Below are 55,680 nucleotides of genomic sequence, written 5' to 3'. Positions count from 1 at the left end.
CCTGTTCAAGACGCCGGGCTTTCGCAAAAGCGAACGCGAAGCCATGGAATTCGCCGAGTACTGGCTGGAGAAGGTCAACCTCAAGGCCTTCGCCAACCGCCCGGCCGGTACCCTGGCTTACGGTCAGCAACGTCGTCTGGAAATCGCTCGCTGCATGATGACCCGTCCGCGGATCCTCATGCTCGACGAACCGGCTGCCGGCCTGAACCCGAAGGAAACCGAAGACCTCAAGGCGCTGATCAGCGTGCTGCGTGAAGAGCACAACGTCACTGTGCTGTTGATCGAACACGACATGAAACTGGTCATGAGCATTTCCGACCACATCGTCGTGATCAACCAGGGCACGCCTCTGGCCAACGGCACGCCGGATCAGATCCGCGACAATCCCGAAGTGATCAAAGCCTACCTGGGGGAAGCGTAAATGCTGCAATTCGAAAACGTTTCCACCTTCTACGGCAAGATCCAGGCCCTGCACAGCGTCAACGTCGAAGTCCGTCAGGGCGAAATCGTGACGTTGATCGGCGCCAACGGTGCCGGCAAGTCGACCCTGCTGATGACGCTTTGCGGTTCGCCGCAAGCCCACAGCGGCAGCATCCGCTACATGGGTGAGGAACTGGTCGGCCAGAGCTCGTCGCAGATCATGCGCAAAAGCATCGCCGTGGTCCCGGAAGGTCGTCGGGTGTTCTCCCGCCTGACCGTGGAAGAAAACCTCGCCATGGGCGGTTTTTTCACCGACAAGGGCGACTATCAGGAACAGATGGACAAGGTTCTCGGACTTTTCCCACGCCTGAAAGAACGCTTCGCCCAACGCGGCGGCACCATGTCCGGTGGCGAACAGCAAATGCTCGCCATCGGCCGTGCGCTGATGAGCAAACCCAAGCTGTTGTTGCTCGACGAACCCTCGTTGGGTCTGGCGCCGATCATCATCCAGCAGATCTTCGACATCATCGAACAGCTGCGCAAAGACGGTGTGACAGTGTTCCTGGTTGAGCAGAACGCCAACCAGGCACTGAAAATTGCCGACCGTGCGTACGTTCTGGAGAACGGCCGGGTGGTGATGCAAGGCACGGGTGAAGCCCTGCTGACCGATCCGAAAGTGCGTGAAGCGTACCTCGGCGGTTAAGCCATTGCGGTAAACAGAAAACGGCCTTCGGGCCGTTTTTTTGTGCCTGCCATTTACATTGCAGACAATGCATCCCTGTAGGAGCCGAGCTTGCTCGCGATAGCGGTGGATCAGACAACAGTGATGTCGAATGACAAACCGCTATCGCGAGCAAGCTCGGCTCCTACAAGGGGTTGATGGTGTTTTGAGGTTTTTTTAAAAATTTTGGGCGCGGCTGTAACGCATCGCCATGACCTTTCTCTAGTGGGGTAAGCAAGCACAAACGCGTTCTTGCCAATCCTCAAAAACCGGAGAAACACCATGACTGCTACCACCCGCACCCTGTCCGCCACCGCCCTGGTTCTGGCCCTCGGTTCTGCTTTGAGCATGGCCGCTGTTTCCACCGCCCACGCCGCCGACGACATGGAAAAATGCTTCGGCGTTGCCATGAAAGGCCATAACGATTGCGCAGCAGGCGCTGGCACCACGTGCGCCGGCACCTCGAAAACCGACTTCCAGACTAATGCCTGGAAACTGGTCCCTAAAGGCACCTGCGCGACGACTGCAAGTGAGACCTCGCCGACCGGTTTCGGTCAGATGGAAGCCTACAAAGCTAAAGCCAAAGCCTGATCTGAACCCCGCCTGAGTGTCGACCATGAACGCTTCAACGTTCGGGCTCCCGCCCCGCGCCGGGCTGGGGCTCAAGACCGAGCACTTCCGTGAAGTGCTCGGTTCACACCCGGACATCGGTTTTTTCGAAGTCCACGCCGAAAACTACATGGTGGCCGGCGGCCCGTTTCATCACTTCCTGGGTTTGATTCGCGAGCAATACCCGCTGTCATTGCATGGCGTAGGCTTGTCGATCGGTGCTGAAGGTCCGCTGGACACTCAGCACCTCAAGCGCCTCGACGCACTGATTGAGCGCTATCAACCCCACTCTTTATCCGAACACCTGGCCTGGTCCAGTCATGGCCCGGCGTTTTTGAATGACCTGTTGCCTCTGGCCTATGACAACGCAACGCTAGACCGCGTCTGCGAACACATCGACCAGGTGCAGAGCACCCTGAAACGCCCGATGTTGCTGGAGAATCCGGCCACTTACCTGGCGTTCGAGCGTTCGACCATCGATGAAGCCGACTTCATCGGCGAAGTCATCCACCGCACGGGCTGCGGGCTGTTGCTGGACGTGAACAATGTCTACGTGTCGTGCATCAATCATCGTCGCGACCCTTTGGCTTACCTCAACGCCCTGCCCCTTCAAAGCATCGGCGAGATTCATCTGGCCGGGTTTGCCGAAGACACCGACAGCCTCGGTGACCGCCTGCTGATAGATGATCACGGCGCCCCCATCGATAACGCCGTCTGGTCGCTGTACCGGCACGTGCTGGAGCGAACAGGCCCGATAGCCACCCTGATCGAACGCGACAATCAGCTGCCGGCCTTCAGCGTCTTGCACGCCGAGGCGCGTCAGGCCGATGAGCTCTTGCTGTGTGCCGGGGGTCGACCATGAGCACTCAAGCCGCATTTGCCGCCGCCCTGCTTGATCGCCAATTGACGTGCCTCGAGGGCTTGTTCAGCGTCAACGGTGCCGATCCCGCCAGCCGTTTCGCGGTGTATCGCAACAATGTGCAGAGCTCGCTGATCAACGCCTTGGCGCACAGCTACCCCGTAGTGGCGCAATTGGTCGGCGATGAATTCTTCCGCGCCATGGCCGGGATCTATTTGCTCGGCAATGCGCCCCGAAGCCCGCTGATAAAGGATTACGGCGACGATTTTGCGGACTTCGTCGAAGGCTTCGAACCGGCGGCCAGCCTGCCCTATCTGGCCGATGTCGCGCGATTGGAACGCTTGCGCACTGTCGCTTACCACGCCGCCGACGCTCAACCGCTGAGCCACCAACAGATCGGCGCAGCACTCGCCAATCCGCAAGCCCTGGTCGAATTGACTGTCGAATTTCATCCCTCCTTGCACCTGTTGACGTCAGCCTTTGCCGTGGTTTCGATCTGGGCGGCACATCAGCAAGACGCAACGCTGGCGGGGATCGATCTGAACGTTGGGCAACACACGCTGATCGTGCGCAACGAACTGGACGTGGAAGTCTTTGCCATCGACCCCGGCGCCAGCGCTTTCATCCAGAACCTGCAAAACGGCCAGCCCCTGATTCAGGCCGTGGAGTCCGCTCCCGCGTTCGACCTCAACCAGACCCTGAGCCTGTTGATCACCCACAACGTCATTACTCACCTTCATCACAACAAGGTAACGCCATGAACACTCAGAACCCGATCAGCCGCGCCATTGCGCTGCTGGAAATGATTCCACAGAGCCTGATCGCCTTCATTGCGCGGTTCTCCATCGCGGCGGTGTTCTGGAAGTCCGGGCAAACCAAGGTCGAAGGCCTGGCCATCGACTTGATCGATGGCACGTTCGAGATCAGTTGGCCACACCTGGCCGACTCAACCATTCCATTATTCAAGAGTGAGTACCCCGTGCCGTTGCTCTCGCCCGAGGTCGCGGCACACATGGCGGCGTTCGCCGAACACTTCTTCCCGGCCCTGATTCTGATTGGCTTCGCCACGCGATTTTCGGCGCTGGCGTTGCTGGGCATGACCCTGACTATTCAACTGTTTGTGTACCCGGATGCTTACCCGACGCACGGCACCTGGGCGGCAGTGCTGCTGTATCTGATGGCAACCGGGCCGGGTAAATTGTCGATCGATCATCTGATCGCCCGGCGCTACTCCCGCTAACTCAGATCCCCTGTAGCAGCTGCCGAAGGCTGCGTTCGAACGCGAAGCGGTCGCAAAACCTGCAAACGCGGTTTACGTGTCAGACCACGGTGACTGACTTCACGACTGCTTCGCAGTCGAACGCAGCCTCGCAAGCTCGACAGCTGCTACAAAGGCCGTGCGAGGCTAAGCCGATCCAGCGCTTCGCCGCTGCGCTTGAACCAGCCGATCAGGTAATCCGCCAGCACTTGAGTACGTTTTGGCAGCCCGCCCTGATACGGGTGAACCAGGTACATCGGCATACGCCGCGTCTGATAATCGCGCAGGAGCCAGCGCAAACGCCCGTCAGCCAATTCCGCCTGCAACAAGTAGGACGGCAAGCGGGCGATACCGGCGCCGGCCAGTGCCGCTTTCTTCAGCAAGCTGTAGTGATTGCTGGCAAACGGCCCCGACACCCGCACCCGCAACAGTTCGTGTTGCTGGTGATACAACCATTCTTCGCGACCGCTGTAATGGCTGTTGAGCAGGCAACGATGTTCGGCCAAGGCCTGGGGCGTTTGTGGCTCTCCATACTGTTCAAGATACGCCGGGCTGGCACAGGTCATTTCGTGCCAGGCCAGTAGCGGCCGGGCCACCAGGCGCTCGTCGTTACCCACCTCGGAGCGAATCGCCAGGTCGAAACCATCCCGGGACAAGTCGTGAAACTGGTTGTTCAGATCAAGCTCGATCTGCACGTCAGGGTACTTGCCGGAGAACTCCAGCAATAAGCCATCGAAGAACGTTTCTCCCAGCGATACCGGCACCGTCATACGCACCGGCCCTGCCATATCGTCCTTCAACCGTGCCAATGCCTGACGCGCCCTCTCCACTTGTACGACCAGCGCCTGAGCTTGCGGCAACAGCGCCGCCCCCGCTGCTGTCAGGCTCAAACGTCGAGTGGTGCGTTGCAACAGCACCACCGAAAACCGCGTCTCCAACAGGCTGATGCGCTTGGATAATTGGCCCTTGCTGCAACCCAGTTGCTGCGCCGCCAACGTGAAACTCCCGGCTTCAATCAATACCGCAAACGCCGCCAGATCATCCATCTCACTCATGGATTGTTTCCATTTGAAAACCAAAGGTTGCCTATTAGTGCGCTTATCAACGAAAAAAACCACTCTAGACTGAGACCTCATTCAACCCATCGAGGAACAGCATGATGAAAATTCTATTGATCGGCGCAGGCGGCACCATCGGCTCGGCAGTCGACAAGGAACTGTCCCAGCGTCACGAGATCATTCGTATCGGTCGCAACAGTGGCGACTTTCAGGTGGACATCAGCGACAGCGCCTCGATCCGCAAGCTGTTCGAACAGACCGGCAGGTTCGATGCCCTGATCTGCGCCGCCGGCAACGTTACCTTCGCACCGTTGAACGACATGACCGAAGAAAGCTTCGCGCTGGGCCTGAAAGACAAACTGATGGGCCAGGTCAATTTGGTGCTGATCGGCCGTGAGTTCGCCAACGATGGCGCCTCGTTCACCTTGACCACCGGCGTGCTCAGCCACGACCCGATTTACAGCGGCGCCTCGGCGGCGCTGGTCAACGGCGCGCTGGACAGCTTCGTCCGCGCCGCCGCCATCGAACTGCCCCGCGGCCTGCGCGTGAACTCGATCAGCCCGAATGTGCTGGTGGAAGCCATGGGCAAATACGCGCCTTACTTCCGTGGTTTCAAACCGGTTCCTGCAGCCGATGTGGCATTGTCTTACGCCAAAAGCGTGGAAGGCTTGCAGACAGGTCAGACTTTTCACGTCGGCTGAGCCGGTTCAGGCTCAATCAACTAACGTGGGCAAGAGGTCTTTGGCGATGGCTGTCGGGATGGACACTCTGAACTGCGAGCCCAAGACCGATTGCACTGTCGCCGTAGAAACCTTCCAACCATTGATCAATAGCGTCAATTTCTGGCCTATCGACTCACGGGTAATACGCTGCATACGCTCAGTTGCTTCAGGACTGAGCGTGACATTCATTTCAAATTCTGAATGAAGTCTGTCGTTGTCCTTCAATAACAACTCCATTCGAGTGAAGTCGGTTGCCGAAGACAAATTGATCTCGGCAGCCTGAGTGCCCGTGGCCCCCGTCATCACAATTAAAAACAACCAGAACTTCCAGCCCATTGCGTTCTTCATATCCGCTCCCTGTAAAAACGTGGCAGCTTACCTTTGGCACTCTGATACTCGGCATCGAAATCATTCACAAGATGTTGCCGGAAATCACCCTCTACTTTGTCTGAGAACAACTCCAGCCTTGTGATGAACGGTCAGGCTGAGTAACGTGACGGCACTTGTCTGGAGAGCCAAAGATGCGTGTTGCCCGTTCCTTAGTCCTTGTTGCCCTGCTGCCGCTGTTTGCCGCCTGTCAGTTGTTTGATGGCCCGCGTGAAAGCGCCTCCCACGTGGGCCAGACCCGCATGCAGGGCCAGTTGACGGCGGCGGGCGGCAACTTGCTGTTCCAGCCATGCAATGAACAGCGCAGTTATGTGGTCAACGACACCGGCGGCACCAGCGTTCTGCAACAGGCCGCGTCCCTGGCTGATAAACAGGGCAAGTTGTTCGCCGATGTGCGTGGGCGCATTGTGGCCAGTGGTGCCGAGAGTCGCCTCGATCTGGAACAGCTCTACCGCGTCGAGCGCTCGGGCACGGCGTGTGACGATCCCAATTTCAAACTGCTGATTTTGCGCGCGGCCGGCCACTCGCCAGAGTGGAGCGTCAAAGTCAGCGGTAAAGGCATGGTGATTGATCGCGCCGGTCAACCGCCTCTGGCCCTACCGTACGTGGAAGAACAACTGGGCGATGGCCGTTTCAACCTCGGCACCGAAGCCAATAACCAGCACATCGAACTGTGGGTCACGCCGCAACGTTGCGTCGACAGCACCACCGGCAGCGTCCAGCACATGAGCGCAGAACTGCGCATCAATGGTCAGGTACAGCGCGGTTGCGCGTATTTCGGCGGTTCGCGTAACGACTGATCGTTTAAGCCTCACGGGAATCTCCTTTGGGGCTTATAATCACCGGTTTCAAACGCCTTGGCGCAGTTGTGCGCCCCGCGAACCGGGTCCTGCCATGTTACGAATCACCGAACTCAAGTTGCCGATCGACCATCCCGAAGAAGACCTGCGCCCTGCCATCGTGCAGCGCCTGGGCATCGCCAGTGATGACCTGCTCGATTTCACCTTGTTCAAGCGCAGCTACGATGCGCGAAAAAAGTCCTCCGAACTGTGCTTCATCTACACCATCGACCTCACCGCCAAGGATGAGGCGACACTGCTGCACAGGTTCGCCGATGACCGTAACGTCAACGTGGCGCCGGATGTCAGTTACAAAGTGGTCGGCCAGGCACCGGCCGATTTGCAGCAACGCCCCGTGGTTGTGGGTTTCGGGCCGTGCGGGATTTTCGCCGGGCTGTTGCTCGCGCAAATGGGCTTCAAGCCGATCATCCTCGAACGTGGCACCGAAGTGCGCCAGCGCACCAAGGACACCTGGGGCCTGTGGCGTAAAAGCGTGCTCAACCCTGAATCCAACGTCCAGTTCGGTGAAGGCGGCGCAGGGACGTTCTCCGACGGCAAGCTCTACAGCCAAATCAAAGACCCGAAATTCATCGGCCGTAAAGTGCTGCACGAGTTCGTCAAGGCCGGCGCCCCGGAAGAGATTCTCTACGTCAGCAAGCCACACATCGGTACGTTCCGTCTGACTGGCGTAGTGGAAAACATGCGTGAGCAGATTCGCGCACTGGGCGGCGAAGTCCGCTTCCAGCAACGTGTCACCGATGTGTTGATCGAGGATGGCCAACTGGTCGGCGTCGAGCTAAATGGCGGCGAGCAGATCCACTCCAAACACGTGATTCTGGCCCTCGGCCACAGCGCCCGGGACACCTTCCGCATGCTCCACGGCCGTGGCGTGTTCATGGAAGCCAAGCCGTTCTCGGTGGGTTTCCGCATTGAACACCCGCAGTCGCTGATTGACCGCGCGCGGTTGGGCAAGTATGCCGGCCACCCGAAACTCGGGGCTGCCGACTACAAACTGGTGCACCACGCCAAGAACGGCCGCTCGGTCTACAGCTTCTGCATGTGCCCGGGCGGCACCGTGGTCGCGGCGACGTCCGAGCCCAATCGCGTGGTCACCAATGGCATGAGCCAGTACTCGCGTAACGAGCGCAATGCCAACTCCGGGATCGTCGTCGGCATTACCCCGGAAGTTGATTATCCGGGCGGCCCGCTGGCCGGTATCGAGTTGCAGGAACGCCTGGAATCCCACGCTTTTGTGCTGGGCGGCAGCAACTACGAAGCACCGGCGCAACTGGTCGGCGACTTTATCGCCGGCAAGCCGTCCACCGAACTGGGCAGTGTCGAACCCTCCTACAAGCCAGGCGTTGCCCTGGGTGATTTGGCCCTGGCCTTGCCGGAATTCGCCATCGAGGCGATTCGTGAGGCGTTGCCAGCGTTCGAGAAGCAGATCCGCGGTTACTCGCTGCATGACGCCGTATTGACCGGCATCGAGACACGCACCTCGTCACCGTTGCGCATTACCCGTAACGAGTCGATGCAGAGCCTGAACGTGAAGGGCTTGTTTCCGGCGGGTGAAGGCGCGGGTTATGCGGGCGGGATTCTGTCGGCGGGTGTGGATGGCATTCGCATCGCCGAAGCCGTGGCCCGCGACATTCTCGGCCTGGAAGCCTGATACAGATCTCCCTGCAGGAGCGAGCCTGCTCGCGATGGCGGATTATCATTCAACAGAGATGTTGACTATTCTACCGCCCTCGCGAGCAGGCTCACTCCTACAAGGGATCTTCGGTGTTTGAAGATCAGATATTGGCGCGCAACACGCTGGCCGGCAGCGGCTCACCGCGCTCGACACTCGCCGCCACGGTAGCCATCAAGCCACTCAACTCATACCCCTGGCCCTTGAGCCAATCCTGATCGTAATAGGTGGTGGCATAACGCTCGCCACCATCGCACAGAATCGCCACGATCGATCCCGACTCCCCCGCCGCGACCATCTGCTGCGCCGCCATCAGGGCGCCGATCAGATTGGTCCCGCTCGATCCGCCAACCCGTCGCCCCAGGCGCTGTGCCAGGTAGTGCATGGCCGCCAGCGACAACGCGTCCGGCACTTTGACCATGGCATCAATCACCTTGGGCAGGAACGATGCTTCCACCCGAGGCCGGCCGATGCCTTCGATCCGCGAACCGCACTCCAGGCGCAGGCTGGCATCACCCGTCTGGTAGTAATCGAAGAACACCGAACGCTCGGCATCGGCGCACAGCACGCGGGTGCAATGCTGGCGATAACGCACGTAACGACCCAGCGTTGCGGTTGTACCACCCGTGCCAGGGCTGGAAATCAGCCAGCTCGGCTCGGGGTGCTGCTCGAAACGCATCTGGTGGAAGATCGATTCCGCAATGTTGTTGTTCGCTCGCCAGTCAGTGGCGCGTTCGGCGTAGGTGAACTGGTCGATGAAATGACCATCATGCTCTCGCGCCAGCCGTTCGGACTCGGCGTAGATCTGAGTCGGGTCGTCGACCAGATGACTCTTGCCGCCATAGAAAGCAATTTGCGCGATTTTTTCCTTGGAGGTGGTCGCCGGCATCACCGCAATGAACGGCAGTCCCAGCAAACTGGCGAAATACGCCTCGGAAATTGCCGTCGAACCGCTGGACGCCTCGATCACCGGTGCACCGGGCTTGAGCCAGCCGTTACACAGCGCATACAGAAACAGCGAGCGCGCCAGGCGATGTTTCAGGCTGCCGGTGGGGTGGCTGGATTCATCCTTGAAATACAGTTCGATGCCCGGAAAACCCGGCAGCGGCAAGGGGATCAGGTGGGTATCGGCGCTGCGCTGGAAGTCCGCTTCAATGATCCGGATAGCTTCGCGGGCCCACTGTCGATTGTCGCTCATGATGGTTTTCTCGTGGAGTCAGGCAAAAGTCGGCCTTTGCGTAAGGCCTATCCCTCGAAGCTTAGGAAAAAACCTACATCACGCACAGGTACAGCTGAGGCCCAATACGGCCGACAACTGCTAGGCTCAAGTCCGGCCCCGTCCTCCACCTTGTTACGCCATATAACAAAAAAGAATATAACTTTTGTTTTAACAACTAACAGTACGGGTTAGGGTGTGCCACCTTTTGAATTCATCGATGGAGAGCGACCTTGCCTCTGCGTAGCACTTTCACGCGTTTCTTTCAGTTGGAAGCTGCCAGCGGTCTGTTACTGATCGCCGCGGCAGCCCTGGCTTTAATCATCAACAACTCGTCCCTGTCGTGGCTCTATAGCGGGCTGCTGGACACCCCTGTCGTCGCTCAGATCGGCGCGCTGAAAATCGCCAAACCGTTGCTGCTGTGGATCAACGACGGTCTGATGGCGATGTTCTTCCTGCTGATCGGCCTGGAAGTCAAACGCGAAGTCCTCGACGGCCAGTTGTCGCAGCCCTCGCAAATCGTCCTGCCGGGCGCCGCTGCCATTGGCGGGATGGTCGTGCCGGCGCTGGTCTACTGGTTCTTGAACCGTGACGACCCGACCGCCTTGGGCGGCTGGGCCATCCCGATGGCCACCGACATTGCCTTTGCCCTCGGCGTGCTCGCCTTGCTGGGCAAGCGGGTACCGGTGTCGCTGAAGTTGTTCCTGATGACCCTGGCGATCATTGACGACCTGGGCGCGATCATCGTCATCGCCATCTTCTATTCTGGCACGCTGTCGACGCTGTCCCTGGCACTGGCTGCCGCCTGCATCATCGCGTTGATCACCATGAACCGACTCGGTGTGGTGAAGCTCGGGCCGTACATGATCATCGGTTTGATTCTCTGGGTCTGTGTGCTCAAGAGCGGCGTCCACGCAACACTCGCCGGTGTGACGTTGGCGTTCTGTATTCCGCTGCGCACCAAAAACGCCGAGCCTTCACCGCTGCTGACCCTTGAACACGCCCTGCACCCGTGGGTGGCTTACGGCATCCTGCCGCTGTTCGCCTTCGCCAACGCCGGCTTGTCCCTGAGCGGCATCACCGTTGAAAGCTTTACCCACCATGTGCCGATGGGCATCGCGATTGGCCTGTTGCTGGGTAAAACGGTGGGCGTTTTCGGCCTGACCTGGCTGGCCGTGAAAATCGGCATTGCCACCCTGCCCCAAGGTGCGAACTGGGGCCAGGTGCTGGGTGTGGCGATGCTCTGCGGGATTGGTTTCACCATGAGTCTGTTTGTCGGTTCCCTGGCATTCGAACCAGGCGTCAGTGACTACGCCGGGATGGACCGGATGGGCATCTTGACCGGCTCGATTCTGGCCGCACTGATCGGATACGCGGTGACGGCAATGGCCAGTCGCAAGAGCGCCGTTCTGCAATCCTGAGAAAGCGAACAGTCCTGTCGACATTCAGGACTCGTCCTACAGCCACCATCAACCTCCTTCGTTAACGTCGCACAGCTCCTTTTTCGGGAGCTGTCGACGGACGAACGCAAGGAAGCTCAGTGGCTGGCAACAAGGAAGTTCCCAGGGTTAAAAACCCACCCTCCGGTGACGGTCATCACGTCACCCACCGCTTCATGACGGATACTGAACTGGCCGAGCGGGATGCACGACAATCCGCTTACGACGCCATGCTCGCCCGCCAGCAAGCCTTTGAAGATCGCCTTCAAGGCTCGGCGAAAAAGGACGAAACCGTTCGCGCCGGATGCGTCTTCGCCAAGTCCTGCAACTTGCCGGACGCCATCATCGACTACTCGAATCCCTCGGGCGTCGTCCCCACCGACAGCCTCAAGGATTACGGTGAAATCGCCTGGCTTGGCGCTCGTGACGTAGGCGATGCCGGGCTACTGAATCTCGAAACCATCAGTGGCAGTACCCTCTCACTCGGCATTGGCCGGCTCGCCCTTGGCGCCCCCATTCTTGCTACTCCGGTCCTGGGCCTTGGCGCTGCCGGCGCCGCGACATTGGCCGGTGTTGTTGCCTTGTTCTGGACCCCGAGCCTGGGTGACAGCGCGCTGTATACCGAAGACCAACTGCGTGCCCTGAAACAGGCCAGAACCCGCGTTCGATTGCAGGTCGAGCAACAGGCTGATGGCAGTCTCAAGGGCTACGGGTTCTACACCGGCAAAAACCGCGAATGGGAAATGGTGGATGTCGTGCAGTTCACACTGCGCGGCAGTCAGCAGGTGGCGGATCTCGGGGACGGTGTTGAGCTGATCTGGACACCGGCTGTGGATGGTTCAGACATCCTTGGCATTCCTGCGCTGGAGGCCGCACCGCAAGCGCCGCACATTTGGGTGTATCCGCCTACGCCGGCGGCGGACAGCATTATCGTGAACCCGATGTATCCGCCTGAGTACAAGGATTTCATTCTTGTGTTTCCGGTGGGGTCGGGGGTGAAGCCGTTATACGTGGTGGTGGCAAGGCCTATCAGTGGTGACCACAGCTATCATCCCCCACCAAAAACTCTACCGGCATTCCCCGACGCGATTCCGGTTCAGACTAAAGGAAATCGAAAACGGTGGGAAAGTAAGAAGCGCATTTATGAGTGGGATTACCAACATGGCGCCGTCGAAGTGTACAACTGGGCAGGGGATCACTTAGGGGAGTTTGATGCAAAAACTGGCAAACAGACCGGAAAAGCAAAACCTGAAAGACGGACATCAACGAAGTAATGATGAGGGACAAGAATGATATTTATCGCGATCAGTGGATTTTTCCCGGAGCCGAATCCCGACAATTCGTTGCAATATGAAAAGGATGTGCCGCAAGTCTTAGAGGCTGCAGTTTTGAAAGTCATGGGCTGGTCAACCTTGCGGGATGTGCCTATGGGTGAGCACTCACTCTCTCCCGATCAAGCCAGCGTGATTATGAATTTGGTGGGGGATCCCTTACGAGAGGACCTGACGTACTACATGGGACTTTGTAGCCAAGACTAGTGGCATCGAACCAGCCACAGCGGGAAGCACAGACACAAAAAACCCCGACCAGTCACCTGATCGGGGTTTTTTTTACCCGTTCCTGCTTAGTGCGAAACGCGGCTAGTCCCGTCAACAGTCGCAATCCGTACCCGCTCACCTACGCGGAATACTTCATTCTCCTGAACCTGCTGAACATAGGCGCGCATGCTGCCGTCGTCTTCGCGAACAGTGATTTCTACGCCTTGAGTACGAGTCAGGCCTTCTTCAGCTGCCGAACCCACCAGGCCGCCGGCGACTGCGCCGATAACAGCAGCAACGATGCTGCCTTTGCCGCCACCGATGGAGCTCCCGCCAACGCCGCCGACCGCTGCACCGGCGAGGCCGCCGATCGGGGTTTTGGTGCCTTCGATTTTCACCGGACGCAGCGCTTCGATGGTGCCCATGCGAATCGTTTGAACACGACGCGCTTCATCACGGGAGTAGGAGTCACCGGTCAGGCTCGATTGGCAGCCAGTGAGTAACATCGCCATCGTGGAAAAGGAAGCAACCAACAAAACAGACTTACGCATAGCATCAACTCCAAAAGACAGGTATTCATTAAACTCCGCAGCTTGACGCCTGTCACGGCATCGCCCGGATAAAAATGGTTTGATTCAGGCCCGGTACAGGCGCTACCACGAACTCACCACACAGTAGCGGCATTATCCGGAATCTGCGCCGCTGCCCCAAGGATTGTCATGGATTACTTCATCATCGTCGTCACTACCGTCGCAGGTCTGTATTTCCACTGGTGGTTGTACGTGCGGATAAAGCGCTGGATGGACCGCGATCTGGCGTTGGCCCTGGCGGGTAAAGACGAGCAGAAAAAAGCTTTCATGCTCCAGCAACTGGCGAACGCTCAGGCGCAGAAGATCAAGCGCCGGGACCTGCCGCAGTGGCTTGAGGCCGCTGCGGAAGGCTATCACGATCGGTAGACTGTTTCAGGGTGCCAGACGTTCAAGAATCCAGTCGGCGCCCTGTAAGCGGTAGTTGAGGCGGTCATGCAGACGGCTTGCGCGGCCTTGCCAGAACTCGATGCGCTCCGGCAGCAAGCGATAACCACCCCAGTGATCCGGACAATGCGGTGCCGTGTCGCTGAAACGTTGCTCGGTGTTCTTGAGCAGCGCCTCCAGTTCCGCACGATCAGCAATCACCCGACTCTGCGGTGATGCCCAGGCACCGAGCCGACTGCCCAGCGGACGAACCTGGAAATACGCATCAGACTCTTCAGGCGAAACCTTCACCACCCGACCTTCGATACGCACCTGGCGCTCCAGGGCCGGCCAGAAAAAGGTCATGGCCGCGAACGGATTCGCCGCCAGATGCTGACCCTTGGCACTTTCGTAGTTGGTGAAGAACGTAAAGCCCTGCTCGTCCAGGCCTTTGAGCAACAGAATGCGGCAATGTGGCCGACCGTCCTGATCGACGGTCGCCAAGGTCATGGCGTTCGCCTCCACCGGCACCTGCTCGGTTTTCACCGCATCGGCAAACCATTGGTGGAACAGCCCGAACGGCTCTGCCGGTGCTTGAGCCTCGGTCAGGCCATCACGGGTGTAGTCACGACGCATATCAGCCAGGCGCTGGGTCATGGCGCATTCCTTTTGGTTAACGAATCACTTTTTAGTGGCGTCTGCGGTGACGGCGACTTTCTTGGTGTCGGCAGCTGCTTTGGCCGGTGTCGTTTTCTTCGCCGGCGTTGCGGTTTTAGCTGGCGCTTTCTTGGCAGTGGCTTTATGGGCCGGAGCCTTTTTAGTGGCAGGCACAGTCGCTTTTTTCGCGGCTGGCGCAGGAGTGACCGGTGTGGCCACAGGCTTGATGTCCTTGGCCGCGATCATGGTCACTGGCGCAGGGGCCGGCATGTTGTACTTGCTCAACAGCGCCACCATGGTGTTTTGCGGGGTCACCAGCAATTCCACGCGACGATTCAAGGCACGGCCTTCGACGCTGTCGTTGGCGGCACGCGGGGCTTCACCGCCCATGCCGCGCAGCATCAGGCGATCACGCTGCAAACCGCTGAGACGGAAAATCGCGGCTACCGCTTGTGCACGCTCCTGGCTCAGTTTCACGTTGGCCGGTGCAGCACCCGACGTATCACTGTGACCGAGTACCAGCACGGCAGTTTTTGGGTCGACCTCGAGGATTTTCGCAACACGCGTGAACGGGCCGAGGGTGACCGGCAGCAGCATGGCAGGACGGTCCGGGTTGAAGGAGCCTTCTACCGGCGCGATCACCACCAACACGTTTTCACGGCGTTCAAGTTTCAGGTTGCTGTCCTTGATCGCTTCACGCAGGCGCGGCTCGTAATCGTCGAGCCAGGCCTGGGTGACTTTAGGGTCTGGCATCGGTACGGCTTTGGCGCCGCTCTGCTCCTTACCACCGAACGGCCACCACCAACTGTTACCCGTCTCAGCCTTGGCCACCTGGGTCGGTTTGGCTTCAGGTTTCACTTCCGGCTTTACAGCAGCCTTGTCGACAGCGTCATCGGAACCGAACGGCCAGTACCAAGGGCTGGTGCTTTCGGCTTTGGCAACCGGGGCCGTGGCAGCAGGTTTGAGTGGGACTGGAGCCGGAGTCGGTTCTTTAGCGGCGACTTTGTCGGAGGAGCCGAACGACCACCAGCTACCGCCATCGGAATCACTTTTTGGTGTCTGTGCACAACCGGTGATAGCAAAGCACAGGGCCAGGGCGAGGGTTTGTTTGGATGACATTGGATATCCACAAATATGAAGTAATGAAAAGTCAGACCGAACCGGCCTGCACAAACTGACGCTTTGAAGCCGAAAACACTGTCGGGTTCCGGTTGCGGAACCCTCGAGCGGGTTTTACAGACAAGTGGCCAATACTCGCGCAAGCTTTTGCGCGCGTGGATCCATCAAGACGTACGGCCCCAGGGTATTTGTCACAAAGCCGAAGGCCACATCGTATTCCGGGTCGGCAAAGCCGATGGAGCCGCCAGCGCCCGGATGCCCGAACGCGCGCGGGCCGAGGCCGTAAGTCGCGTTAGGTACGTCCGGTTGATCGAGCATGCACCCCAGACCGAAGCGGGTCCGGGTCAATAAAGTCTTGTCTTCGCCAAGGCTGTGTTCGCGGGTCAGCTCCTCGAGCATTTCGCTTTCCAGCAGACTGCCGTCGAGCAGGCCGGCGTAGAAACCTGCCAGGCTACGAGCGTTGCCGTGACCGTTGGCGGCAGGTTGCTGCATGCGCCGCCACTCGGGCTTGTTGGTGCTGGTCATGATCGACGGCGGGTTGATGAAGGCACGCGTGGTCATGGCTGTCGGCTCGCGCAGGGTCACTTGCAGCAGGCGTTGGGCAGCGGCGTCGCCGACGTTCCCCTTGCCTCGGGCGATATGCGCCACGCGGTGGAATTCTTCATCGGCCAGGCCGACATGGAAATCCAGTCCCAAAGGCTTGGCCACACGCGCCACGATGGACTCGCCCGGCCCACGACCGTCGGCACGTCGCAGCAACTCGCCGACCAGCCAGCCGTAAGTGATCGCGGCGTATCCGTGGCCTTGGCCCGGCGTCCACCAAGGGGCTTCGGCCGCCAGGGCATCGACCATGGTTTGCCAGTCGTAAAGGGCTTCCGGGGGCAGCAATTCACGTAACGCTGGCAAGCCGGCTTGATGGCAGAGCAATTGACGCAGGGTTACGGATTCTTTGCCGGCCGCAGCAAATTCAGGCCAGTAACGCGCAACCGGGGCGTCCAGTTGCAGCTTGCCTTCGGCCACCAACTGCAGGGCCGTGACGGCGGTGAAGGTCTTGGTGCAGGAGAACAGGTTGGCGATGGTGTCGCTGTGCCAGGCTTCGCTGCCATCCTTGTCGGCGGTACCGGACCAGAGGTCGAGGACGGTTTCACCGCCGACCTGGATGCACAAGGCTGCGCCACGTTCCTGAGGATCGTCGAACAGCGCCGCGAACGCTTCGCGCACTGCTTCGAACTTGAGCTCGTAATGACCCTGAATCTGCACCCGCATTGCTCCCGGATATTCGCTATACAAAGTGGCCCGCATTGTTCCAGCCATTAGCCGTTTTGGGAACAGTGTTGGGCTGGGCGGTTACCTATTGAAATGACTCCCCACAGGAAGCCTCAGTGACCTTGTCCGGAATGCCCACCGGCGCCCTTGCCCGGGCCTTTGCCGGCCTCGGCCTTTCTGCCGCCTTCAGCATCGTGGCTGGCTTTGTCTGCCTCGGCCGCTTTGCCCAATTGATCCACCGTCGCCAGGTTGCTCTTGCGCACCGATTCGACAAAACCCTGGAACGGCAGATCGGTGATACCCACCAGCCCGAAGTGACCATTTTCGCCATCCAGCAAACGCCCGGTCACCGGTTGGTCGAGGAACTGGAACCAGTGCACGCCGACAATCGACGGTTCGCTCAACGCCTGTTTCAGGAAGTTCGCGTAGGCCGGCCCACGGTCTTCTTCCTTGGCCAATGGCGTCACGCCGCCCCAGAACGGGCCGCGATCCGCCGAGCCCACGTTGAACTCGGTGATCAACACCGGTTTGTCCAGACTGCGCAGTTTGGCGAAGTCATAACCGTCCTGCGGTTGCAGGGTGTACATGTTGAAGCTCAGCACATCGCAATACTGTGCGCAGGACTCCACGGCTTCCGGGGTGCTGACGGCGAAACGACCGCCCAGCAACAGCTGGTTCGGCGCGTGCCATTTGAGCGAGTCGGAGAGGGTCTTGAAGTAGGTATCCGCAAAAACTTTCTGGAAGTATTTGAAGTCGGCCTCGATTTCCGGGTGTTCGGCGCTCGGCAGCGGTGGCACGAAGCCTGGGTCTTCCATCAATTCCCAGGCCGGCAAGTCAATGCCCCAGGCTTTGGACAGACCGGCCTGATTGCGATACTTGTCGCGCAGTTGCTTGAGAAACGCGCGTTTGGCCGGCACGTCGGTGGTCATTTTCAAGGTGCCATAGGCCAAGGCGTAACGGGCTTTTGGATCGTCACCAGGACCAGCCCAGGCCAGTTCATTGTCGGCGTAGTAGCCGATCAGCCATGGATCGTCGCGATGGTCGCGGGCAGCAATGGCCACGGCGCGCTCGGTGGCCATGGCAAAACGCGGGTCGAACGGGTCGGGCATGCCGCCCCACCAGTCGGTGCCGGTACTGATACTGGCGTAATCGCCGACGATCGACAGCGGCAAGGTGTACGCCACGCGGTCGGCGTTGGCCAGCGCCGGGGCGCTCCAGTTGCCGACGGTGTTGAAGCCCCAGGCTTGCAGGCGATCAAGCGTGTGACTGGCCCAGCGTTGTTCATCAACCAGCGCTTTGCAGGGTTCGGCAGGTTTCTGCTCAATCGCTTTTGCGGCGGACGCATCAACAGCGTCGGCCTTGACGGCTTCGGCGACACCGGACTCGGCCGTCGAAGGCACGACGGGTTGCTCGGCAGCTCTGTCGGACGTGGCTTCTACCGCGTCAGCCTTGGCCGCTTGCGCGACACCTGCCTTGGTGTCGCTGCCCTGTGCGCAAGGTGCGCCGTACAGACGTTGCAGGTTGGCACCATAAAAGTCGTACCACTGGCCGGCGTTGTAGCCACGACCCTGATCGGCGCCGTTGCCGCCACGGTTATCGCCTTCGCCAAAGTGGCTGGCCAACGGCTCGTCGGGTTTTGGCAGGGACTCGAACATCCACTCCCGGCCGGCGACGTAAGTCTGGTTGACGTCCGGGGCAACGGTATTGACCCCAAGTGAATAGAACGGGTGCCCTTGCGGGGTCACCAGGTACCAGCGACCGTCACGCTTTTCGGTTCGAAAAAAACCGCTGGCCTTGAACGTCGGGCCTTTGGTCCAGCCACCAAACGTATCCAGGGAAGATTTTTCGCGCTCGGCCAGCCAGGTTTTCAGTTGTTGCTGTTCCTTGGCGGCGGCGCTTTTCAGTTGCTCATCGCTGCTGACCTTTTCTGGCCATTTGGCCCGTGTCGACTGGCCGTAAGCATCCACCAGTCCGCCATAAACGGCCCGTGTCACAGCCTCTCCGTCTTGCACACCAAAACGTTCCAGCAAGATGTTCTGCGCCACTTTCGGTTGATCCATCGACAAGGTCACCGACACCACTTGGCTGCGATCCAGGTCACCGGCGCTGCTGGCCAACAAAATGCGCTGCCCGTCGACCGTCATCGGCATCGGCGGCCCGGCTTTCATGCCCTGACTCAAGGGGGAGCTTGCCACCAGCGGCACCAGCAAGGTCTGCGCAGGGCCCGCCGGCAAATCGACACGACTGAACAGTGTCTTGCCGTCATTGCTCTGGATTTTCACGTACAGGGTCACGGCCCAGTCCATCGCGCTCTGAATCCGCAGGCTCATGACGCCCGACTGCGACCAGTCCCAGGCCCCCGTTTGCGGGGTCAAGCGCAAACTCGGCTGAGCCACCGGGTTGAACGTGACCCGGCGCAACACTTCGCCTTCGGCTGTTTGCTCCGCATTGGATTGCGGCAGGCTGGCATCCTGAGTCGCCACCTGGACCACGTCGGCAGGGCGGACAAAGTTGAATAGCGTCTGCTGGCCAGCAGGGGCCGCCAGCAAAGGGGCTGCGAACATCAGGGCAAATACAGCGGGTAACGAACGGCGAATCATAGGAACGTGGTTCTCCCTAACGACCTTCAATGGGCCAATGGAAAAGCGATGGCAGAGAGATAGACAACGCGGCGAGCAAATGTGCCCACCGGTGTATCAGGAAATTTCGCGGCGGAAGGGTGGCAACGCATTGAGGATGGCTTTGCCATAACGCTGGGTGACCAGACGCCGGTCGAGCAAGGTGATGGTGCCGCGGTCTTCCTCGGTACGCAGCAAACGACCGCAGGCCTGGACCAGTTTCAACGAGGCATCCGGCACGGAGATTTCCATGAACGGATTGCCGCCTCGCGCTTCGATCCATTCCGCCAACGCCGCTTCGACGGGATCGTCCGGCACCGAGAACGGAATCTTCGCAATTACCACGTGCTCGCAGTAAGCACCGGGCAAGTCGACGCCTTCTGCAAAACTCGCGAGGCCGAACAGCACACTGGAATCCCCGCCATCGACACGCGCCTTGTGCTTGTTCAACGTTTCCTGCTTCGACAGGTTGCCTTGAATGAACACTTGCTTGCGCCAGTCGCGGTCGAGGCCGTCGAACACGTCCTGCATCTGTTTGCGTGAGGAGAACAGCACCAGCGTGCCTCGCGAGCCTTCAACCAGGTCCGGCAAATCGCGAATGATCGCCGCCGTGTGGGCTGGCGCATCCCGTGGATCGGCTTTCAGGTCCGGCACCCGCAGCACGCCGGCATCGGCATGGTGGAACGGGCTCGGGACCACGGCGGTCACGGCTTTTTTAGGCAGGCCGGCGCGCATGCGGAAACGGTCGAACGTGCCGAGCGCAGTCAACGTCGCCGAGGTCACCAACGCGCCGTAAGCCACGTTCCACAGGTTGCGCCGGAGCATTTCCGCCGCAAGGATCGGGCTGGCATTGACCTCGATGTCAAACAGCGAACCGCTTTCGGCCAGCGTCAGCCAACGCGCCATGGGCGGATTGTCTTCCGGGTCTTCGGCGGTGAACGCGACCCACAATTCCCAATTGCCCGAGGAGCGCGACAACAAGCTGCCGAACAGTGGATACCACTCTTCGGCCTGATTACTGGCGATGCCGATGTTGACCTCGCCGTCCATGCCTTCCTTGAGCAACTCGGTGAGCCGGGTGAACAGGTCGGTCAGGCGGGCAAAGCCCTTCTTCAACTCGATGCCCATCTCGCGCATGTGCTCGGGAACCACCCCGCCGACGAAGCGGTGACGCGGCCGTTCCCGGCCTTCGACGTCTTCGCCCGGCTTGAAATCGGCAATCTGTTCACACGCGCTGAACATGAACTGCTGTTGGGTCTTGATCTCGCGGGCCAGTTCCGGCACTTGTTCGATCAGCTTGCCCAAGTCGCCCGGCAGCGGGTGCTGGGCCAGCAGTTTGGTGAGGTTTTTGGCGGTGGTTTCCAGCCAGTCGGCCGTGGAGCGCAGGCGCGTGTAATGGGCGAAGTGGCCGATGGCCTTGTCCGGCAGGTGATGACCTTCGTCGAAGACGTAGAGGGTGTCTCGTGGGTCGGGAAGCACCGCACCACCGCCCAGGGCCAGGTCAGCCAGCACCATGTCGTGGTTGGTCACGATGACGTCAACCTTGCCCATGCCTTCGCGGGCCTTGTAGAAGGCGCACTGGCCGAAGTTCGGGCAATGACGGTTGGTGCATTGGCTATGATCGGTGGTCAAGCGCGCCCAGTCGGCATCTTCCAGGGCGGTGGACCAACTGTCGCGGTCACCATCCCATTTATTGCCGGCGAGTTTTTCGATCATGCTGGTGAACAGCTTCTGACTGGCCTCGTCGACCTCGATCTTGAAGCCTTCTTCTTCGAACAACTGCGCGGTAGCGGTTTGCGCGTGACCTTCTTGCAGCAACATGTCGAGCTTGGACAGGCACATATAGCGCCCACGTCCCTTGGCCAATGCGAAGCTGAAATTCAGCCCGCTATTGCGCATCAGGTCGGGTAGATCCTTGTAGACGATCTGCTCTTGCAGGGCCACGGTGGCCGTGGCGATCACCAGGCGTTTGCCGGCAGCCTTGGCGGTAGGGATCGCCGCCAGGCTGTAGGCCACGGTTTTGCCGGTACCGGTGCCGGCTTCCACCGCGACAATCGCGGGGTCGCCACTGCGCCGGCCTTCGTCATCGGTGTCGATGTCCCCGAGGACCTTGGCAATTTCGGCGATCATCAGGCGTTGACCGTAGCGCGGCTTGAGGCTCTTGGCTTCGAGAAAACGCGAGTAGGCGCCCTGGATCGTGGTTTTGAGTTCGGTGCTGATCATGGATTGTCGGGCGCAAAAAACGCTGGATAAATTTTCAGTAGTTCGGTTCGGCCGCTATCATACCCCGCTAATGAATCCCGCGCAGAACGGAGTACCTCAATGACACCTTTTGGCATCGTTTATACCCTGCATGTCCTGTCCGCCCTAGTGTGGGTGGGCGGCATGTTTTTCGCCTGGATGGTCTTGCGTCCCGCTGCCGTGAAGGCGCTGGAAGGCCCCGCGCGGTTGAAGCTGTGGGTGGAAGTGTTCCAGGGTTTTTTCCGCTGGGTCTGGGTCGCGGTGGTGCTGTTGCCGATCAGTGGTGTCGGCATGATTCATCTGCAATTCGCCGGTTTCGAGGCCGCACCGCGCTATGTGCAGGTGATGATGGGGCTGTACGTGGTGATGACGGCGCTGTTTATCCGGATTCAGGCGTTGATGCTGCCGGAGTTGCGCACAGCGGTGACGGCACAGGATTGGCCGGCGGGTGCTGCGGTACTCGGAAGGATTCGACGGTTGGTGGGGATCAATTTGATCGTGGGTCTGTTGTTGGTGGCCATTGCCGCGGCCCGGCCGATGTTCTGAGTCGATCGTTCCCACGCTCTGCGTGGGAACGAGCAACCGGTCGTTCTTTAGAGACGCTGAATCGTCACCGAACCCGCCGCGCCGGCAGGACCAGGCTGGCCGTCCGCACCCGAACGGCCACTTTTGCCGCCATCAGTCTTGTACACGAGACAGCCTTTGGCTTTGCCACCTGCTCCCGGCTTGCCGCCAGGACCTGCCAGGCCACCGGCACCGCCAGCGACCTGCACCTTGATTTTATCCGCCGGGTAATCGCGCGGCACTTCCAGCCTTACCAGCGCACCTGCGCCCCCCGGCTGACCATCACTGCCGTTGCTGCCATCGGCGCCGTGACCGGCCTGCCCCCAGGTGCAACCCGCTGCCTGGCCATTGGCGCCATCAAGACCAAAAAAACCTGGTGCACCGGCGCCGCCACGAGCATCGACCGACAATTGCGGGGCATTCAATGCCTTGATCTGCAAGTTCAGGTTGCGTCCCGAGCGTGCAGCCTTCTGGAAACTTCCCGGTGCGCCCCTCGCGGTAATCTGGCTGCCTTCAGACATTTCGGCGCGATGGACTTTCAGCTCCAGCGCTTGCTCACTCGGCACAATGGCAATTCGCGCTTCACGCCCCAGGTGCAATTCACCCACCGTCACTTCGGTCACGTTAGAGGGGATCAACAGCGTGGCGTAATCGGCGACTTCCAGACGCTCCAACTGCAGCGTGCTGGCCGTGTTGGGCAAGCGCATCAACGAGTTGGCTTCGACACTGACAACCTGAGCGCAGGCCAATGGACTGATAAAAGCGGCGAGCAGACAGAAATTACGCATGGGAAGCCTTCGATGCGGAGGGAGCCGGGATGGTTTGCAGGTGGAACACGCCGAACAGGGCAATCTTGAGGCGATCGCGCCAAGGGTGGGCACGGCCTTTGAGGCTGCGGTTGCAGAACACCAGTTCCAGCAGATGGAGCAGTGCCAGCAGACCACCCGCCAGATTGACCAACAGGTGCAGCGGATAAATGAATGGCATGAGCAGATTGACCAGCACCATGCACCAGAACAGCAGGGTCAATAGCTTCCCCAGCCCCCAAAAAACCTTCATACGCTCCCCCGCTGATCATTATTCTTTGCGCGCACAGTAACGGCTTGTGCGAGGGGTGCGCCAGAGGGCAACGGAAAAATCGTCATGAAGTCCGCCGAATGGCCATCGGCCCGCCGCATTGACCGACCGATGGCTCTAGCTAGCGGCTTAGCGGTTGATGTGCAATTCCACGCGACGATTTTTCGCGCGGCCTTCATCAGTATCGTTATCGGCCACAGGCTCACTTTTGCCCTTGCCTTCACTGGTGATTTTGTTCGGGTCCAGGCCTTGGTCCATCAGATAGGCCGCCACGCTGGTGGCACGACGTTCCGACAAATACTGGTTGTAGACATCCGAACCGACGCCGTCAGTATGTCCAACGACCTTGATACTCACCACATCGGCACTTTGCAGTTTGGGCATCAACGCATCCAGCTCACTCTTGGCAGCAGGAGTCAGGTCGGATTGGTTGAATGCAAACAGCACGTTGCCCGCATCACTGAGGGTGACGACTTCCGATTGTGCAGGTTCGGCAGGCGCGCTGACCGGGGTTTGCGGCAACGGACAACCGTGATGTTCAACGGGCGTGTTGGCTGGTGTATCGGGGCAACGATCACGTCGATCGAAGACGCCATCGCCATCTTCGTCGCCATCCTGTGCATAACAGATCAAGCCACCGGTCAAGATTCCGAGCGCTGCGCCTCCGGCCGCCCAACTGCCACTTTCGATAGCGCCCAAACCACCTCCGACCAGTCCGCCAATGAGACTGCAGATCGGCCAGGTACGTTGATTGAGGGGGGCGGTGCCATCACTGTGAGTAGCGCAACCGGTCAGCAGGCTGCCAAGCAGCAGAACCGGCAAGACGGTCCTTGTGAGAACGCTCATATTGAAAGCTCCTGTGTTACCGGCTTATACCGGTTACACAGGAGTAAAGACCCGCATCCGCGACTATACAAGCCGCGGAGCGGAGGAGACTTAACGGTTGATTTTGATTTCCGTGCGACGGTTCTGCGCGCGGCCGTCAGCGGTTTTGTTATCGGCAACTGGCTGGCTTTCACCGGCACCGACGACAGACACGAAGCTGCTGCGTGGTACGCCTTCCTGGATGAGGTATTCAACCACCGAGTGGGCGCGTTTATCCGACAGTTTCTGGTTGTAGGTATCGCTACCCACGCTGTCGGTATGGCCAGTAACGGTCAGTTGAGCGGTAGGCGCTTCCGCTTTCAGGCGAGTCGCAATTTTGTTGAGTACCTCCTTGTCCGATTCGGTGAGCGTGGCTTTATCAAACTGGAAGTGAACATCGCGGATGACGATGGTTTCTTCCTTGACCACAACGGCTTCTTCGACCACCGGTGCCGGTGGAGGGCAACCGTTGACATCGACGGTCACGCCATGAGGTGTGCCCGGGCACTTGTCGCGGCTGTCCGGTACACCATCACCATCTTCGTCGCCATCACCGTGCACCCAGCAATAGGCCGCTGCCGTGCCGCCGACAAGCAGCGCACCATAGCCTGCCCATGCCGAGCTCTCGGTCGCGCCGAGACCCGCACCTACGACACCACCGACCAGCGCACAGGTCGGCCAGTCGGTTTTTTGCAAACCTGCGCAACCAGTCAACACACTGGTGAGCAGAACCAAGGGTAATGCTGTCCGAACTATGCTCATCTAGTTTTCTCCTGAGGGATCGGCTTAGAACCGATTCAGGTAGTAAAGACCCGAGTTTTAAACTCCGCCAGCAATGGGCCATCGCTGTTTTATCTCGCCTTGACGCCAGATTGGCGTATTTGCTGCAAACACGCTCTAGGCCCGCACGTTTGGGCAGGCTAGTCTTGGCGTTCTGAATGAGGATCTTTGATGATTGCAGGTATTTCTTCGCGCACGCCCCAACAAGCTTTGGCCGCTTTGCTGGATCGCTATGCCCCCGCACAACTGTTGCTGATCGGTGCCAGTGAGTTCCCCGCGCTGGAAGCTTTCAAGCTGGCCCATCCGGATACGTGTGTAGCGCACGCTGCACCGGGCCCGTTGCCGGAAGAATTGGCGGCGCGCCGCTTTGATCTGGCGCTGGCCGTCGACTGCCTCGAACATTTGCCCAAGCGCGATGGCCTGAACCTGCTCGGCGGGATTCGCAACCTCAACGCCAGTCGTATTGCCGTGCTGGCGGACTTGTCGGCCAGTGGTTGGCAGGAGACGGATTTTTTCTCTCTGGCCCTGCAAGCCAGCGAACGCTTCCAGCGCGACGAACAGGTTTTGACCCTGTTTACCTACGATCTGCTTGAATACAAACAAGTACCCGACTGGCTCAATTCACGCTTTTGGGCCAATCCGGAAAATTTCGGGAAATACTGGTGGTAATGCAATGAGTACATCCATTTGCCCTTGCGGCAGCGGCACCCTGCTTGATGCCTGCTGCGGTCATTACCACGCAGGGCAACCGGCGCCCTGTGCCGAAGCCTTGATGCGTTCGCGCTACAGCGCCTACGTGCTGGGGTTGATCGACTATCTGGTGGCAACCACCCTGCCCGCCCAACAGGCCGGCCTGAATCGTCAGTCCATCAGCGACTGGAGCGCCCAAAGCACCTGGCTGGGCCTGGAAGTGGAAAGCTCAGAGGTATTCGGCGGACAACCGGAACACGCCTTCGTGACCTTCACCGCGCGCTGGCACGATGGCGGTGGTGAACATAGCCACCGCGAGCGTTCGTCATTTGTGCAGAACGCCGGCCACTGGTACTTCATCGACCCCACAGTGCCACTCAAGACCGGACGCAATGACGCCTGCCCCTGCGCCAGTGGGCAAAAATTCAAGAAGTGTTGCGCGGGGTATTTCAACAGTTGAGTGACACCCTGTAGCAGCTGCCGAAGACTGCTACAGGTTCAAGGGAGATACACGACCATGATCACCCGGCGACACACACTTTATCTGTTCAGCCTGCTCCTGTTTCTGGGGCTTACAGGGTGTGCGTCCTGGTTTGACGACGATGAACCGGACCCCGAGGTGCATCTGGTCAAGGTCGAACTCGTGCGGGCAAAACTGTTGGAGCAAAAATTTCTCCTGCACTTTCGTATCGACAACCCCAACGACAGCGACTTGACCGTGCGCGGCCTTGAATACCGGATTCACTTGGGCGACATCCTGCTGACCGAAGGCGAGCATGATCACCGGTTTACGGTGAGCCCCAAGCACAGCGCCTATTTCAAAGTGCCGATCCGTACCAATCTGTGGCCCAAGGTGCGAGACCTGGTGAAAATGCTGAAAAAACCCGATCAACCCATCCCCTATCGTCTGGAAGGTGAACTGAAAACCGGTTTTTTCATCCCTCACGACGTGCACCTGGCGCGCAATGGCGTGATAATCCCCGCCGATTTAATTCCGGAGCGAACCCGATGACCCAGCAACCCCATGTCCATGGCCCTGACTGCAACCACGATCATGACCATCACGACCATCACGACCACCATGATCACGACCATGGCCATGTTCACGGCCCGAACTGTGGCCACGCCCACCAGGAACCGGTGCGCAATGCCCTGAAGGACGTCGGCCGCAACGACCCTTGCCCATGCGGCAACGGCAAGAAATTCAAGAAGTGCCACGGCGCTTGATGCTTCGGGCGAAAGTTTTTTTCGCCTGTTGAATCATCTTCGCGAGCGAGCCTGCTCGCGAAGAGGCCCCAAAGATCAATCTCAAGCCAGGATCTGCGCAGTACTCACCACCGTCGCATATTCGCCCTGCAAATTCCCCAGCGACATCGCATGCACGTCCTCGGCTGAACGCACGTTTCCAAAATAGTCCGCCTTGTCGAAGGTAAAGCACGCATCCTCCGCAACCCACGTTTCAAACCCCAGATTACCGGCGGTTCGCGTCGTGGACTCCACCGAGTTATGGGTCGCCACGCCAACAATCACCAGTTGAGAAATCCCCACGTCACGCAAACGACCCTCCAGCCCCGTGGCACAAAAGGCATCCGGCACCTGTTTCTGGATCAACTGTTCGCCGGCCTGTGGCTCAAACCGCTCCTGGAATTCCACGCCTGACTGTTGCGGCCAGAACACCGAATCCGGTGAACGAGACAGATGCTGCACATGAATCACCGGTCGCCCGGTTCGACGCCAATGGCTCAATAAATCCAGAATCCGCGCCTCGGCCTGAGGGTTATTTCGGCGACCGAGCCTAGGATGCAAAATACCTTTTTGTTGATCGATGATGATTAGCGCTGCGTTGGTCTTGAGCTCCATGCCGGTTTTTCTCAAACAGTGGTGATTGAATTTCACACACTTCAGCATCACCTCTTCTTACAGGCAAGGCATACCCATGCAGAGCGTGGGAACGACCGTCATAAAGAAATAACCCCGTCGCCGCTTGCGCGCCCTCCTCCTGCTCACTAACGTAGCGCCTTTATTGCGCCTTTACCCCCGCAGGAGCTTTGCCATGGCCTCGCCAGCCCTCACACATTTTCTTCCCCGGTTCGGCGTTGCCGCAGCAGTGGCCGGTGTTTTGAGCCTGACCGGTTGTCAGACCCGGAACGCTCAGGACACCCTCCCGCCAACTTCCGGTGTGCAGCCGCTCAAGGGCTTGGCGCAGAACGTTTCGGTGCGCCGCAATGCCATGGGCATGCCGCTGATCGAAAGCAACAGCTTCCACGATGCGTTGTTCGCCCTGGGTTACGTTCACGCCAGTGACCGCATCACGCAAATGGTCACCCTGCGCCTGCTGGCCGAAGGTCGCCTGGCAGAAATGTCCGGTGCCGACCTGTTGGACGCCGACCGCTACATGCGCGCGGTCAATCTGAAGAAAAACGCCGGTGAGTTGTACAAAGCCTCTTCGCCGCGTCTCAAGCGCTTCTTCGAAGTGTATGCGCGCGGCGTCAACGCCTACCTGTTCCGCTACCGCGACAAGCTGCCAGCCGATCTCGCGGCCACCGGTTACAAGCCTGAATACTGGAAACCGGAAGATTCGGCGCTGATTTTCTGCCTGTTGAATTTCAGTCAATCGGCCAACCTGCCGGAAGAAATTTCCTCGCTGATGCTGGCTCAGACCGTCACCACCGACAAACTCGCCTGGCTGACACCGTCCGCGCCCGATGAAAAACTGCCACTGGCCGAAGCCGAAAAACTTCAGGGCATCAAGCTCAACGGCGCCATCCCGGGGCTGGCTGAAATCAGCAAGGCCACCGGCCAACTGTCCGACCTGAATCTGTCGGGCACGACCTCGTCGAACAACTGGGCGATCGGCCCGCAACGCAGCCGCAGTGGCAAAAGCCTGCTGGCCAGCGACAGTCATGGCCCCTTGGGCGTGCCGTCGCTGTTCAGTTACGTGCAGATCCGCGCGCCGAAATATCAGGCTTCGGGCGTGACCATTGCCGGTTTACCGATGGTGCTCGGTGGTTTTAACGGCAAAGTCGCCTGGAGCATGACCACCGTCATGGGCGACAACCAGGACCTGTTCCTGGAAAAGATCAAACGCCAGGGCAACGGCCTCACCTATGAAGTGGCCGGCAAATGGCAACCAGCGATCGTGCGTAACGAAACCTACTTCGTCAAAGGCCAGCGTCCGATTCGCGAAGTGGTGTACGAAACCCGTCACGGTCCGCTGCTCAATAGCGCCCAAGGCACGACGCTGGCCAATGGTTTCGGCCTGGCCCTGCAAATGCCGAACTTCACCGACGATAAAACCCTGGATGCGTTTTTCGACCTGTCCCGCGCCCAGACCGTCGAGAAAGCGTCGGACGCCAGCCGCGAAATCCGCGCCATCGCCCTGAACCTGGTCTTCGCCGACGCCAGCAACATCGGCTGGCAAGTCACCGGTCGCTACCCGAACCGCCGTGAGGGCGAAGGCCTGTTGCCGTCGCCGGGCTGGGAAGGTCGCTACGACTGGGACGGCTACGCCGATCCGATGCTGCACCCTTACGACCAGGATCCGGCGCAAGGTTGGCTCGGCACCGCCAATCAGCGCGTCATTCCCCATGGCTACGGAATGCAATTGTCCAATTCGTGGGCGGCACCGGAACGTGGCGAGCGTATGGCCGAATTGGCCGGCGCGGGTAAACACGACACGCGCAGCGTGATCGCGATGCAATACGACCAGACCACCACGTTCGCCGCCAAACTGAAGAAAATGTTTGAAGCACCGGGCATGTCCCAGCCGCTCAAACAGGCGATCGAAGCGCTACCGGATGCCGATCGCGGCAAGGCTCGCGAGGCCTATACCCGCCTGATGGCGTTCGACGGCAAGCTCAGCACGACCTCTGCCGATGCAGCGATTTATGAATTGTTTCTGCAAGAAAGCATGAAACAGATCTTCCTCGACGAACTTGGCCCGCAAAGCAGCCCGGCGTGGAAGGCCTTTGTGGCCAACGGCAAGTTGTCCTACGCCGCTCAAGCCGATCACCTGCTGGGGCGCGAAGACAGCCCGTTCTGGGATGACGCGCGCACACCGCAGAAAGAAGACAAGCCGGCGATCCTCGCCCGCAGCCTGGCAGCGGCGATCAACGCCGGTGACAGTCAGTTGGGTGGCAATCACAACGCCTGGCAGTGGGGCAAACTGCACCGCTATGAATGGAAAAACGCCAGTGGCCAGACCGTTCGCGGTCCCGTTGCGGCGGGCGGTGACCACACCACGCTCAACACGGCGGCCTTCGCCTGGGGTGAGGACTTCAACACCACGCAGGCGCCGGCCATGCGCTTTATCGTCGACTTCGGCCAGGCCGAACCGCTGATGGGCCAGAACGGCACCGGCCAGTCGGGCAACCCGGCAAGCCCGCACTACCTCGACAGCATTGATCCATGGCTCAAAGGGAATTACATGAGCCTGCCGATGCAACCGCAGAACTTTGACAAGGTGTACGGCAAGACTCAATTGACCCTGGCTCCGGGCAAATAACCCCCGATCACTGTAGGCGTAAAGATCGTTCCCACGCTCTGCGTGGGAATGCGGCTCGTGACGCTTTGCGTCACTGGACGCGGAGCGTCCCTTGAGGCGTTACCACGCGGAGCGTGGGAACAATCAACACCCTTGAAAAAACAATAGAACTTCTGGCTTCACGCCAACCTCATAGCTAACAAGTCCCTCCATTTTGGCAACAGCATGGAACTTGTTATCGCACGTCCTGAAGGTTTGTACTGCCCGGCCGGGGATTTCTACATCGACCCGTGGCGCCCCGTCGAGCGCGCAATCATCACCCATGCTCACAGCGATCATGCCCGAAGCGGAAATCGTCACTACCTGACGGCGTCAGCCGGCGCAGGCATCCTGCGTGCTCGCCTGGGTGCAGACATCAATCTGCAAATCCTGCCTTACGGCCACGCCCTGAAACATCATGGCGTCACCGTCAGCTTTCACCCCGCCGGGCACGTGCTCGGCTCGGCCCAGGTGCGACTGGAATACGGCGGCGAGGTCTGGGTCGCCTCGGGGGATTACAAGACCGAAGCCGACGGCACGTGTGCGCCCTTCGAGCCGGTGCGGTGCCACACCTTCATCACCGAGTCGACCTTCGGCCTGCCGATTTATCGCTGGCAACCTCAGGCGCAGGTGTTTGCCGAGATCAATCAGTGGTGGCAGGCCAACGCCGCCGCCGACAGGGCCAGCGTGCTGCTCTGCTACTCGTTCGGCAAAGCGCAGCGCATTCTCCATGGCATCGACGCCCTTCTCGGCCCGATTCTGGTGCATGGCGCCGTGGAGCCGATTAACCAGATTTATCGCCAGAGCGGCGTTTACCTACCGCCCACTCTCTATGCCGGCGAGGTAAAAAAGAGTGACCCGATGATGCGTAAAGCCCTGATCATCGCGCCGCCATCCGCGGGCGCCAGTACCTGGATGCGTCGTTTCGGTGAGTACAGCGACGGCTTCGCCAGCGGCTGGATGCGCTTGCGTGGCCCCCGTCGGCGGCGCGGTGTCGATCGGGGATTCGTGCTCTCCGACCATGCCGATTGGCCGGGCCTGCTCTGGGCGATTGAACAAACCGGGGCCGAGCGGGTGATGGTGACGCATGGCTCGGTCGAGGTTCTGGTGCGCCACCTGCGTGAACAGGGTCTCGATGCACAGGGTTTCAACACCGAGTACGGCGACGACGAGGAAGAAAACACCCTGATCGCCCCCCAGAAAGACAAGGTGTTGGCATGAAGGCGTTCGCCGAGTTGTATGCCGAACTCGACGCCACCACGTCGAGCAACGCCAAGCTGGCAGCCATGCAAATCTACTTTGCTCAGGCCTCGCCGCAAGATGCCGCGTGGGCCGTGTACTTTTTAGCCGGAGGACGCCCTCGGCAATTGGTGCCCGTGCGCATATTGCGAGAGTTGGCGGTGACCGTTTCCGGCCTTCAACCCTGGCTGTTCGAAGAGAGTTATCAGGCGGTGGGCGATCTGGCAGAAACCATCTCACTGGTGCTGCCCGTAGCCCACCACCGTTCCACTGAGGGACTGGCGACCTGGATCGAAGACAAGCTGCTGTCCTTGCGCGGCGAATCCCCCTCTGTACTCGCCCAGCAATTGCCCACGCTCTGGTCGCAACTGGATCGCGCCAGCCTGATGCTCTGCATCAAACTGATCACCGGCAGTTTCCGTGTCGGCGTTTACAGGCAACTGGTGACCCGAGCCCTGGCAGCCATGGCCGGACTCGACAGTAAACGCGTGGCCCAGCGCATGGTCGGTTACACCGACTTATCTAATCGCCCGAGCGCTGCCAGCTACCTGAAATTGATCGCGGCTGAGTCCGGTGATGAACACGCGCAGCGCGGGGGGCAACCTTATCCGTTCTTCCTGGCCCATGCCTTGTCGCAACCGGCCGGGCAATTCGAAGCATTGCTCGGCCCCGCCAGCCAATGGCTGGTGGAGTGGAAATGGGATGGCATTCGCGCGCAAGTGATCAAGCGCGACGGGCGTTTGTGGATCTGGTCGCGGGGCGAGGAATTGGTGACCGAACGCTTCCCTGAGTTTGATCACCTCGTGCACGGCTTGCCCGACGGCACGGTGATCGACGGTGAAATCGTGGCATGGAAATCCGCGCCTCACGGCACCGAAGCCAGCCTGCCCGGCATTCCCGCCGTGCAACCTTTCGCCTTGTTGCAACAGCGCCTTGGACGCAAAACTCTCGGCAAGAAAATCCTCGAAGAGGTGCCCGTGGTGATCCTCGCCTACGACCTGCTGGAATGGCACGGCGCGGATTGGCGCAATCAATCGCTGGCCAAGCGTCGCACTCAGTTGGAAACGGTCGTAGCCACCTGTAACAGCCCGGTGTTACTCGCCTCACCAGTGCTCATCGGTGAGAACTGGCTGGACCTCGCCCAACAAAGGGAGGCCTCCCGCAGTCTCGGCGTCGAAGGCATGATGCTCAAAGCACGGGATTCGCTGTACGGCGTCGGCCGGACCAAGGACATGGGCGCGTGGTGGAAATGGAAAGTCGACCCGTTCAGCGTCGACGCGGTGCTGATTTATGCCCAGCGTGGCAACGGACGACGGGCGAATCTCTACAGTGATTACACCTTCGCGGTCTGGGATGGTCCGCCTGATGCCAGCGAACGCACGCTGGTCCCCTTCGCCAAGGCCTATTCAGGGCTGACCGACGAAGAATTGCGCCAGGTCGACAGCATCGTGCGCAAAACCACGGTGGAAAAATTCGGCCCGGTCAACAGCGTGAAACCCAGCCTGGTGTTCGAGTTGGGATTCGAAAGCATTGCCCTTTCAAAACGCCACAAGAGCGGAATTGCCGTGCGCTTCCCCAGGATGTTGCGCTGGCGTCAGGACAAGTCGGTTGAGGACGCTGACGACCTCGGCACATTGCAAAAATTACTGGGCTGACCCACTGGTTTTTGTGTCCGCTCGAACAAAGTTGGTGCACCCCACTCATCAAGCCCGTTTTCGTGCACAATTCCTGCGCCGTCACTTCTTGTATGACCTTTTAAAACGCTTGTTCGGGACTCTGGTTCGGAAATTGCTACTTTCATTAGGTCTTACGCTTTCCAGTAACAATAATTCTGCGCCACAAGCGCTCATATTGGTTCTTAGGGATTGAATAATGAAAAAAGCATTGCTGACCCTTTCTGCACTGGCTTTGTGCATGGCTGCCGGCTCCGCGCTGGCCAAGGAATACAAAGAGCTGCGTTTTGGTGTTGACCCTTCCTATGCACCTTTCGAGTCCAAAGCGGCCGACGGTAGCCTGGTAGGCTTCGACATCGATCTGGGGAACGCGATCTGCGCCGAGCTGAAGGTCAAGTGCAAATGGGTCGAAAGTGACTTCGATGGCATGATTCCAGGCCTCAAGGCCAATAAATTCGACGGTGTGATCTCGTCGATGACCGTTACCGAAGCCCGTGAAAAAGTCATCGACTTCTCCAGCGAGCTGTTTTCCGGCCCAACCGCCTACGTGTCCAAGAAAGGTTCCGGCGTGACGGCGGACGTCGCTTCGCTCAAAGGCAAAACCGTCGGCTATGAACAAGGCACCATTCAGGAAGCCTATGCCAAAGCCGTTTTGGACAAGGCCGGTGTGAAAACCCAGGCCTACGCCAACCAGGATCAGGTCTACGCCGACTTGACGTCCGGTCGTCTCGATGCAGGGATTCAGGACATGCTGCAAGCCGAACTGGGCTTCCTGAAGTCGCCACAAGGCGCCGACTATGACGTCAGCAAGCCAGTCGACGACCATTTGTTGCCTGCCAAAACGGCGGTGGGCATTAAGAAAGGTAACACCGAGCTGAAAGCACTTTTGGATAAAGGTATCAAAGCGTTACACGATGATGGCACCTACGCCACCATTCAGAAGAAACACTTTGGCGATCTGAATCTGTTCAGCGGCAAATAATGCCCGGCGCCCATCTCGCGATGGGCGCTTTTTTCATCCGATCAGGTTGCTGATTTATGTTCGAAAACCTATTACAAAATCTGGGGCTCTCTGCCTTCAGCCTCAAGGGCTTCGGTCCGTTGCTGATGCAAGGCACCTGGATGACGATCAAGTTGTCGGCGTTGTCGCTATTGGTAGCCGTGTTGCTCGGGCTACTCGGTGCCAGTGCCAAGCTGTCAAAAGTCAAACTGATGCGCGTGCCTGCCCAGCTTTACACCACACTTATTCGCGGCGTTCCGGACCTGGTCCTGATGCTACTGATTTTCTACAGCCTGCAAACCTGGCTGACGTCCCTGACCGATTACATGGAATGGGAATACATCGAGATCAACCCATTCAGCGCCGGGGTCATCACCCTGGGCTTTATCTATGGCGCGTATTTCACCGAAACCTTCCGTGGCGCGATTCTCGCCGTCCCACGGGGTCAGGTCGAAGCGGCCACCGCCTATGGCCTCAAGCGCGGCCAGCGTTTCTGGATCGTGGTGTTCCCGCAGATGATGCGTTATGCCCTGCCGGGTATCGGTAACAACTGGATGGTGATGCTCAAGGCCACGGCCCTGGTCTCGATCATCGGCCTTGCCGATCTGGTCAAGGCTGCCCAGGACGCCGGTAAAAGCAGCTATCAGCTATTTTACTTCCTGGTACTTGCCGCTCTGATCTACCTGGTGATCACCAGCGCGTCCAACTTCATTCTGCGCTGGCTTGAACGTCGTTACTCCGCCGGTACCCGGGAGGCCGTACGATGATCGAACTTCTGCAGGAATACTGGAAACCTTTCCTCTATAGCGACGGCAACAACATCACCGGCCTGGCCATGACGATGTGGTTGCTCAGCGCTTCGATCTTCTTCGGTTTTATCGTGTCGATTCCGCTGTCCATCGCCCGGGTGTCACCGCACTTCTACATCCGTTGGCCAGTGCAGTTCTATACCTATCTGTTTCGTGGCACGCCGCTCTATATCCAGCTATTGATCTGTTACACGGGGATCTACAGCCTGGCCGCCATTCGGGCTCAGCCGGTACTGGACGCATTCTTTCGCGATGCGATGAATTGCACGATCCTGGCCTTCGCCCTGAACACCTGCGCCTACACCACGGAAATTTTCGCCGGTGCCATTCGCAGCATGAACCACGGTGAAGTCGAAGCCGCCAAGGCTTATGGCCTGACCGGCTGGAAGCTGTATGCCTACGTGATCATGCCCTCAGCCCTGCGTCGCTCGTTGCCGTACTACAGCAACGAAGTGATCCTGATGCTGCACTCGACCACAGTGGCGTTCACCGCAACCATTCCGGACATTTTGAAAGTCGCTCGGGACGCCAACTCGGCGACCTTCCTGACCTTCCAGTCGTTCGGCATCGCTGCGCTGATCTACCTGACCGTGACCTTTGCGCTGGTCGGCCTGTTCCGCCTCGCCGAACGCCGATGGCTGGCCTTCCTCGGGCCGACCCACTAGGACCCGCTTTAGGAATAAAGAAACATGCGCCACCAGACTCATGACTTGCTGGCCCCAGTACCGGGGACTGCACGACAGATCCACAGTTTTCATTACGGCCCTGCGGCGGCCAAAGGCAAGATCTACATCCAGTCGTCACTGCATGCCGATGAACTGCCCGGCATGCTCGTGGCCTGGCACCTCAAGCAACGCCTGGCGGAACTGGAAGCCGCCGGCCGGCTGATCAGCGAAATCGTGTTGGTGCCCGTGGCCAATCCGGTCGGCCTGGAACAAGTGCTGATGGAAGTCCCTCTGGGCCGCTTCGAACTGGAAAGCGGTCAGAACTTCAACCGCTGGTTCATCGATCTGAGCGAAGCAGTCGGCAATGAAATCGAAGGCCAACTCAGTGACGACCCGCAGCGCAACCTCGAGTTGATCCGCGAAAGTTTGCGCAACGCCCTCGCCCGGCAGACCGCCAGCACTCAACTGCAATCCCAACGCCTGACGCTGCAACGCCTGGCCTGCGATGCAGACATGGTGCTAGACCTGCACTGCGACTTCGAAGCCGTCGCGCACCTCTACACCACACCCGAAGCCTGGCCGCAGGTCGAGCCGCTGGCGCGCTACATCGGTTCCGAGGCGAGTTTGCTAGCCACCGATTCCGGCGGCCAATCGTTCGACGAATGTTTCACCCTGCTCTGGTGGCAATTGAAGGAGCGCTTCAGCGAGCGCTTTGACATTCCGCCGGGCAGTTTCTCGGTGACCGTCGAATTGCGCGGCCAGGGTGACGTCAATCATCCGCTGGCCAGCCTCGATTGCCAGGCGCTGATCGAGTACCTGATTCACTTCGGCGCCATTGCCGGCGAGCCGGCTCCGCTGCCCGAACTGCCCTACCCCGCCACACCGTTGGCGGGCGTCGAACCGGTAGCCACACCGGTCGGCGGCTTGCTGGTGTTCACCGCACTGCCGGGGGAATACCTGGAAGCCGGGCAACTGATCGCCGAAATCATTGACCCGATCAACGATCGCGTCACCCCCGTTCATTGCACCGCCGCCGGGTTGATGTACGCCCGTTCGCTGCGGCGCATGGCCACTGCAGGCATGGTGATCGCGCACGTCGCGGGCGCCGAAGCCTATCGCAGCGGCTACCTACTTTCGCCTTGAGGATGCATGCCCCATGTACAAACTGACGATCGAAGGCCTGCATAAAAGCTATGGCGATCACGAAGTCCTCAAAGGTGTTTCGCTCAAGGCCAACACCGGCGACGTCATCAGCCTGATCGGCGCCAGCGGCTCGGGTAAAAGTACGTTCCTGCGTTGCATCAACTTTCTCGAACAGCCCAACGACGGCGCCATGAGCCTGGACGGCCAGAACATCCGCATGATCAAGGATCGTCACGGCATGCACGTGGCCGATGCCGATGAACTGCAACGGATCCGTACCCGCCTGGCCATGGTGTTCCAGCATTTCAACCTGTGGAGCCATATGACGGTGCTGGAAAACATCACCATGGCCCCGCGCCGGGTGCTGGGTTGCAGCAAAGAAGAGGCCGAAGACCGCGCCCGACGTTACCTGGACAAGGTCGGTCTGGCCGCCCGCGTCGCCGACCAGTACCCGGCTTTCCTGTCTGGCGGTCAGCAGCAGCGGGTCGCCATTGCCCGGGCGCTGGCCATGGAACCGGAAGTCATGCTGTTCGACGAACCGACGTCGGCGCTCGACCCGGAACTGGTGGGTGAAGTATTGCGCGTGATCCAGGGCCTGGCCGAAGAAGGCCGGACCATGATCATGGTAACGCACGAAATGAGCTTCGCCCGCAAAGTCTCCAGCCAGGTACTGTTCCTGCACAAAGGGCTGGTGGAAGAAGAAGGCGCGCCGGAAGACGTGCTGGGCAATCCGAAGAGTGAGCGGCTCAAGCAATTCCTCAGCGGCAACCTGAAGTAACGCCGAGCCTCAACCCCACAACAAAAAATGGCCAGTCAGCTGACGTCTTTACGGACATCAACTGCACTGGCCATTTTTTTTGGCGGCAGATCAGGCGACAGGCGCCGGAGGTGGCTCATCCGGCAGGGTGGGTTCGCCAGGTTCCGTCGGTTGTTCGTTCGGGGTATCGGGGTCTGGTTGACCGGGGATGCCCCCCGCCATGCTGACGGGTGGATGTGCCAACAAGGACCAGGCCAAAACGCCAATCTGATTGGGCTCAAGCCTTGCCAGCTCGGCACTTATTCGCGGATCGATCTTCATAAAGCACTCCTGAGCAATGGCCCCGTCCGCTGTGCGCGAACCGGGCAGTACACCCCATAGAGTGTCTACCCGCTCAGGAATTCCCGCTGACTGGCCAGATGAACGGATCAGGTGCGCGGCAGGGTAACGCCGAGCTGGCCCTGGTACTTGCCGCCACGGTCCTTGTAGGAGACTTCGCACTCTTCGTCGGATTCGAAGAACAGCATCTGTGCGACGCCTTCATTGGCGTAGATCTTCGCCGGCAGTGTCGTGGTGTTGGAGAACTCCAGCGTCACGTGCCCTTCCCACTCAGGCTCAAGCGGCGTCACGTTGACGATAATGCCGCAACGCGCGTAGGTGCTTTTACCCAGGCAGATGGTCAGCACGTTGCGCGGAATACGGAAGAATTCCACGGTGCGCGCCAATGCGAAGGAGTTTGGCGGAATGATGCAAACATCGCTTTTGACGTCGACGAAGCTCTTCTCGTCGAAATTCTTCGGATCAACGGTCGCCGAGTTAATGTTGGTGAACACCTTGAACTCATCGGCGCAGCGCACATCGTAGCCGTAGCTCGAAACGCCGTAGGAAATCACACGCTCGGCGCCTTCGCCACGCATCTGGCGCTCAACGAAGGGGTCGATCATGCCGTGCTCTTGCGCCATGCGGCGAATCCACTTGTCCGATTTGATGCTCATGGCGTGTGTCCTGAATAGCGAGGTGGAAAAATTCTGTCCGGCATCTTACCGGGCGCGCGCCCCGGGTTCAAAGTCCGGGGCATAATTCTCCCCGCTCCCCCGTGAATTCAGGACCTTTCGCCCAATCCAAAGGACCGTCAGTCCTGAAAAGAGAGAAACCTTCGCAAGAAGCATTGGCACGTCCCGGAAAAAGGGTTAAGGTGGCGCCACTGTGCTGCTTGTGTCACTGAGAATCTCTACACGATATGTTGAATTTCGATCCAACCATCTACAAGAATTTTTCCTGCTCTTTGCACTCAGTCTCGGCCAGGGTTCTTCCTGAGTCGCAGTTATCTTTGTTCAAGGAGTTACACCATGTCTAATCGCCAAACCGGTACCGTTAAGTGGTTCAACGATGAAAAAGGCTTCGGCTTCATCACTCCACAATCCGGTGACGACCTGTTCGTTCACTTCAAAGCTATCCAATCCGACGGCTTCAAAAGCCTGAAAGAAGGCCAACAGGTTTCTTTCATCGCTACCCGCGGTCAGAAAGGCATGCAAGCTGAAGAAGTTCAAGTTATCTAACTTGTACTTGCTTTAGTAAAAAGCCCCGTCCTTAAAAGCGGGGCTTTTTTGTGCCTGACGGTTTTTCAGGCAAAAAAAAAAATCGCAGCCCCACGGCTGCGATTTTTGCGTCTTACCAGGCCACGCCAAACCCTGCGGTATAGCGCGTCTTGCTCAGGTCGCTGTCATCGGTACCGCTGATGATATCCCGCTCCGCCTTGAGATTGAGCGAAGCCCAGTCTGTTACCTTGTATCGCAATCCCATTTCAGCATCCAGCGCGTAATCCGCCACACCCGACAACGGCTTGGCCACCTCACCATGGGTAAAGAACTCCACCGTCTTGCCGACCAGGTAACGGTTGTAATCCCACTTCATCGCCAGGGCATAGAAGTTATCCTTGTTGCCGTCCGAGAACTCATAGTCCGTGCGGTTGACCAGCGACCCCAAGGAGAATGCACCCAGCTCGTCGTCCCAGAACTGGTAACCAGGGCCTGTACCGACAGTGCGTTGACGGGAAAGGTCTTCGACTTTGTCGCGCTTGTACACCAGTCGCCCCTCCCAGAACCATTTCTCGGTCAGGAAGCGGTCGAGCGAGTATTCAGCACGCCAGTTGTCCGCGGTCACATCTCCATCCTGGAATTCGCGGTTGTATTCACCTTCCGCGATATGCCGCCAGCGGCCATGACGCGCCGTGGTCCTGAAGTCGACGTCATAATCGTTGGTGTCGTTCTCAGCCCTCTGGTAGTCCAGCGCCAAGTCGACGTTACCCTTCCACACCAAATCCTCGACCACCGGCTTGGGCTTGAGAATTTGCTGGATACTGGCCAATTCCACCGTCTTCGGCGCGTCGCCATTGGCCAGCGTGACCTTACCTTCCTCTGCCGCACGCAACGACTTGGCCTTCTCGCCGGTATAGGCATTCTGTTTGACCAGCAATTCCTGATCACTCTCCAGGGTTTTGACCTGTTTCCAGTCGATCGGGATCGCACCGGCGTATTCGGTCTGGATCACCAGCTTGCCACCATCGAACAGCGTGATCTTGCCGCTCAACTTGTCACCGTTTTTCAACCAGACAGTATCGGCGAGCACCGGCATGGAAGCGCTCAGGACAGCGAGACAGAGCAGTGTTCTGGACAACATAAGTAAATACACGCTCAAGATTGCGAAAAAAAATCGTCATTATCCTTACTGACAAGGCCCAGACAAGGACTGACTCGACTAATTCTATTGAGTTCATTTCTCAATTCCTGATCCCGGATTTACTCTACAAACGGTAACGCGAACCTCCTCAGGAACCCCGGACATGCCCAACCCCACCTCTGAAACGGAAAGCCAGGCGCAAATCCGACGCACGGCACTCTACCTGACCCTGGCCCAAGTGCCTGAAGGCAAAGTGGTGAGCTATGGTCAACTGGCGGAGCTGGCCGGACTCGGTCGCGCCGCCCGCTGGGTCGGACGCACGTTGAGCCAATTGCCGGGTGACACCAAACTGCCCTGGCATCGGGTGCTCGGTGCCGGTGGTCGGATCAGCCTGCCTGTGGGCAGCCCTTCGGGGGATGAACAGCGCGCGCGTTTACGCGCCGAAGGCATCAGCATCCTGAACAATCGTGTTGATATTCAGCGCCATGGCTGGCGTCCGGTAGAGCACAGCGGTTAGAGTGCGCGCTTTGTTTCCGTAATTCTTGAGGCAGACTCCAGCCCATGCCCCGTAAAACCTGGCGCGCCGCGCTCGCCGCCTATGCCAGCCCTTCGACGCTCGTGTTGTTGCTGCTTGGTTTCGCCGCCGGCCTGCCCTACATGCTGGTGTTTTCGACGCTTTCCGTCTGGCTTCGCGAGGCCGGAGTTGCCCGCGAAACCATCGGCTATGCAAGCCTGATAGGCCTGGCCTACGCCTTTAAATGGGTCTGGTCCCCGCTGCTCGACCAATGGCGCCTGCCATTTCTCGGCAAACTGGGTCGACGACGCTCGTGGCTGGTGTTGTCCCAGGCGCTGGTGATCCTTGGCCTGATCGGCATGGGCTTCTGTGACCCACAAAAGCATTTGTCCTGGTTGATCGCTATCGCAGTGGTCGTTGCCTTCGCCTCGGCGACACAAGACATTGCTGTAGATGCCTATCGCCTGGAAATTGCCGAAGACAGCCGTCAGGCAGCGCTTGCCGCCAGTTATATGTCAGGCTATCGGATCGCCGCGTTGCTAGCGACCGCCGGTGCACTGTTCTTCGCCGAGGGCTTCGGTTCCACCGGTTTCAATTATCAGCATTCAGCCTGGGCCGGCACCTACTTGCTGTTCGGCGCCCTGATGGTTCCGGCATTGATCACCTCGCTGTTCATGCGCGAACCACCTGTGCCGCTGCGCACTCAGCTTCAGGCCGGGCGCTACAAATTCGTGCATCAACTGGCATCGGTGTTTGTACTGATCGTGTTGCTGGTGTCCGTTCCCGCGATGTTCACTCAGTTCTATTACACCGACTTCGCCAGCGTGCTGTTCGAAGGCGTGAGTCTGCTCGACCTGCTGCTCGATGACCGTGCATTCCTGCGGGCAATCCTCTACACCACGCTAACGCTGCTTTGCCTGTCGTCCATGGGCCGCCGCGGCCTGGCGCCCGTACTGACCCCCATCAACGACTTCATTTCGCGTTACCGCTGGCAAGCCCTCCTGCTATTGGGGCTGATCGCCACGTACCGGATGTCCGATACGGTCATGGGTGTGATGGCCAACGTGTTTTACATCGACATGGGGTTCACCAAGGACCAGATTGCCAGCGTCAGTAAAATCTTTGGCTTGATCATGACGCTGGTCGGTGCCGGCATGGGCGGCCTGCTGATCGTACGTTTCGGCATTTTGCCGATCCTGTTCATCGGCGGCGTTGCGTCCGCGGCGACAAACATCCTGTTCCTGATGCTCGCCGACATGGGCGCCAACCTGAACATGCTGATCCTCACCATTTCCCTGGACAACTTCAGTTCCGGCCTGGCGACTTCGGCGTTCGTCGCTTACCTGTCGAGCCTGACCAACCTCAAGTTTTCCGCCACACAATACGCCCTGCTCAGCTCGATCATGCTGCTGTTGCCACGCCTGATCGGCGGTTACTCAGGGGTCATGGTCGAGAAGTTCGGCTATCACAATTTCTTCTTGATTACCGCCTTGCTCGGCGTTCCGACCCTGCTGTTGATTGCCTTGCACTGGTTCCAGGAGAGCCGTCGTGCAGGTCCGACACCAACGCCGGAGCCGGTTCCGAGCCAGATCGTGGAAGAATCGTAGGAAGCGTCGCAAGGGGCGGTGTGATTCCCGCCCTCCTGCCACCCCACCGACCGCACGCCTGTACGCCAGCGGATCTCGCCCGTACAATGCTCCGTCATTTCTCGTCATCAGCAACCGACAACGGCCAACCATGCGCACCAGTCAATTTTTGCTCGCCACACAGAAAGAAACGCCTTCCGACGCGGTCGTGATCAGCCATCAGCTGATGCTGCGCGCCGGCATGATCCGCAAACTCGCCTCGGGCCTGTACACCTGGCTGCCGATGGGCTTGCGAGTGATGCGCAAGGTCGAAGCCGTCGTTCGTGAAGAAATGAACGCTGCGGGCTCTCTCGAAGTGTTGATGCCGAGCACACAACCGGCTGAGCTGTGGCAGGAATCCGGTCGCTGGGAAGAGTACGGCCCTGAATTGCTGCGCTTCAAGGATCGCCACGGTCGTGATTTCTGCGCGGGCCCGACCCACGAAGAAGTCATCACCGACCTGATGCGCAACGAATTGAGCAGCTACAAACAGCTGCCGATCAACCTGTATCAGATCCAGACCAAATTCCGTGATGAAATCCGTCCACGCTTCGGTTTGATGCGCGGTCGTGAGTTCATCATGAAGGACGCCTATTCGTTCCACGCTGACCAGGCTTCGCTGCAAGTCACCTACGACCGCATGCACCAGGCGTACTGCAATGTGTTCACCCGTCTGGGTCTGAGATTCCGCCCTGTAGAAGCCGACAACGGCTCCATCGGCGGCGCCGGCTCCCATGAGTTCCACGTACTGGCCGAATCAGGCGAGGACGACATCGTCTTCAGCAACGGTTCCGACTACGCAGCGAACATCGAGAAAGCCGAAGCGGTGCCACGGGAAACTTCCCGTCCAGCCCCCGCCGAAGAGCTGCGTCTGGTCGACACGCCAGACACCAAGACCATCGCCGCGCTGGTGGAAAAATTCAATCTGCCGATTGAAAAAACCATCAAGACCCTGATTGTGCGCGCCGAAGAAGAAGGCAAGCTGATCGCCCTGGTCATTCGCGGTGACCACGAGCTCAACGAGATCAAGGCTGCCCAGCAACCTGGCGTTGCCAGCCCGCTGGTCATGGCCACCGACGCAGAACTGCGCGACGCCATTGGCGCCGGCGCCGGCTCCCTCGGCCCGCTGAACCTGCCACTGCCGATCATCATCGACCGTTCGGTTGAGCTGATGAGCGACTTCGGCATCGGCGCGAACATCGACGACAAGCACTACTTCGGCGTGAACTGGGAGCGCGATCTGCCAGTTCCGACCGTTGCCGACCTGCGCAACGTAGTAGCTGGCGACCCAAGCCCGGATGGCAAGGGCACGCTGGAAATCAAGCGTGGCATCGAAGTCGGGCACATCTTCCAGCTGGGCAACAAGTACAGCAAGGCGATGAAGTGCGAAGTGCTGGGCGAGAACGGCAAGCCGGTCACCCTGGAAATGGGCTGCTACGGCATCGGCGTTTCCCGCGTGGTGGCTGCCGCCATCGAGCAGAACAACGACGCCAACGGCATCATCTGGAGCGACACGCTTGCGCCCTTCCAGGTTGCCCTGGTGCCATTGCGCTACGAAACCGAACAGGTTCGTGAAGCCACCGACAAGCTCTATGCAGAACTGACTGCAGCCGGTTTCGAAGTACTGCTGGACGACCGCGACAAGAAAACCAGCCCGGGCATCAAGTTCGCGGACATGGAGCTGATCGGCATCCCTCACCGGATCGTGGTCAGTGACCGCGGCCTTGCCGAAGGCAATCTGGAATACAAGAGCCGCACCGAACCTGAAGCGCAAGCGCTGCCGGTCGCTGACGTGTTGTCTTTCCTCCAGGCCCGTATCCGCCGCTGACACCAGATAGAGAAGTCATGTTCAAGCGAAACACCTTAGGCCTCGGTGGTGCCGCCCTGTGCGGTACCCTGCTGGTCAGCGGCTGCGCCAATCACATGTCGCAACGTAGCGAGAACGAGGAGCGTGTCGAGCGCAAATTGCTCGATCACAGCCTGCAGATCGATGTCGGCGAGCCGAAGGTGCTGGATCTGCCGCAACGTCGGGTGAAAATTCACGAGCAGAAGACGTTCGAAGTCACCGAGTTCGAAGTCACGCGCCACTATGATCGCTACACGCCTTATCAACCCTGGCGGGAGGTCTATGAGATCCCGCTGGGCGCGGTGGCCGTCGTAGCCGGTGTCGGGGCGAATGTCGTCAATGTGTTCGCCCTCGGTAACTTGCCGGACAGCATGACCAAGGATTGGCTGAGCTATGGTTTCGCCGGGCTCAACCCGTTCATGAACGTGCAATCGCACGGTCGTGCACAGCAAAACCTGGCCGGCATCGACGAAGTCCAGCGCGATAAGCGCACCGAATACTCGAGCCTGCCATGGAGCGAGCGCCCGGTGCAGGTCAAGGCCGGCAAGGAAACGTTCGAACTGAGCACCGACAAAAACGGCGTTTTGCGCCTGAATCTGCTGGACAGCCCGTTCGCCGAGCATGACATCAACCATCTGACCCGATTGTTGATCAGTGTCGAAGATGGCCAGGGTGATGTGCGCACCAATTCATCCTTGGCGGTCAGCAGTTCATTGCGCGGCAAATTGCTTGAGGCCCACGAGCTGATTTACGAGGACCTCGAAGACGACGAAGTGAGCCAGTGGGTACACCGGGTCAAGCGTCTGTCGGACCTGGGCCTGGAAGAAGAAGCCAGCGAACTGGAACAAAGCCTGATCGAGCTGACCCGCAACGATCCTGAGTTGCAGGCCGAGTTCCTCAAGTCGTTGAACCGCAATGCAGGGCGCCTGGTTGCGAATCCGGGACTGAACTAAAAGCAGAAGCATCGCGGGCTTGCCCGCGATGAGCCCCTTGAGTTCACGGCAGAACTACCGCTCAAACAACTCCATCTGCTCAAACCCACCGCGCAAATCCTCCAGCCTGACCCCAACCCCCAACAACCGCACCGGTTTCCCGCCGCGATTGAACGCCTGGGTCAGCAACAACTGATAACTACCCAAGTCCCGCCCTGCCCCGGCCTGTTCCAGCGTGGTCTGGGTAAAGTCATGGAATTTCACTTTGACGAATGGCTTGCCCGGCCGATAACTGCTGTCGATCCGCGCCATACGTCCCGCCAGGGTTTCCAGCAACTCGGGCAATTTATCCAGGCAGCTCACCAAATCCGGCAGATCCACGTCATAGGTATTTTCGACACTGATCGACTGCCGACGACTGTCGTTATGGACCAAACGCTCATCGATCCCACGGGCCAGGCTCCAAAGTCGTTCACCAAAACTGCCGAATTCGCGCACAAGCGCCAATTTGTCCCACTCGCGCAACTGCGAGCAATCGACGATGCCCAGCCGGCCCAATTTATCGGCAGTGACCTTACCCACACCGTGCAGCTTGCTCACTGGCAAACCGCTGACAAAGTCTTCCACTTGATCTGGCGTAATGACGAACAAGCCGTTGGGCTTTTTCCAGTCACTGGCGATCTTGGCCAGAAATTTGTTCGGCGCCACGCCCGCCGACACGGTGATATGCAATTGATTGGACACCCTGCGACGGATGTCCTGAGCGATACGCGTGGCGCTGCCCCCAAAATGCGCACTGTCCGATACGTCAAGGTAAGCCTCATCGAGGGACAGCGGCTCGATCATGTCGGTGTAATCGCGAAAGATCGTGTGAATTTCCTTCGACGCCTCTCTATAAGCGTCCATGCGTGGCTTGACGATGGTCAGGTCCGGACACAGCTTTAACGCATGCCCGGACGACATGGCCGAACGTACGCCATAGGCCCGCGCTTCATAGTTACAGGTCGCGATGACTCCCCGCCGATCCGCCGAACCACCCACTGCCAACGGTTTACCGGCCAGGCGCGGGTCGTCACGCATCTCGATGGCGGCATAGAAGCAGTCACAATCGACGTGGATGATTTTTCGCTGAGTCATATAAAAGCGGCGTTCATGACGAAGAAATGGGACGTTGGCCAGTCGGATAAGCAGTATCTCACTGACACCTGTATATAGCACCAGTAGTCTGAATGTTCTTTTCCATGCGTAGGAAAGTGCGCTTTGCATTTATTTTATCAATCGAACGCAACCCGCCAATAGAGCTGAAAGCCTTGCCACGCCTGCCTTACAGACGATCGCCCAACCCCAATTACAAGCTAAGCGGTTGAACAGGAAGAGGTTTTTCCGGAATTGCAGGTTGACACCCCGGCGATCCTCTGTAGAATGCCGACACACAGACGCGGGATGGAGCAGTCTGGTAGCTCGTCGGGCTCATAACCCGAAGGTCGTCGGTTCAAATCCGGCTCCCGCAACCAAACATCAAAAAAGGCTACTCGAAAGAGTGGCCTTTTTTGTGCCTGCTCGTTTTGTACTCCTAGCGGTAGTCAGGGCGAATGTAGGGACATTTAGGCTGATGCTGCCCAAAATGAGAAATCGTTCTGATTCCGAAACTTAGCTCTCCCCTGCGACCGTTCGCCGCTCTTCTATACTTATTTAACCCTTCTTGGGATTAACGGTTGACACCTCGCCGTTCGCCTGTAGAATGCCGCCACACAGACGCGGGATGGAGCAGTCTGGTAGCTCGTCGGGCTCATAACCCGAAGGTCGTCGGTTCAAATCCGGCTCCCGCAACCAAACATCAAAAAAGGCTACTCGAAAGAGTGGCCTTTTTTGTATCCGCCGAAAAAGTCCTTTCGCAACAATGATCTGTCACAGTGTCGTGAAGCGTCGGGGATCATCAAACTGCCCAGTTCAGACTATGCTGGAACGCAGGCAGCCCCTCTACGACGCATGATGCGCCATCGCCGGAACCCGGTGAGAGGCGTTAATATTCGTGATTATTTTTTTCTACAGGGATTGGTAACTTGGCTCGATACCTCCATCCTGTCGCGCACAATCCAAGAGGTGATTGATGCGCGCCAACTCGTCTGATCCACAGGACACCGTCACAGCGACACAACCGATCAAGGCCGGGCGTTTGCACCTGCTTGATCTGGTCAGCAAGTATCGTCAGCCCATTGGCCTGGCGGTTACTCTGCTGCTGTTCGCGATCGCGCTGATTGCCTGCCGCCACCTGTTGAGCGAACTTGATCTGTACGCTTTGCACGACTCGATCCTGGAAGTACCGAAACCGGCGCTGCTGGGCGCATTGGGTGCGACCGTCGTTGGTTTCATCATATTGCTGGGTTACGAGTGGTCGGCCAGCCGCTATGCGGGGGTGACGCTGGCGCCGCGAATTCTGGCACTCGGCGGTTTCACTGCATTCGCCATCGGTAACGCCATTGGCCTGTCGATGCTTTCGGGGGGCTCGGTTCGTTACCGCTTATATGCACGTCATGGCCTGGGGGCTTCTGAAGTCGCCCACATGACACTGTTTGCCAGCCTGTCGCTCGGGTGCGCCCTGCCGCCACTGGCCGCGCTGGCAACCCTCAGCGACCTGCCTGCCGCCTCTGCAGCCCTGGGTCTATCCGAAACATTGCTCGGCGCGATCGCCGCGGCGGTTCTGCTGCTCTTCAGCGTGCTGGCCATCGGCATCTACCGCCGTCGCCTGCCGGATCAACCTTCGTCGGACAACCTGTTGGTCAAAGTCGGCCGCCGCACCTTGCGCCTGCCCGGGCGCCGCCTGACTTTCCTGCAACTGATCATTACCGCCCTGGACGTGGCTGCCGCCGCGACCGTGCTTTATCTGTTGCTGCCAGAGGCACCGCCCTTCGGCGCCTTCCTGCTGGTGTACTTGCTGGCATTGGCCGCAGGCGTGCTCAGCCACGTGCCGGGCGGCGTCGGTGTATTCGAAGCGATCCTGCTGGCCGCGTTCGCCGACACCCTCGGCGCCGCACCACTGGCGGCCGCCCTGCTGTTGTATCGGCTGATTTATGTGATTTTGCCCTTGCTGGTGGCCTGCGTATTCTTGCTTATCAACGAAGGCCAGCGCCTGTTTCAGACGCGCCAGTCCCTGCGCGCGGCGTCCGGCCTAGCGGCACCGATTCTGGCGGTACTGGTGTTTCTTTCCGGTGTGGTGTTGCTGTTTTCCGGCGTGACCCCGGAAATCGACACCCGCCTGGAACACATCGGCTTTCTGATCCCGCATCGCCTGGTCGATGCCTCGCACTTCGGTGCCAGCCTGATCGGCGTGCTGTGCCTGCTGCTGGCTCAAGGGCTGCGTCGGCGCCTGTCTGCAGCCTGGATGCTGACCACCATTTTGCTGCTGGTCGGCGCCCTGCTCTCCCTGCTCAAGGGGTTTGACTGGGAAGAAGCCTGCCTGATGACCCTCATTGCCAGCCTGCTGGGGGTATTCCGCCGCTCGTTCTATCGCCCGAGCCGCCTCACCGAACTGCCGTTTTCGCCGCTGTATCTGGTGTCTAGCCTGTGCGTTCTGGGTGCCTCGATCTGGTTGCTGCTGTTTGCGTATCAAGACGTTCCGTACAGCCATCAACTCTGGTGGCAGTTCACCCTTGATGCCGATGCGCCGCGTGGCTTGCGCTCGTTGCTGGGCGCCGCAGTGTTGCTGGTGGTGGTATCGCTGACATGGTTGCTGCGCACCGCCCGCCCGGTCATCCATTTGCCGGCGCCCGATGAACTGGAGCGCGCGCACAAGATCCTCATGGCGTCCGCCCAGCCGGATGGGGGCCTGGCCTTGACCGGTGACAAGGCGCTGCTGTTCCACCCTAACGACGAGGCGTTTCTGATGTACGCACGCCGTGGGCGCAGCCTGGTGGCGTTGTACGACCCAATCGGCCCGACGCAACAACGGGCGGAAATGATCTGGCAGTTCCGCGACCTCTGCGACGTCCATCACGCCCGTCCTGTGTTCTATCAAGTGCGTGCCGAGAACCTGCCGTACTACATGGACATCGGCTTGACTGCGATCAAGCTCGGCGAAGAAGCCCGGGTCGATCTGCATCGCTTTGATCTCGAAGCCAAGGGCAAAGAGATGAAAGACCTGCGCTACACCTGGAACCGTGGCACTCGTGATGGTCTGTCACTGGAAATCCATGAGCCGGGCCAGGCGCCGATGGATGAGCTCAAGGTGATTTCCGATGCCTGGCTGACCGGTAAGAATGTCCGCGAGAAAGGCTTCTCCCTGGGCCGCTTCAGTGATGATTACCTCAAGCACTTCCGCATTGCGGTGATCCGTTTTGAAGGTCGCCCGGTCGCGTTCGCCAACCTGCTCGAAACGTATGGCCATGACCTGGCCAGTCTCGACCTGATGCGCGCGCACCCGGACGCCCCCAAGCTGACCATGGAGTTCATGATGGTCGGCCTGATACAACATTATAAAAATCATGGATACGGGCGTTTCAGCCTGGGCATGGTGCCGTTGTCGGGGTTGCAACCCCGTCGTGGCGCCCCCCTGACCCAGCGTCTGGGCTCGATGGTATTCCGCCGTGGTGAGCAGCTCTACAACTTCCAAGGCTTGCGCCGCTTCAAAGACAAGTTCCAGCCTGACTGGGAACCCCGTTATATGGCCGTGCCCGCCGGACTCGATCCGCTGGTTGCCCTGGCCGATACTGCTGCCCTGATTGCGGGCGGCTTGACTGGATTGGTGAAACGCTGATGATTCAACGCTCCTTGCGGTACGTACTGGCCACACTGGTAGTGCTGGCCCTGATTGTCGGTGGCGGCTACTGGTACCTGAAACGCCCGGCACCGGCACCGACGCTCGAACAGCTGACGCCCGCCAATGGCGCGGTGATGACCCGCGTGATTCCCGGCACCACGCCGAAGGCTCAGGTGCTGGTAGCGGTCAATGAAGACCAGAAGCTCAGCGACCAACAACTGATGACCCTGAGCCGTTCCGGTTCGGCGCAGATTGTTCAAGTGATCCTGCCTAAAGACTGCCTGCTGCAAAGCCGCGCCCTGCAATCGGGCCTGCGCGAACTCAAAGGCCCGGCAACCCTGGTCAGCGGCATCGGCCCTGGCGCCGTGCTGGCCTGGCGCTGGTTGTCCGAGCAGAAGAATGACCTGGCCCAGGCCGTTTCCGTCGACCTGGCGCTGGAAAAACCAGGCTGCACGCACCTGCTGCCAAAAAGTGCTGCCCATGGCCACTGGCTGGTGGCGTGGAACGATAACCCGGACGACACCAGTGCCGGCTTCGTGCGCGACCAACCCAACGCCGAAACCAGCATCAGCGACTACGACATCAACCTGCCGCAAGTGCTGAACAACGAACTGCGCAAAATCCTCGTGGGTGGCGACAAAGCCGCCGGCGGCCTGCAAATTCCAGTGGTCGAAGTGCCAGCCGGTCAAGCCAAGGACACCGTCACCCTGTTCCTCTCCGGTGACGGCGGTTGGCGCGACCTGGACCGTGACGTCGCGGGCGAGATGGCCAAGATCGGCTATCCAGTCGTCGGCATCGACACCCTGCGCTACTACTGGCAGCACAAGAGCCCGGAGCAAAGCGCCCTGGACCTCGCCGAACTGATGCAGCACTACCGGCAGAAATGGGGCACCAAGCGCTTCATCCTGACCGGCTATTCGTTCGGCGCCGACGTGCTGCCAGCAATCTACAACCGCCTGGCCGAATCGGAACAACAACGCGTCGACGCCATCATCCTGCTGGCCTTCGCCCGCACCGGCAGCTTCGAAATCGAAGTCGAAGGCTGGCTCGGCAACGCCGGCAAAGAAGCCGCCACCGGCCCGGAAATGGCCAAGCTGCCACCGGAAAAAGTGGTGTGCATCTACGGTGAAGAAGAAGTCGACGAAAGCGGCTGCACCGACAAGAGCGCCGTGGGTGAAGCGATCAAACTGCCTGGCGGCCACCACTTCGACGAGAACTACCCGGCGCTGGCCCAGCGCCTGGTGGACATCATCGTCAAGCGTCAGGCCAAGGAAGAGGCGGCGACGCAGGAGTGATCTGAGCGTCGCCACGAAAAAGCCCCCGCAGCTGTTTGGTTGCGGGGGCTTTTTTACATGTACTGTCTCGTCCTAAAAAGCTTTCTGCTTAGGTGCAGGCTGGCCATCTTGCACAAAAGCAAAATGTCTTGACTCTTCATCAAGCTAGAAAGTCCAAGTGTCCACATTCCATAAAACGTGGACACTTTTTTCATTGGAAAAATCGAGCCGTCAACACCGTTCGATAGATCCTGACCTCGCGACCGGCCCGGGCAAAGACCAATCTGATGACGAACTGCCTGAAAGCAAGTAACACTGCCGCCCCCTGTGTACAAGCGAGCTTGCTCGCGATGACGGACGAGCAGTCACCATTGATGTCGACTGACAGACCGCTATCGCGAGCAAGTTCGCTCCCACAGGGGTGGTCAGTAAATTCAAAATCATCGGGCACAAAAAAGCCCCCGCTACCTTCACGGCAACGGGGGCTTCCTACTTATAAGCGACGCTCTGCGGCGTCATAAACCTCTTCGTCACGCCGGGCCCCGACTGCGACGATCAATACCTGAATGGCCTTGCCGTCGACTCGATATACGATCCGCGTGTCGCCTGTCCGGATCCGTCTGCAGCCTGCAAGACTGGCTCTTAGGGGCTTGCCGCTCTTGTCCGGCTCACCATTGATAATCCGCTCTTCGATTACATCAAGAATGCGGTTCGCCGCCACAGCTCCCAGCAGATCCAGATCCTTCTGAACCTCCGGATGATAGATAACGCCCCAAACCATCCATAGCTCCTTTAGTCTTTCTTGGCGTACCGCGCCCGCATATCGTCGTGGCTTACAGCCTTGGCCTGATCAAAACCGATCAGTCGCTCTCGAGCCGCGACTTCAATCCGAAGGTCCTCAAGCTCGTCGAGCATTTCCTGATACGCATCGACATTGATAATGACCGCTGCGGGTTGGTTGTCTTTGAAAATGACCAGTCGTTCGGTGGCTCGGCTGGAAATCTCCTTTAGCCTCGCACTGAACCCCCGGACCATCGCAGTCACCGAAATCGCTTGGTCAGCACGCTCCAGTAATGCCGTCATACTCACCTCTCTACACAATCATGCAAATTTGAACACACAGTTCTACGCAGAGTATTGCGTTGAATTAGACATACAGCAAGCTGCAAAAAACGCGAATTTCTCATCCGGTGTTTTTCATCCTGAGAAAAAGTGAGCCTAAGGACGTGTAAACACTTTGCCGTGTTTAGTTTCGTTTACTTCTGGTGTCGCAATATCGGATGACGCCCGCAGACCTTGTAGGCAAACTCCGAATCGTACGTTTGGGCACTTTGATGCCTTGTTGCGCTTTTCTTCGACGGGGTAGTCTCCGGACGTCGCTGACCATTCAGCGATCGGGATTGGAAACCCGACGAGCGAATAGCAACAACGTGCCCAACATGACCGCAGACCTTCACGGCTGCAATCTTGTGTCATGGTGGCTGTGCGTGGGACGTCTTCGGACGTGCCGGTTTCCTAGGCTCCCGGTTTTCCAACCTGCGCACAGCTGCCACCCATTCGCTTGGAAACGAACGTGGCAGCTCCTCAAGCTTAGGGAATAGACATGACTAAAATTGATGCTTCCGCGATTTCAGAATTAAAAACCATCGGCTTCACCCCCCTCATTTACTGCTCCGATCAAGCGCTATTCAACGTCCGCGCCGGCGTCCCCATCGTCGAAGCATTGGCCCAAGCCTCCGACCTCCTCTTCCTCGGCAAATCATTCGCCGAGGATGCCGCCTACGCAAAAGACACCGACCGCCACGCCTGGGCCGCGCATTACCCGACGGCGATGGGTAAGGCCGTAATTGATGATGTGTTGAAAGTCCTGACGCCACGACCAGCCCGGACAAAGACCGAATCCGAAGAAGAACTGCCCCAGAGCACGTAACACCGCAAATCAAATGTGGGAGATTCTATGTTGCAGGGGAACCCTGCAGCCTTAAATTTGGCTGGTATTCGCTCTGGTTTTTCATGAGAGCGAATGCCACCCGGCATAGCTTGCGGGCGAGGATCACCAGGGCTTGGGTTTTTGCCAAGCCTCTGACGAGATAGGACTCATAGTACGGTTTCCAGGTGGCAGACCGACAAGCCGCCATCGCCGCGTTGTGAGCCAGGCGCCGCAGCTCCGTATCGCCTTTTTTGGACAGGTGGCGAGGGCTGTTCTTCTTGCCTGAATCCTTTGCTCGCAAGTCCATCCCCAAAAAAGCAATGAATGCATCGCCGTTGGCGAAGTGACCGCGCATGAATGCGGTCGCCAAGCCCATAGCCGTAAGCTCACCGATCCCCTCAATGGCTTTGCAGCGCTTGATGTTTTCGGTGATGCCTGCCTTTTTGCTGACTTTGTGCAGTAATTTCTGGATGGCTTGCTCCGCTTGTTTGAAGGACTTCAATTGCCGGGCCAATTCATCCTTCAGAAGCGGTTCACCTGACCAACTCAGCGTCATGCCCACACGCACATTGATAAGCTCTGCGCGTCTATGAAGCAGACTTTTCAACACCTTGTAGGCCTGCGGAGGTGGACTCCAGAGGCGCAGTCGATCCTGCTCGCTAGACAGGTAACGCGCGAGCAGGCGCGCATCACAAGGGTCGGTTTTCGCCCGTTGGCCAATGCTTTCGCGGTAGTGGCTCAGACGATAAGCATCCACAACGTAAACCCGGTGTCCCATTTCATGGGCCAGTTCGACCGTGTCCAAGTGGTAAATGCTGGTGGCTTCCAAAGCAATTGAGCTTTGCGCAGGCAGAGCTTTGAGCCAACGCCCAAGAGTCTCTCGGTCGTTGTTGATGTGTTGAGTGGTTTGCATGTCTTCGCGGTAAGCGACGATTTCGGCCTTGGCTACATCGATACCGATTACCGTTGGCGAGGTAAGGATTGTCATGACGAATCCTCGGAGCTAGGGTTTAAGGGCTTGTCGGGGTTTACCCTTGCGCTGGCTTGCCTCTATCGTCGGTTTTACCGATGAATTCCTTATCGGCGCTTCGGGTAGAAGGGGCGGGACGAGAAGTCTCCCACGGTCCGTACTGGCTAGAGTCGGAATCGAGCTTTTAGTCCCGCCCACCCCTTCAAGTCTAAACATACAAGCGGGCTTGCTCGCGAAGGCGGTGTATCAGTCAATACATACAGTGACTGACACACCGCCTTCGCGAGCAAGCCCGCTCCCACATTGAGTTTCCGTCGTCTTCAAGTTATGTGTTCGGACACAAAAAACCCCCGCCACCTTCACGGCAACGGGGGCTTTTTGTTCGGGCTTACATCTCGACCTGAGTACCCAACTCAATCACCCGGTTCAACGGCAGATTAAAGAACCGCAAATTGCCATTGGCATTCTTCAACATGAACGCAAACAACCCCTCTCGCCAACGGGCCATGCCTTCGAGCTTGGAGGCAATCACCGTCTCGCGGCTGAGGAAATACGTGGTGCGCATCGGGCTGAAGTCCAGGTCGTCGAGGTGACACAGTTTCAGCGCTTGCGGCACGTCCGGTTCGTCGACGAAGCCAAAGTGCAGGATCACCCGGAAGAACCCTTCTCCGTAGGAATCGACTTCGAAGCGTCGGGTCGGCGGTACGCGCGGGATGTCTTCGTAGACCACGGTCAGCAGCACCACTTGCTCGTGCAGCACCTGGTTATGCAGCAGGTTGTGCAACAGCGCGTGTGGCACGGCGTCCGGGCGAGCGGTCAGGAACACGGCGGTGCCTTGCACGCGATGTGGCGGTTGCACGGCGATACTGCTGATGAAAATCGGCAGAGGTAGCCCGCCTTCGTCCATACGCTCCACCAGCAATTGCTTGCCGCGTTTCCAGGTGGTCATCAGCACAAACAGCGCGATACCGGCGATCACCGGGAAGGCCCCGCCCTGAATGATTTTCGGCACGTTGGCGGCGAAGTAAACGCCGTCCACCAGCACAAAGCCGAGCAGCACAGGCACCGCGAGAACAGGAGGCCATTTCCACAACAGCAGTATCACCGCCGACACCAGGATGCTGGTCATCAGCATCGTGCCGGTCACCGCCACGCCGTAGGCCGAGGCCAGGGCACCGGAGGATTCGAAACCCAAGACCAACAGCACCACGCCGACCATCAACGCCCAGTTCACCGCGCCGATGTAGATCTGGCCCTGTTCGGCGCTGGAGGTGTGGCGAATGTGCATGCGCGGAATGTAACCGAGCTGGATCGCCTGGCGGGTCAGGGAGAACGCCCCGGAAATGACCGCTTGGGACGCAATGACCGTGGCCAGAGTCGACAAGCCCACCAACGGGATCAACGCCCAACTCGGTGCCAACAGATAGAACGGGTTACGCGCGGCTTCCGGATCACCCAGCAACAGCGCGCCTTGGCCGAAGTAGTTCAGCACCAGCGCCGGTAGCACGAGGATGAACCAGGCGCGGGCAATCGGCTTGCGACCGAAGTGGCCCATGTCGGCGTAAAGGGCTTCGGCACCCGTCAGTGCCAGCACGACCGCGCCGAGGATCGCCACGCCCATGCCCGGATGCTGGGTGAAGAAACGCACGCCCCAGACCGGGTTCATCGCTTGCAACACTTCCGGGTGCTGAATGATGCCGTAGACACCCAGCGCGCCAAGGACCACAAACCAGGTGACCATGATCGGCCCGAACAGAATGC

General features: G+C 59.0%; 56 protein-coding genes and 2 tRNA genes (2 of these 58 running past the window's edge). 36 read left to right on the top strand and 22 right to left on the bottom strand.

Going from position 1 to position 55,680, the window contains the following annotated elements; all coding sequences use genetic code 11:
• The 6 genes from livG to LOY55_RS05940 form a co-directional block, all read left to right on the top strand.
• Positions 1-421, top strand: partial view of a high-affinity branched-chain amino acid ABC transporter ATP-binding protein LivG gene (gene livG, locus LOY55_RS05965; protein WP_046029357.1) — the 3' portion only. It extends 347 nt beyond the left edge of the window; the window shows 421 of its 768 coding nt (coding positions 348-768); its start codon lies beyond the left edge, outside the window; the stop codon is at positions 419-421.
• Positions 422-1,123: an ABC transporter ATP-binding protein gene (locus LOY55_RS05960; protein ID WP_007947260.1), complete on the top strand. Its 702-nt coding sequence runs from the start codon at positions 422-424 to the stop codon at positions 1,121-1,123.
• Positions 1,124-1,423: 300 nt separating this feature from the next.
• Complete coding sequence (locus LOY55_RS05955) at positions 1,424-1,732, top strand: DUF2282 domain-containing protein (RefSeq protein ID WP_077430767.1); 309 nt, start codon at positions 1,424-1,426, stop codon at positions 1,730-1,732.
• A gap of 25 nt (positions 1,733-1,757) precedes the next feature.
• A complete protein-coding gene (locus LOY55_RS05950) occupies positions 1,758-2,612 on the top strand; it encodes a DUF692 domain-containing protein (RefSeq protein WP_223523927.1) in 855 nt (284 codons plus the stop codon).
• Positions 2,609-3,370 carry a DUF2063 domain-containing protein gene (locus tag LOY55_RS05945; protein ID WP_223523924.1) on the top strand — a complete coding sequence of 254 codons (762 nt, stop codon included), beginning with the start codon at positions 2,609-2,611 and terminating at the stop codon, positions 3,368-3,370. The genes LOY55_RS05950 and LOY55_RS05945 overlap by 4 nt, the downstream gene beginning before the upstream one ends.
• The gene (locus LOY55_RS05940; RefSeq protein WP_223523922.1) at positions 3,367-3,849 is read left to right on the top strand and encodes a DoxX family protein; all 483 of its coding nucleotides are present in this window, start codon (positions 3,367-3,369) and stop codon (positions 3,847-3,849) included. Before LOY55_RS05945 ends, LOY55_RS05940 begins: the two co-directional genes overlap by 4 nt.
• Before the next feature lie 146 nt (positions 3,850-3,995).
• On the opposite strand, the gene LOY55_RS05935 is transcribed toward LOY55_RS05940, so the two are convergent.
• Positions 3,996-4,922, bottom strand: coding sequence for a LysR family transcriptional regulator (locus LOY55_RS05935; protein ID WP_109788033.1), 927 nt, complete (start codon positions 4,920-4,922; stop codon positions 3,996-3,998).
• Between the two features lie 104 nt (positions 4,923-5,026).
• On the opposite strand from LOY55_RS05935, the gene LOY55_RS05930 reads away from it, so the two are divergent.
• Positions 5,027-5,626, top strand: a complete 600-nt coding sequence (locus tag LOY55_RS05930; RefSeq protein ID WP_109788032.1) for a short chain dehydrogenase — start codon at positions 5,027-5,029, stop codon at positions 5,624-5,626.
• Positions 5,627-5,638: 12 nt separating this feature from the next.
• Here LOY55_RS05930 and LOY55_RS05925 read toward each other — a convergent pair whose 3' ends face one another.
• Complete coding sequence (locus LOY55_RS05925; RefSeq protein WP_223523920.1) at positions 5,639-5,995, bottom strand: SecDF P1 head subdomain-containing protein; 357 nt, start codon at positions 5,993-5,995, stop codon at positions 5,639-5,641.
• A 173-nt stretch (positions 5,996-6,168) separates the two neighbouring features.
• On the opposite strand from LOY55_RS05925, the gene LOY55_RS05920 reads away from it, so the two are divergent.
• Complete coding sequence (locus LOY55_RS05920) at positions 6,169-6,834, top strand: COG3650 family protein (protein ID WP_109788030.1); 666 nt, start codon at positions 6,169-6,171, stop codon at positions 6,832-6,834.
• Positions 6,835-6,928: 94 nt separating this feature from the next.
• The gene (locus LOY55_RS05915) at positions 6,929-8,542 is read left to right on the top strand and encodes an NAD(P)/FAD-dependent oxidoreductase (RefSeq protein ID WP_109788029.1); all 1,614 of its coding nucleotides are present in this window, start codon (positions 6,929-6,931) and stop codon (positions 8,540-8,542) included.
• Positions 8,543-8,666: 124 nt separating this feature from the next.
• Here LOY55_RS05915 and LOY55_RS05910 read toward each other — a convergent pair whose 3' ends face one another.
• Positions 8,667-9,764 carry a PLP-dependent cysteine synthase family protein gene (locus LOY55_RS05910; protein ID WP_175649017.1) on the bottom strand — a complete coding sequence of 366 codons (1,098 nt, stop codon included), beginning with the start codon at positions 9,762-9,764 and terminating at the stop codon, positions 8,667-8,669.
• Positions 9,765-10,012: 248 nt separating this feature from the next.
• Between LOY55_RS05910 and nhaA the strand changes: the two genes are divergently transcribed.
• The 3 genes from nhaA (at position 10,013) to LOY55_RS05895 (ending at position 12,756) form a co-directional block, all read left to right on the top strand.
• Positions 10,013-11,200 (top strand): Na+/H+ antiporter NhaA, encoded by a 1,188-nt coding sequence (gene nhaA, locus LOY55_RS05905; protein WP_223523919.1) that lies wholly within the window; start codon positions 10,013-10,015, stop codon positions 11,198-11,200.
• A gap of 119 nt (positions 11,201-11,319) precedes the next feature.
• Positions 11,320-12,492, top strand: a complete 1,173-nt coding sequence (locus tag LOY55_RS05900) for an S-type pyocin domain-containing protein (RefSeq protein ID WP_223523917.1) — start codon at positions 11,320-11,322, stop codon at positions 12,490-12,492.
• 15 nt (positions 12,493-12,507) lie between these two features.
• Positions 12,508-12,756: a pyocin S6 family toxin immunity protein gene (locus LOY55_RS05895; protein WP_052961880.1), complete on the top strand. Its 249-nt coding sequence runs from the start codon at positions 12,508-12,510 to the stop codon at positions 12,754-12,756.
• 86 nt (positions 12,757-12,842) lie between these two features.
• Here LOY55_RS05895 and LOY55_RS05890 read toward each other — a convergent pair whose 3' ends face one another.
• Positions 12,843-13,307 carry a glycine zipper 2TM domain-containing protein gene (locus LOY55_RS05890; protein ID WP_046029333.1) on the bottom strand — a complete coding sequence of 155 codons (465 nt, stop codon included), beginning with the start codon at positions 13,305-13,307 and terminating at the stop codon, positions 12,843-12,845.
• 168 nt (positions 13,308-13,475) lie between these two features.
• Between LOY55_RS05890 and LOY55_RS05885 the strand changes: the two genes are divergently transcribed.
• Positions 13,476-13,712, top strand: a complete 237-nt coding sequence (locus tag LOY55_RS05885; protein WP_046029331.1) for a hypothetical protein — start codon at positions 13,476-13,478, stop codon at positions 13,710-13,712.
• 6 nt (positions 13,713-13,718) lie between these two features.
• Here LOY55_RS05885 and pdxH read toward each other — a convergent pair whose 3' ends face one another.
• From pdxH to dinG, 5 genes are all read right to left on the bottom strand, one after another.
• The gene (gene pdxH / locus LOY55_RS05880) at positions 13,719-14,366 is read right to left on the bottom strand and encodes a pyridoxamine 5'-phosphate oxidase (protein WP_223523915.1); all 648 of its coding nucleotides are present in this window, start codon (positions 14,364-14,366) and stop codon (positions 13,719-13,721) included.
• 24 nt (positions 14,367-14,390) lie between these two features.
• A complete protein-coding gene (locus LOY55_RS05875; protein WP_223523914.1) occupies positions 14,391-15,485 on the bottom strand; it encodes an OmpA family protein in 1,095 nt (364 codons plus the stop codon).
• 114 nt (positions 15,486-15,599) lie between these two features.
• Entirely contained in the window at positions 15,600-16,745 is a 1,146-nt protein-coding gene (locus LOY55_RS05870) for an EstA family serine hydrolase (RefSeq protein ID WP_046029641.1), read from the bottom strand.
• A 119-nt stretch (positions 16,746-16,864) separates the two neighbouring features.
• Positions 16,865-19,351 carry a beta-galactosidase gene (locus LOY55_RS05865; protein ID WP_223523912.1) on the bottom strand — a complete coding sequence of 829 codons (2,487 nt, stop codon included), beginning with the start codon at positions 19,349-19,351 and terminating at the stop codon, positions 16,865-16,867.
• 96 nt (positions 19,352-19,447) lie between these two features.
• Positions 19,448-21,592, bottom strand: coding sequence for an ATP-dependent DNA helicase DinG (gene dinG, locus LOY55_RS05860; RefSeq protein WP_109787991.1), 2,145 nt, complete (start codon positions 21,590-21,592; stop codon positions 19,448-19,450).
• Between the two features lie 99 nt (positions 21,593-21,691).
• On the opposite strand from dinG, the gene LOY55_RS05855 reads away from it, so the two are divergent.
• The gene (locus tag LOY55_RS05855) at positions 21,692-22,156 is read left to right on the top strand and encodes a CopD family protein (RefSeq protein WP_046029321.1); all 465 of its coding nucleotides are present in this window, start codon (positions 21,692-21,694) and stop codon (positions 22,154-22,156) included.
• Between the two features lie 47 nt (positions 22,157-22,203).
• Here the strand turns inward: LOY55_RS05855 and LOY55_RS05850 are convergent, their stop codons facing one another.
• From LOY55_RS05850 to LOY55_RS05835, 4 genes are all read right to left on the bottom strand, one after another.
• Entirely contained in the window at positions 22,204-22,962 is a 759-nt protein-coding gene (locus LOY55_RS05850) for a collagen-like protein (RefSeq protein WP_223523909.1), read from the bottom strand.
• Positions 22,955-23,233, bottom strand: coding sequence for a DUF1145 domain-containing protein (locus LOY55_RS05845; RefSeq protein ID WP_046029318.1), 279 nt, complete (start codon positions 23,231-23,233; stop codon positions 22,955-22,957). Before LOY55_RS05845 ends, LOY55_RS05850 begins: the two co-directional genes overlap by 8 nt.
• Positions 23,234-23,380: 147 nt before the next feature.
• Complete coding sequence (locus LOY55_RS05840; protein ID WP_046029316.1) at positions 23,381-24,097, bottom strand: OmpA family protein; 717 nt, start codon at positions 24,095-24,097, stop codon at positions 23,381-23,383.
• 90 nt (positions 24,098-24,187) lie between these two features.
• Positions 24,188-24,877 carry an OmpA family protein gene (locus LOY55_RS05835; protein ID WP_223523906.1) on the bottom strand — a complete coding sequence of 230 codons (690 nt, stop codon included), beginning with the start codon at positions 24,875-24,877 and terminating at the stop codon, positions 24,188-24,190.
• A gap of 189 nt (positions 24,878-25,066) precedes the next feature.
• On the opposite strand from LOY55_RS05835, the gene LOY55_RS05830 reads away from it, so the two are divergent.
• From LOY55_RS05830 to LOY55_RS05815, 4 genes are read left to right on the top strand one after another with little or no spacing between them, the layout of a single operon-like run.
• Positions 25,067-25,564: a DUF6231 family protein gene (locus tag LOY55_RS05830; RefSeq protein WP_046029312.1), complete on the top strand. Its 498-nt coding sequence runs from the start codon at positions 25,067-25,069 to the stop codon at positions 25,562-25,564.
• Between the two features lie 4 nt (positions 25,565-25,568).
• The gene (locus tag LOY55_RS05825; RefSeq protein WP_223523903.1) at positions 25,569-26,045 is read left to right on the top strand and encodes a YchJ family protein; all 477 of its coding nucleotides are present in this window, start codon (positions 25,569-25,571) and stop codon (positions 26,043-26,045) included.
• Between the two features lie 57 nt (positions 26,046-26,102).
• Entirely contained in the window at positions 26,103-26,597 is a 495-nt protein-coding gene (locus LOY55_RS05820) for an LEA type 2 family protein (protein WP_046029309.1), read from the top strand.
• Positions 26,594-26,812, top strand: coding sequence for an SEC-C metal-binding domain-containing protein (locus LOY55_RS05815; RefSeq protein ID WP_046046248.1), 219 nt, complete (start codon positions 26,594-26,596; stop codon positions 26,810-26,812). Before LOY55_RS05820 ends, LOY55_RS05815 begins: the two co-directional genes overlap by 4 nt.
• 81 nt (positions 26,813-26,893) lie before the next feature.
• Here LOY55_RS05815 and LOY55_RS05810 read toward each other — a convergent pair whose 3' ends face one another.
• Positions 26,894-27,445 carry a cysteine hydrolase family protein gene (locus tag LOY55_RS05810; RefSeq protein ID WP_109788024.1) on the bottom strand — a complete coding sequence of 184 codons (552 nt, stop codon included), beginning with the start codon at positions 27,443-27,445 and terminating at the stop codon, positions 26,894-26,896.
• Positions 27,446-27,638: 193 nt separating this feature from the next.
• On the opposite strand from LOY55_RS05810, the gene LOY55_RS05805 reads away from it, so the two are divergent.
• The 8 genes from LOY55_RS05805 to LOY55_RS05770 all read left to right on the top strand — a co-directional run bounded on the left by LOY55_RS05805 (position 27,639) and on the right by LOY55_RS05770 (position 37,414).
• On the top strand, positions 27,639-30,089 hold the full coding sequence (locus tag LOY55_RS05805; RefSeq protein WP_109787993.1) for a penicillin acylase family protein: 2,451 nt from the start codon (positions 27,639-27,641) through the stop codon (positions 30,087-30,089).
• A 204-nt stretch (positions 30,090-30,293) separates the two neighbouring features.
• Positions 30,294-31,328: a ligase-associated DNA damage response exonuclease gene (locus tag LOY55_RS05800; RefSeq protein WP_223523900.1), complete on the top strand. Its 1,035-nt coding sequence runs from the start codon at positions 30,294-30,296 to the stop codon at positions 31,326-31,328.
• Entirely contained in the window at positions 31,325-33,001 is a 1,677-nt protein-coding gene (locus LOY55_RS05795; RefSeq protein WP_223523897.1) for an ATP-dependent DNA ligase, read from the top strand. The genes LOY55_RS05800 and LOY55_RS05795 overlap by 4 nt, the downstream gene beginning before the upstream one ends.
• 217 nt (positions 33,002-33,218) lie before the next feature.
• Positions 33,219-34,001 carry a transporter substrate-binding domain-containing protein gene (locus tag LOY55_RS05790; RefSeq protein WP_109787996.1) on the top strand — a complete coding sequence of 261 codons (783 nt, stop codon included), beginning with the start codon at positions 33,219-33,221 and terminating at the stop codon, positions 33,999-34,001.
• A gap of 56 nt (positions 34,002-34,057) precedes the next feature.
• On the top strand, positions 34,058-34,786 hold the full coding sequence (locus LOY55_RS05785; protein WP_046029301.1) for an ABC transporter permease: 729 nt from the start codon (positions 34,058-34,060) through the stop codon (positions 34,784-34,786).
• Positions 34,783-35,493, top strand: a complete 711-nt coding sequence (locus tag LOY55_RS05780; protein ID WP_046029299.1) for an ABC transporter permease — start codon at positions 34,783-34,785, stop codon at positions 35,491-35,493. Before LOY55_RS05785 ends, LOY55_RS05780 begins: the two co-directional genes overlap by 4 nt.
• A 24-nt stretch (positions 35,494-35,517) precedes the next feature.
• The gene (locus LOY55_RS05775) at positions 35,518-36,636 is read left to right on the top strand and encodes a succinylglutamate desuccinylase/aspartoacylase family protein (RefSeq protein WP_109787997.1); all 1,119 of its coding nucleotides are present in this window, start codon (positions 35,518-35,520) and stop codon (positions 36,634-36,636) included.
• 13 nt (positions 36,637-36,649) lie between these two features.
• The gene (locus LOY55_RS05770) at positions 36,650-37,414 is read left to right on the top strand and encodes an ABC transporter ATP-binding protein (protein ID WP_046029295.1); all 765 of its coding nucleotides are present in this window, start codon (positions 36,650-36,652) and stop codon (positions 37,412-37,414) included.
• Positions 37,415-37,504: 90 nt separating this feature from the next.
• Here LOY55_RS05770 and LOY55_RS05765 read toward each other — a convergent pair whose 3' ends face one another.
• Both LOY55_RS05765 and dcd read right to left on the bottom strand, forming a co-directional pair.
• Positions 37,505-37,714, bottom strand: coding sequence for a hypothetical protein (locus tag LOY55_RS05765; protein WP_007947208.1), 210 nt, complete (start codon positions 37,712-37,714; stop codon positions 37,505-37,507).
• Between the two features lie 107 nt (positions 37,715-37,821).
• Positions 37,822-38,388: a dCTP deaminase gene (dcd, locus tag LOY55_RS05760; protein WP_046029293.1), complete on the bottom strand. Its 567-nt coding sequence runs from the start codon at positions 38,386-38,388 to the stop codon at positions 37,822-37,824.
• Between the two features lie 354 nt (positions 38,389-38,742).
• On the opposite strand from dcd, the gene LOY55_RS05755 reads away from it, so the two are divergent.
• Positions 38,743-38,952 (top strand): cold-shock protein, encoded by a 210-nt coding sequence (locus LOY55_RS05755; RefSeq protein WP_002554837.1) that lies wholly within the window; start codon positions 38,743-38,745, stop codon positions 38,950-38,952.
• Between the two features lie 112 nt (positions 38,953-39,064).
• Here LOY55_RS05755 and LOY55_RS05750 read toward each other — a convergent pair whose 3' ends face one another.
• Positions 39,065-40,072, bottom strand: coding sequence for a DUF481 domain-containing protein (locus LOY55_RS05750; protein WP_223523894.1), 1,008 nt, complete (start codon positions 40,070-40,072; stop codon positions 39,065-39,067).
• Between the two features lie 163 nt (positions 40,073-40,235).
• On the opposite strand from LOY55_RS05750, the gene LOY55_RS05745 reads away from it, so the two are divergent.
• The 4 genes from LOY55_RS05745 (at position 40,236) to LOY55_RS05730 (ending at position 45,010) form a co-directional block, all read left to right on the top strand.
• A complete protein-coding gene (locus tag LOY55_RS05745; RefSeq protein ID WP_046029291.1) occupies positions 40,236-40,589 on the top strand; it encodes an MGMT family protein in 354 nt (117 codons plus the stop codon).
• Positions 40,590-40,633: 44 nt separating this feature from the next.
• Positions 40,634-42,193: an AmpG family muropeptide MFS transporter gene (locus LOY55_RS05740; RefSeq protein ID WP_046029290.1), complete on the top strand. Its 1,560-nt coding sequence runs from the start codon at positions 40,634-40,636 to the stop codon at positions 42,191-42,193.
• A gap of 130 nt (positions 42,194-42,323) precedes the next feature.
• Positions 42,324-44,039: a proline--tRNA ligase gene (locus LOY55_RS05735; RefSeq protein WP_046029289.1), complete on the top strand. Its 1,716-nt coding sequence runs from the start codon at positions 42,324-42,326 to the stop codon at positions 44,037-44,039.
• Between the two features lie 17 nt (positions 44,040-44,056).
• On the top strand, positions 44,057-45,010 hold the full coding sequence (locus LOY55_RS05730; RefSeq protein ID WP_109788001.1) for a hypothetical protein: 954 nt from the start codon (positions 44,057-44,059) through the stop codon (positions 45,008-45,010).
• Between the two features lie 54 nt (positions 45,011-45,064).
• Here the strand turns inward: LOY55_RS05730 and dinB are convergent, their stop codons facing one another.
• Positions 45,065-46,126 (bottom strand): DNA polymerase IV, encoded by a 1,062-nt coding sequence (gene dinB, locus LOY55_RS05725; RefSeq protein ID WP_109788002.1) that lies wholly within the window; start codon positions 46,124-46,126, stop codon positions 45,065-45,067.
• Positions 46,127-46,426: 300 nt separating this feature from the next.
• Between dinB and LOY55_RS05720 the strand changes: the two genes are divergently transcribed.
• The 4 genes from LOY55_RS05720 (at position 46,427) to LOY55_RS05705 (ending at position 51,040) form a co-directional block, all read left to right on the top strand.
• Positions 46,427-46,503 (top strand) — tRNA-Met (locus LOY55_RS05720).
• A 242-nt stretch (positions 46,504-46,745) separates the two neighbouring features.
• A tRNA-Met gene (locus tag LOY55_RS05715) sits at positions 46,746-46,822 on the top strand.
• 277 nt (positions 46,823-47,099) lie between these two features.
• The gene (gene mprF / locus LOY55_RS05710) at positions 47,100-49,742 is read left to right on the top strand and encodes a bifunctional lysylphosphatidylglycerol flippase/synthetase MprF (RefSeq protein WP_258667791.1); all 2,643 of its coding nucleotides are present in this window, start codon (positions 47,100-47,102) and stop codon (positions 49,740-49,742) included.
• Positions 49,742-51,040 carry a virulence factor family protein gene (locus LOY55_RS05705; RefSeq protein WP_109788003.1) on the top strand — a complete coding sequence of 433 codons (1,299 nt, stop codon included), beginning with the start codon at positions 49,742-49,744 and terminating at the stop codon, positions 51,038-51,040. Before mprF ends, LOY55_RS05705 begins: the two co-directional genes overlap by 1 nt.
• A gap of 472 nt (positions 51,041-51,512) precedes the next feature.
• Here LOY55_RS05705 and LOY55_RS05700 read toward each other — a convergent pair whose 3' ends face one another.
• Positions 51,513-51,800: a type II toxin-antitoxin system RelE/ParE family toxin gene (locus LOY55_RS05700; RefSeq protein WP_038979200.1), complete on the bottom strand. Its 288-nt coding sequence runs from the start codon at positions 51,798-51,800 to the stop codon at positions 51,513-51,515.
• An 11-nt stretch (positions 51,801-51,811) separates the two neighbouring features.
• Positions 51,812-52,102 (bottom strand): Phd-YefM, encoded by a 291-nt coding sequence (locus LOY55_RS05695; RefSeq protein WP_109788006.1) that lies wholly within the window; start codon positions 52,100-52,102, stop codon positions 51,812-51,814.
• Positions 52,103-52,622: 520 nt separating this feature from the next.
• On the opposite strand from LOY55_RS05695, the gene LOY55_RS05690 reads away from it, so the two are divergent.
• Positions 52,623-52,949, top strand: a complete 327-nt coding sequence (locus tag LOY55_RS05690) for a DUF3077 domain-containing protein (protein WP_223523888.1) — start codon at positions 52,623-52,625, stop codon at positions 52,947-52,949.
• Positions 52,950-52,974: 25 nt separating this feature from the next.
• Here LOY55_RS05690 and LOY55_RS05685 read toward each other — a convergent pair whose 3' ends face one another.
• Together LOY55_RS05685 and LOY55_RS05680 are read right to left on the bottom strand one after the other, a co-directional pair.
• Positions 52,975-53,937, bottom strand: a complete 963-nt coding sequence (locus LOY55_RS05685) for an IS110 family transposase (RefSeq protein WP_046031124.1) — start codon at positions 53,935-53,937, stop codon at positions 52,975-52,977.
• Positions 53,938-54,307: 370 nt separating this feature from the next.
• Positions 54,308-55,680 carry the 3' portion of a potassium transporter Kup gene (locus LOY55_RS05680; protein WP_046029276.1) on the bottom strand. It continues 529 nt past the right edge of the window, so only the last 1,373 of its 1,902 coding nucleotides appear in the window; its start codon lies off the right edge, out of view — the gene reads right to left on this strand; its stop codon occupies positions 54,308-54,310.

The sequence above is a fragment of the Pseudomonas sp. B21-040 genome, assembly GCF_024748695.1.
In the GTDB taxonomy this organism is placed as follows: Bacteria; Pseudomonadota; Gammaproteobacteria; order Pseudomonadales; family Pseudomonadaceae; genus Aquipseudomonas.
This window is presented reverse-complemented; position numbering and strand designations above follow the sequence as displayed.

Coding starts and splice junctions, on each gene's coding strand:
- dinB (WP_109788002.1), bottom strand. CDS start 46,126: ATGACTCAGCGAAAAATCATCCACGTCGATTGTGACTGCTTCTATGCC.
- LOY55_RS05745 (WP_046029291.1), top strand. CDS start 40,236: ATGCCCAACCCCACCTCTGAAACGGAAAGCCAGGCGCAAATCCGACGC.
- LOY55_RS05830 (WP_046029312.1), top strand. CDS start 25,067: ATGATTGCAGGTATTTCTTCGCGCACGCCCCAACAAGCTTTGGCCGCT.
- LOY55_RS05915 (WP_109788029.1), top strand. CDS start 6,929: ATGTTACGAATCACCGAACTCAAGTTGCCGATCGACCATCCCGAAGAA.
- LOY55_RS05755 (WP_002554837.1), top strand. CDS start 38,743: ATGTCTAATCGCCAAACCGGTACCGTTAAGTGGTTCAACGATGAAAAA.
- LOY55_RS05790 (WP_109787996.1), top strand. CDS start 33,219: ATGAAAAAAGCATTGCTGACCCTTTCTGCACTGGCTTTGTGCATGGCT.
- LOY55_RS05795 (WP_223523897.1), top strand. CDS start 31,325: ATGAAGGCGTTCGCCGAGTTGTATGCCGAACTCGACGCCACCACGTCG.
- LOY55_RS05685 (WP_046031124.1), bottom strand. CDS start 53,937: ATGACAATCCTTACCTCGCCAACGGTAATCGGTATCGATGTAGCCAAG.
- LOY55_RS05920 (WP_109788030.1), top strand. CDS start 6,169: ATGCGTGTTGCCCGTTCCTTAGTCCTTGTTGCCCTGCTGCCGCTGTTT.
- dinG (WP_109787991.1), bottom strand. CDS start 21,592: ATGATCAGCACCGAACTCAAAACCACGATCCAGGGCGCCTACTCGCGT.
- mprF (WP_258667791.1), top strand. CDS start 47,100: ATGCGCGCCAACTCGTCTGATCCACAGGACACCGTCACAGCGACACAA.
- LOY55_RS05845 (WP_046029318.1), bottom strand. CDS start 23,233: ATGAAGGTTTTTTGGGGGCTGGGGAAGCTATTGACCCTGCTGTTCTGG.
- LOY55_RS05805 (WP_109787993.1), top strand. CDS start 27,639: ATGGCCTCGCCAGCCCTCACACATTTTCTTCCCCGGTTCGGCGTTGCC.
- LOY55_RS05785 (WP_046029301.1), top strand. CDS start 34,058: ATGTTCGAAAACCTATTACAAAATCTGGGGCTCTCTGCCTTCAGCCTC.
- LOY55_RS05820 (WP_046029309.1), top strand. CDS start 26,103: ATGATCACCCGGCGACACACACTTTATCTGTTCAGCCTGCTCCTGTTT.
- LOY55_RS05935 (WP_109788033.1), bottom strand. CDS start 4,922: ATGAGTGAGATGGATGATCTGGCGGCGTTTGCGGTATTGATTGAAGCC.
- LOY55_RS05695 (WP_109788006.1), bottom strand. CDS start 52,102: ATGACGGCATTACTGGAGCGTGCTGACCAAGCGATTTCGGTGACTGCG.
- LOY55_RS05740 (WP_046029290.1), top strand. CDS start 40,634: ATGCCCCGTAAAACCTGGCGCGCCGCGCTCGCCGCCTATGCCAGCCCT.
- LOY55_RS05930 (WP_109788032.1), top strand. CDS start 5,027: ATGAAAATTCTATTGATCGGCGCAGGCGGCACCATCGGCTCGGCAGTC.
- LOY55_RS05800 (WP_223523900.1), top strand. CDS start 30,294: ATGGAACTTGTTATCGCACGTCCTGAAGGTTTGTACTGCCCGGCCGGG.
- LOY55_RS05885 (WP_046029331.1), top strand. CDS start 13,476: ATGGATTACTTCATCATCGTCGTCACTACCGTCGCAGGTCTGTATTTC.
- LOY55_RS05850 (WP_223523909.1), bottom strand. CDS start 22,962: ATGCGTAATTTCTGTCTGCTCGCCGCTTTTATCAGTCCATTGGCCTGC.
- LOY55_RS05770 (WP_046029295.1), top strand. CDS start 36,650: ATGTACAAACTGACGATCGAAGGCCTGCATAAAAGCTATGGCGATCAC.
- LOY55_RS05855 (WP_046029321.1), top strand. CDS start 21,692: ATGACACCTTTTGGCATCGTTTATACCCTGCATGTCCTGTCCGCCCTA.
- LOY55_RS05960 (WP_007947260.1), top strand. CDS start 422: ATGCTGCAATTCGAAAACGTTTCCACCTTCTACGGCAAGATCCAGGCC.
- LOY55_RS05765 (WP_007947208.1), bottom strand. CDS start 37,714: ATGAAGATCGATCCGCGAATAAGTGCCGAGCTGGCAAGGCTTGAGCCC.
- LOY55_RS05750 (WP_223523894.1), bottom strand. CDS start 40,072: ATGTTGTCCAGAACACTGCTCTGTCTCGCTGTCCTGAGCGCTTCCATG.
- LOY55_RS05835 (WP_223523906.1), bottom strand. CDS start 24,877: ATGAGCATAGTTCGGACAGCATTACCCTTGGTTCTGCTCACCAGTGTG.
- LOY55_RS05815 (WP_046046248.1), top strand. CDS start 26,594: ATGACCCAGCAACCCCATGTCCATGGCCCTGACTGCAACCACGATCAT.
- LOY55_RS05810 (WP_109788024.1), bottom strand. CDS start 27,445: ATGGAGCTCAAGACCAACGCAGCGCTAATCATCATCGATCAACAAAAA.
- dcd (WP_046029293.1), bottom strand. CDS start 38,388: ATGAGCATCAAATCGGACAAGTGGATTCGCCGCATGGCGCAAGAGCAC.
- LOY55_RS05825 (WP_223523903.1), top strand. CDS start 25,569: ATGAGTACATCCATTTGCCCTTGCGGCAGCGGCACCCTGCTTGATGCC.
- LOY55_RS05875 (WP_223523914.1), bottom strand. CDS start 15,485: ATGTCATCCAAACAAACCCTCGCCCTGGCCCTGTGCTTTGCTATCACC.
- LOY55_RS05925 (WP_223523920.1), bottom strand. CDS start 5,995: ATGAAGAACGCAATGGGCTGGAAGTTCTGGTTGTTTTTAATTGTGATG.
- LOY55_RS05775 (WP_109787997.1), top strand. CDS start 35,518: ATGCGCCACCAGACTCATGACTTGCTGGCCCCAGTACCGGGGACTGCA.
- LOY55_RS05705 (WP_109788003.1), top strand. CDS start 49,742: ATGATTCAACGCTCCTTGCGGTACGTACTGGCCACACTGGTAGTGCTG.
- LOY55_RS05950 (WP_223523927.1), top strand. CDS start 1,758: ATGAACGCTTCAACGTTCGGGCTCCCGCCCCGCGCCGGGCTGGGGCTC.
- LOY55_RS05700 (WP_038979200.1), bottom strand. CDS start 51,800: ATGGTTTGGGGCGTTATCTATCATCCGGAGGTTCAGAAGGATCTGGAT.
- LOY55_RS05865 (WP_223523912.1), bottom strand. CDS start 19,351: ATGATTCGCCGTTCGTTACCCGCTGTATTTGCCCTGATGTTCGCAGCC.
- pdxH (WP_223523915.1), bottom strand. CDS start 14,366: ATGACCCAGCGCCTGGCTGATATGCGTCGTGACTACACCCGTGATGGC.
- LOY55_RS05890 (WP_046029333.1), bottom strand. CDS start 13,307: ATGCGTAAGTCTGTTTTGTTGGTTGCTTCCTTTTCCACGATGGCGATG.
- LOY55_RS05895 (WP_052961880.1), top strand. CDS start 12,508: ATGATATTTATCGCGATCAGTGGATTTTTCCCGGAGCCGAATCCCGAC.
- LOY55_RS05945 (WP_223523924.1), top strand. CDS start 2,609: ATGAGCACTCAAGCCGCATTTGCCGCCGCCCTGCTTGATCGCCAATTG.
- LOY55_RS05780 (WP_046029299.1), top strand. CDS start 34,783: ATGATCGAACTTCTGCAGGAATACTGGAAACCTTTCCTCTATAGCGAC.
- LOY55_RS05735 (WP_046029289.1), top strand. CDS start 42,324: ATGCGCACCAGTCAATTTTTGCTCGCCACACAGAAAGAAACGCCTTCC.
- LOY55_RS05730 (WP_109788001.1), top strand. CDS start 44,057: ATGTTCAAGCGAAACACCTTAGGCCTCGGTGGTGCCGCCCTGTGCGGT.
- LOY55_RS05690 (WP_223523888.1), top strand. CDS start 52,623: ATGACTAAAATTGATGCTTCCGCGATTTCAGAATTAAAAACCATCGGC.
- LOY55_RS05840 (WP_046029316.1), bottom strand. CDS start 24,097: ATGAGCGTTCTCACAAGGACCGTCTTGCCGGTTCTGCTGCTTGGCAGC.
- LOY55_RS05940 (WP_223523922.1), top strand. CDS start 3,367: ATGAACACTCAGAACCCGATCAGCCGCGCCATTGCGCTGCTGGAAATG.
- LOY55_RS05955 (WP_077430767.1), top strand. CDS start 1,424: ATGACTGCTACCACCCGCACCCTGTCCGCCACCGCCCTGGTTCTGGCC.